This window comes from Streptomyces violaceusniger Tu 4113 (genome assembly GCF_000147815.2).
GTDB lineage: Bacteria > Actinomycetota > Actinomycetes > Streptomycetales > Streptomycetaceae > Streptomyces > Streptomyces violaceusniger_A.
In genome coordinates this window covers 5555101-5610001 of the sequence record NC_015957.1, presented here as the reverse complement: position 1 = coordinate 5610001, position 54901 = coordinate 5555101, and the positions used below count along the sequence as shown (strand labels likewise).

54 protein-coding genes and 2 pseudogenes (2 of these 56 running past the window's edge) are annotated in these 54901 nt (G+C 71.7%); 26 read left to right on the top strand and 30 right to left on the bottom strand.

Annotated elements, in window-relative coordinates:
* From STRVI_RS23305 to STRVI_RS23295, 3 genes are all read right to left on the bottom strand, one after another.
* Positions 1-1502 carry the 5' portion of an AfsR/SARP family transcriptional regulator gene (locus STRVI_RS23305; RefSeq protein ID WP_014058082.1) on the bottom strand. Its footprint begins 1273 nt before the window's first position, so 1502 of the gene's 2775 nt are visible here — the first part of the coding sequence; the start codon lies at positions 1500-1502; its stop codon lies beyond the left edge, outside the window.
* Positions 1503-1726: 224 nt separating this feature from the next.
* Positions 1727-2662, bottom strand: a complete 936-nt coding sequence (locus tag STRVI_RS23300) for a TauD/TfdA dioxygenase family protein (protein WP_014058081.1) — start codon at positions 2660-2662, stop codon at positions 1727-1729.
* Between the two features lie 355 nt (positions 2663-3017).
* Positions 3018-3899 (bottom strand): LysR family transcriptional regulator, encoded by an 882-nt coding sequence (locus STRVI_RS23295; RefSeq protein ID WP_014058080.1) that lies wholly within the window; start codon positions 3897-3899, stop codon positions 3018-3020.
* A gap of 131 nt (positions 3900-4030) precedes the next feature.
* Here STRVI_RS23295 and STRVI_RS23290 point away from each other — a divergent pair, with 131 nt between their 5' ends.
* The 6 genes from STRVI_RS23290 (at position 4031) to STRVI_RS23265 (ending at position 9422) form a co-directional block, all read left to right on the top strand.
* Complete coding sequence (locus tag STRVI_RS23290; protein ID WP_014058079.1) at positions 4031-4432, top strand: YybH family protein; 402 nt, start codon at positions 4031-4033, stop codon at positions 4430-4432.
* Positions 4432-5640: a flavin-dependent oxidoreductase gene (locus STRVI_RS23285; RefSeq protein ID WP_014058078.1), complete on the top strand. Its 1209-nt coding sequence runs from the start codon at positions 4432-4434 to the stop codon at positions 5638-5640. Before STRVI_RS23290 ends, STRVI_RS23285 begins: the two co-directional genes overlap by 1 nt.
* Positions 5641-5872: 232 nt before the next feature.
* Positions 5873-7015 (top strand): inorganic phosphate transporter, encoded by a 1143-nt coding sequence (locus tag STRVI_RS23280; protein ID WP_014058077.1) that lies wholly within the window; start codon positions 5873-5875, stop codon positions 7013-7015.
* A 33-nt stretch (positions 7016-7048) separates the two neighbouring features.
* Positions 7049-7288 (top strand): hypothetical protein, encoded by a 240-nt coding sequence (locus STRVI_RS23275; protein ID WP_014058076.1) that lies wholly within the window; start codon positions 7049-7051, stop codon positions 7286-7288.
* A gap of 75 nt (positions 7289-7363) precedes the next feature.
* Positions 7364-8206 carry a pentapeptide repeat-containing protein gene (locus STRVI_RS23270; RefSeq protein WP_014058075.1) on the top strand — a complete coding sequence of 281 codons (843 nt, stop codon included), beginning with the start codon at positions 7364-7366 and terminating at the stop codon, positions 8204-8206.
* A 40-nt stretch (positions 8207-8246) separates the two neighbouring features.
* Entirely contained in the window at positions 8247-9422 is a 1176-nt protein-coding gene (locus tag STRVI_RS23265) for a damage-control phosphatase ARMT1 family protein (protein ID WP_014058074.1), read from the top strand.
* Positions 9423-9500: 78 nt separating this feature from the next.
* Here STRVI_RS23265 and STRVI_RS23260 read toward each other — a convergent pair whose 3' ends face one another.
* Together STRVI_RS23260 and STRVI_RS23255 are read right to left on the bottom strand one after the other, a co-directional pair.
* Positions 9501-9755 (bottom strand): hypothetical protein, encoded by a 255-nt coding sequence (locus STRVI_RS23260; protein WP_014058073.1) that lies wholly within the window; start codon positions 9753-9755, stop codon positions 9501-9503.
* A 207-nt stretch (positions 9756-9962) separates the two neighbouring features.
* The gene (locus STRVI_RS23255) at positions 9963-10229 is read right to left on the bottom strand and encodes a hypothetical protein (RefSeq protein ID WP_014058072.1); all 267 of its coding nucleotides are present in this window, start codon (positions 10227-10229) and stop codon (positions 9963-9965) included.
* A 208-nt stretch (positions 10230-10437) separates the two neighbouring features.
* On the opposite strand from STRVI_RS23255, the gene STRVI_RS23250 reads away from it, so the two are divergent.
* The gene (locus tag STRVI_RS23250; protein ID WP_014058071.1) at positions 10438-11106 is read left to right on the top strand and encodes a pentapeptide repeat-containing protein; all 669 of its coding nucleotides are present in this window, start codon (positions 10438-10440) and stop codon (positions 11104-11106) included.
* Positions 11107-11181: 75 nt separating this feature from the next.
* Here STRVI_RS23250 and STRVI_RS23245 read toward each other — a convergent pair whose 3' ends face one another.
* Positions 11182-11952, bottom strand: a complete 771-nt coding sequence (locus STRVI_RS23245) for an ArsR/SmtB family transcription factor (RefSeq protein WP_014058070.1) — start codon at positions 11950-11952, stop codon at positions 11182-11184.
* An 87-nt stretch (positions 11953-12039) separates the two neighbouring features.
* Positions 12040-12546 carry a mycothiol transferase gene (locus STRVI_RS23240; RefSeq protein ID WP_014058069.1) on the bottom strand — a complete coding sequence of 169 codons (507 nt, stop codon included), beginning with the start codon at positions 12544-12546 and terminating at the stop codon, positions 12040-12042.
* A 375-nt stretch (positions 12547-12921) separates the two neighbouring features.
* Between STRVI_RS23240 and STRVI_RS23235 the strand changes: the two genes are divergently transcribed.
* Genes STRVI_RS23235 through STRVI_RS23210 form a run of 6 tightly spaced genes read left to right on the top strand, consistent with a single transcriptional unit; the run spans position 12922 to position 18755 of the window.
* Positions 12922-13653 carry a dienelactone hydrolase family protein gene (locus STRVI_RS23235; protein WP_014058068.1) on the top strand — a complete coding sequence of 244 codons (732 nt, stop codon included), beginning with the start codon at positions 12922-12924 and terminating at the stop codon, positions 13651-13653.
* Between the two features lie 29 nt (positions 13654-13682).
* Positions 13683-14666: an ABC transporter substrate-binding protein gene (locus STRVI_RS23230; protein WP_014058067.1), complete on the top strand. Its 984-nt coding sequence runs from the start codon at positions 13683-13685 to the stop codon at positions 14664-14666.
* Positions 14663-15472 (top strand): ABC transporter permease, encoded by an 810-nt coding sequence (locus STRVI_RS23225; RefSeq protein ID WP_014058066.1) that lies wholly within the window; start codon positions 14663-14665, stop codon positions 15470-15472. Before STRVI_RS23230 ends, STRVI_RS23225 begins: the two co-directional genes overlap by 4 nt.
* Positions 15469-16290 (top strand): ABC transporter permease, encoded by an 822-nt coding sequence (locus tag STRVI_RS23220; RefSeq protein WP_014058065.1) that lies wholly within the window; start codon positions 15469-15471, stop codon positions 16288-16290. The genes STRVI_RS23225 and STRVI_RS23220 overlap by 4 nt, the downstream gene beginning before the upstream one ends.
* A 49-nt stretch (positions 16291-16339) precedes the next feature.
* Entirely contained in the window at positions 16340-17971 is a 1632-nt protein-coding gene (gene mdlC / locus STRVI_RS23215) for a benzoylformate decarboxylase (protein ID WP_014058064.1), read from the top strand.
* A gap of 7 nt (positions 17972-17978) precedes the next feature.
* The gene (locus STRVI_RS23210; RefSeq protein ID WP_014058063.1) at positions 17979-18755 is read left to right on the top strand and encodes an ABC transporter ATP-binding protein; all 777 of its coding nucleotides are present in this window, start codon (positions 17979-17981) and stop codon (positions 18753-18755) included.
* Between the two features lie 14 nt (positions 18756-18769).
* On the opposite strand, the gene STRVI_RS23205 is transcribed toward STRVI_RS23210, so the two are convergent.
* Positions 18770-21457 carry a carbohydrate-binding protein gene (locus tag STRVI_RS23205; protein ID WP_014058062.1) on the bottom strand — a complete coding sequence of 896 codons (2688 nt, stop codon included), beginning with the start codon at positions 21455-21457 and terminating at the stop codon, positions 18770-18772.
* A 292-nt stretch (positions 21458-21749) separates the two neighbouring features.
* Between STRVI_RS23205 and STRVI_RS23200 the strand changes: the two genes are divergently transcribed.
* Together STRVI_RS23200 and STRVI_RS23195 are read left to right on the top strand one after the other, a co-directional pair.
* A complete protein-coding gene (locus STRVI_RS23200; RefSeq protein ID WP_050993986.1) occupies positions 21750-22373 on the top strand; it encodes a TetR/AcrR family transcriptional regulator in 624 nt (207 codons plus the stop codon).
* Positions 22370-23605 carry a cytochrome P450 gene (locus STRVI_RS23195; protein WP_014058060.1) on the top strand — a complete coding sequence of 412 codons (1236 nt, stop codon included), beginning with the start codon at positions 22370-22372 and terminating at the stop codon, positions 23603-23605. Before STRVI_RS23200 ends, STRVI_RS23195 begins: the two co-directional genes overlap by 4 nt.
* On the opposite strand, the gene STRVI_RS23190 is transcribed toward STRVI_RS23195, so the two are convergent.
* From STRVI_RS23190 to STRVI_RS23180, 3 genes are read right to left on the bottom strand one after another with little or no spacing between them, the layout of a single operon-like run.
* A complete protein-coding gene (locus STRVI_RS23190; RefSeq protein ID WP_014058059.1) occupies positions 23595-23858 on the bottom strand; it encodes a non-oxidative hydroxyarylic acid decarboxylases subunit D in 264 nt (87 codons plus the stop codon). The genes STRVI_RS23195 and STRVI_RS23190 overlap by 11 nt on opposite strands.
* Before the next feature lie 32 nt (positions 23859-23890).
* Positions 23891-25315 (bottom strand): non-oxidative hydroxyarylic acid decarboxylases subunit C, encoded by a 1425-nt coding sequence (locus tag STRVI_RS23185; protein WP_014058058.1) that lies wholly within the window; start codon positions 25313-25315, stop codon positions 23891-23893.
* 32 nt (positions 25316-25347) lie between these two features.
* Positions 25348-25956 carry a non-oxidative hydroxyarylic acid decarboxylases subunit B gene (locus tag STRVI_RS23180; protein ID WP_014058057.1) on the bottom strand — a complete coding sequence of 203 codons (609 nt, stop codon included), beginning with the start codon at positions 25954-25956 and terminating at the stop codon, positions 25348-25350.
* Positions 25957-26094: 138 nt separating this feature from the next.
* Between STRVI_RS23180 and STRVI_RS23175 the strand changes: the two genes are divergently transcribed.
* Positions 26095-26985 (top strand): helix-turn-helix transcriptional regulator, encoded by an 891-nt coding sequence (locus STRVI_RS23175; protein ID WP_014058056.1) that lies wholly within the window; start codon positions 26095-26097, stop codon positions 26983-26985.
* Between the two features lie 166 nt (positions 26986-27151).
* Here STRVI_RS23175 and STRVI_RS23170 read toward each other — a convergent pair whose 3' ends face one another.
* On the bottom strand, positions 27152-29212 hold the full coding sequence (locus STRVI_RS23170; protein ID WP_014058055.1) for a phosphocholine-specific phospholipase C: 2061 nt from the start codon (positions 29210-29212) through the stop codon (positions 27152-27154).
* Between the two features lie 400 nt (positions 29213-29612).
* On the opposite strand from STRVI_RS23170, the gene STRVI_RS23165 reads away from it, so the two are divergent.
* Positions 29613-30419 (top strand): SigB/SigF/SigG family RNA polymerase sigma factor, encoded by an 807-nt coding sequence (locus STRVI_RS23165; protein ID WP_014058054.1) that lies wholly within the window; start codon positions 29613-29615, stop codon positions 30417-30419.
* 57 nt (positions 30420-30476) lie between these two features.
* On the opposite strand, the gene STRVI_RS23160 is transcribed toward STRVI_RS23165, so the two are convergent.
* Positions 30477-30863, bottom strand: coding sequence for a TraR/DksA family transcriptional regulator (locus tag STRVI_RS23160; RefSeq protein ID WP_014058053.1), 387 nt, complete (start codon positions 30861-30863; stop codon positions 30477-30479).
* An 84-nt stretch (positions 30864-30947) separates the two neighbouring features.
* On the opposite strand from STRVI_RS23160, the gene STRVI_RS23155 reads away from it, so the two are divergent.
* A complete protein-coding gene (locus tag STRVI_RS23155) occupies positions 30948-32060 on the top strand; it encodes a CapA family protein (protein WP_014058052.1) in 1113 nt (370 codons plus the stop codon).
* Positions 32061-32070: 10 nt separating this feature from the next.
* Here STRVI_RS23155 and STRVI_RS23150 read toward each other — a convergent pair whose 3' ends face one another.
* The 5 genes from STRVI_RS23150 to STRVI_RS23130 are packed head-to-tail and all read right to left on the bottom strand — an operon-like array spanning position 32071 to position 37269.
* On the bottom strand, positions 32071-33090 hold the full coding sequence (locus tag STRVI_RS23150; RefSeq protein ID WP_014058051.1) for a lysylphosphatidylglycerol synthase transmembrane domain-containing protein: 1020 nt from the start codon (positions 33088-33090) through the stop codon (positions 32071-32073).
* A 20-nt stretch (positions 33091-33110) separates the two neighbouring features.
* Positions 33111-34328 carry a glycosyltransferase 87 family protein gene (locus STRVI_RS23145; RefSeq protein ID WP_014058050.1) on the bottom strand — a complete coding sequence of 406 codons (1218 nt, stop codon included), beginning with the start codon at positions 34326-34328 and terminating at the stop codon, positions 33111-33113.
* On the bottom strand, positions 34325-35812 hold the full coding sequence (gene mptB, locus STRVI_RS23140; RefSeq protein ID WP_123060290.1) for a polyprenol phosphomannose-dependent alpha 1,6 mannosyltransferase MptB: 1488 nt from the start codon (positions 35810-35812) through the stop codon (positions 34325-34327). Before mptB ends, STRVI_RS23145 begins: the two co-directional genes overlap by 4 nt.
* A 21-nt stretch (positions 35813-35833) precedes the next feature.
* Positions 35834-37075 (bottom strand): NAD(P)/FAD-dependent oxidoreductase, encoded by a 1242-nt coding sequence (locus STRVI_RS23135; RefSeq protein ID WP_106685704.1) that lies wholly within the window; start codon positions 37073-37075, stop codon positions 35834-35836.
* A complete protein-coding gene (locus tag STRVI_RS23130; RefSeq protein ID WP_014058047.1) occupies positions 37072-37269 on the bottom strand; it encodes a ferredoxin in 198 nt (65 codons plus the stop codon). The genes STRVI_RS23135 and STRVI_RS23130 overlap by 4 nt, the downstream gene beginning before the upstream one ends.
* Positions 37270-37619: 350 nt before the next feature.
* Here STRVI_RS23130 and STRVI_RS23125 point away from each other — a divergent pair, with 350 nt between their 5' ends.
* Positions 37620-39566, top strand: coding sequence for an FUSC family protein (locus STRVI_RS23125; RefSeq protein ID WP_014058046.1), 1947 nt, complete (start codon positions 37620-37622; stop codon positions 39564-39566).
* A gap of 140 nt (positions 39567-39706) precedes the next feature.
* Here STRVI_RS23125 and STRVI_RS23120 read toward each other — a convergent pair whose 3' ends face one another.
* From STRVI_RS23120 to STRVI_RS23100, 6 genes and pseudogenes are all read right to left on the bottom strand, one after another.
* Complete coding sequence (locus tag STRVI_RS23120) at positions 39707-41200, bottom strand: AlkA N-terminal domain-containing protein (RefSeq protein WP_014058045.1); 1494 nt, start codon at positions 41198-41200, stop codon at positions 39707-39709.
* A gap of 265 nt (positions 41201-41465) precedes the next feature.
* Positions 41466-41804 carry a hypothetical protein gene (locus STRVI_RS23115; RefSeq protein ID WP_043236413.1) on the bottom strand — a complete coding sequence of 113 codons (339 nt, stop codon included), beginning with the start codon at positions 41802-41804 and terminating at the stop codon, positions 41466-41468.
* Between the two features lie 75 nt (positions 41805-41879).
* Positions 41880-42344, bottom strand: a complete 465-nt coding sequence (locus STRVI_RS23110) for a nuclear transport factor 2 family protein (protein WP_014058044.1) — start codon at positions 42342-42344, stop codon at positions 41880-41882.
* Positions 42344-42704 (bottom strand): annotated as a pseudogene (locus STRVI_RS48390) (fumarylacetoacetate hydrolase family protein); the annotation flags it as partial. The pseudogene STRVI_RS48390 and the gene STRVI_RS23110, both read right to left, overlap by 1 nt.
* Before the next feature lie 137 nt (positions 42705-42841).
* A complete protein-coding gene (locus STRVI_RS23105) occupies positions 42842-43594 on the bottom strand; it encodes an SDR family NAD(P)-dependent oxidoreductase (RefSeq protein ID WP_014058043.1) in 753 nt (250 codons plus the stop codon).
* A gap of 84 nt (positions 43595-43678) precedes the next feature.
* Positions 43679-44110, bottom strand: a complete 432-nt coding sequence (locus tag STRVI_RS23100) for an Rrf2 family transcriptional regulator (protein ID WP_014058042.1) — start codon at positions 44108-44110, stop codon at positions 43679-43681.
* A 577-nt stretch (positions 44111-44687) separates the two neighbouring features.
* Between STRVI_RS23100 and STRVI_RS23090 the strand changes: the two genes are divergently transcribed.
* Positions 44688-45116, top strand: coding sequence for a VOC family protein (locus STRVI_RS23090; protein ID WP_014058041.1), 429 nt, complete (start codon positions 44688-44690; stop codon positions 45114-45116).
* A 655-nt stretch (positions 45117-45771) separates the two neighbouring features.
* Positions 45772-45900, top strand: coding sequence for a hypothetical protein (locus tag STRVI_RS55620; RefSeq protein WP_014058040.1), 129 nt, complete (start codon positions 45772-45774; stop codon positions 45898-45900).
* 4 nt (positions 45901-45904) lie between these two features.
* Here the strand turns inward: STRVI_RS55620 and STRVI_RS23085 are convergent.
* The 3 genes and pseudogenes from STRVI_RS23085 to STRVI_RS23070 all read right to left on the bottom strand — a co-directional run.
* Positions 45905-46435: pseudogene (locus tag STRVI_RS23085) on the bottom strand (bifunctional 5,10-methylenetetrahydrofolate dehydrogenase/5,10-methenyltetrahydrofolate cyclohydrolase); the annotation flags it as partial.
* 598 nt (positions 46436-47033) lie between these two features.
* On the bottom strand, positions 47034-47774 hold the full coding sequence (locus STRVI_RS23075) for a type 1 glutamine amidotransferase domain-containing protein (protein WP_014058038.1): 741 nt from the start codon (positions 47772-47774) through the stop codon (positions 47034-47036).
* Positions 47775-47893: 119 nt separating this feature from the next.
* On the bottom strand, positions 47894-48724 hold the full coding sequence (locus tag STRVI_RS23070) for an endonuclease I family protein (RefSeq protein WP_014058037.1): 831 nt from the start codon (positions 48722-48724) through the stop codon (positions 47894-47896).
* Between the two features lie 300 nt (positions 48725-49024).
* Here STRVI_RS23070 and STRVI_RS23065 point away from each other — a divergent pair, with 300 nt between their 5' ends.
* Positions 49025-49717, top strand: coding sequence for a ribonuclease H family protein (locus tag STRVI_RS23065; protein WP_043239542.1), 693 nt, complete (start codon positions 49025-49027; stop codon positions 49715-49717).
* A gap of 63 nt (positions 49718-49780) precedes the next feature.
* Here STRVI_RS23065 and STRVI_RS23060 read toward each other — a convergent pair whose 3' ends face one another.
* On the bottom strand, positions 49781-50602 hold the full coding sequence (locus STRVI_RS23060) for a maleylpyruvate isomerase family mycothiol-dependent enzyme (protein ID WP_014058035.1): 822 nt from the start codon (positions 50600-50602) through the stop codon (positions 49781-49783).
* 72 nt (positions 50603-50674) lie between these two features.
* A complete protein-coding gene (locus tag STRVI_RS23055) occupies positions 50675-51637 on the bottom strand; it encodes a zinc-dependent alcohol dehydrogenase family protein (protein WP_014058034.1) in 963 nt (320 codons plus the stop codon).
* Between the two features lie 203 nt (positions 51638-51840).
* Here STRVI_RS23055 and STRVI_RS23050 point away from each other — a divergent pair, with 203 nt between their 5' ends.
* Genes STRVI_RS23050 through STRVI_RS54715 form a run of 3 tightly spaced genes read left to right on the top strand, consistent with a single transcriptional unit; the run spans position 51841 to position 53131 of the window.
* Positions 51841-52470, top strand: coding sequence for a TetR/AcrR family transcriptional regulator (locus STRVI_RS23050; RefSeq protein ID WP_208949166.1), 630 nt, complete (start codon positions 51841-51843; stop codon positions 52468-52470).
* Positions 52471-52475: 5 nt separating this feature from the next.
* Positions 52476-52994, top strand: coding sequence for a squalene/phytoene synthase family protein (locus STRVI_RS23045; protein ID WP_050993731.1), 519 nt, complete (start codon positions 52476-52478; stop codon positions 52992-52994).
* On the top strand, positions 52991-53131 hold the full coding sequence (locus STRVI_RS54715) for a hypothetical protein (RefSeq protein WP_251982720.1): 141 nt from the start codon (positions 52991-52993) through the stop codon (positions 53129-53131). Before STRVI_RS23045 ends, STRVI_RS54715 begins: the two co-directional genes overlap by 4 nt.
* An 18-nt stretch (positions 53132-53149) precedes the next feature.
* Here the strand turns inward: STRVI_RS54715 and STRVI_RS23040 are convergent, their stop codons facing one another.
* On the bottom strand, positions 53150-53764 hold the full coding sequence (locus STRVI_RS23040) for a hypothetical protein (RefSeq protein WP_014058032.1): 615 nt from the start codon (positions 53762-53764) through the stop codon (positions 53150-53152).
* A gap of 246 nt (positions 53765-54010) precedes the next feature.
* On the opposite strand from STRVI_RS23040, the gene STRVI_RS23035 reads away from it, so the two are divergent.
* A protein-coding gene (locus STRVI_RS23035; protein ID WP_014058031.1) for a cytochrome P450 crosses the window boundary here: on the top strand, positions 54011-54901 show its 5' portion. 345 nt of this gene lie beyond the right edge of the window; 891 of the gene's 1236 nt are visible here — the first part of the coding sequence; it begins with the start codon at positions 54011-54013; its stop codon lies off the right edge, out of view.

The following is a 54901-nucleotide window of genomic DNA, read 5'->3' as shown; positions in this document are numbered from 1 at the left end:
GCGGGGCGGGCGGCCAGCCGGGCGCCGACGATCCGCAGCGCCAGCGGCAGCCCGCCGCACAGCCGGGTGATCTCCTCCGCCTCCGCGGGCTCGGCCCGCACCCGCTCGGTGCCGACGACCCGCTCCAGCAGCGCCACCGCCTGGTCCTGGGGGAGCACATCCAGATGCAGATGGGTGGCGCCCTCCAGGGTGGTCAGCATCTCGCGGCTGGTGACCAGCGCTGCGCAGCCCGGCCCGGCGGGAATCAGCGGCCGCACCTGGTCCACACTCGCGGCGTTGTCGAGGATCACCAGCAGCCGCCGGCCCGCCGCCAGTGAACGGAACTGCGCGGACGCCTCGTCGGTGTCTCCCGGCACGCTCGCACCGTCCACGCCGAGGGCGCGCAGGAACCGGCCGAGCACCTCGCCGGGGTCCAGGGCCGACTGCCCGGCGGTCGCCCCGTAGAGATCCACATAGAGCTGGCCGTCGGGGAAGCGGTCGGCGAGCTGGTGCGCGGCGTGAATGGCCAAGGTCGACTTGCCGACCCCGCCGGTGCCGTCGATGGCCGCGAGCACCACGGACCGCCCGCTCTCGCCCGCCTCCGGGCCCCCGGCCGCGTCCATCAGCGCCTGGATCACGGCGACCTCGCCATGGCGGCCGGTGAACGCGGGGCTGGCGGGCGGCAGTTGGCGGGGCCCCCGGGGGGCCTTGCGAGGCGCGGCGAAGGCGGGGCGGTCCGCCTCCGGGGCGGGCGGCGCCGTCAGGGAGGCGTCGGCGTTGAGGATCCGCTCGTGGAGGCCGCGCAGCGGCGGGGTCGGCTCGACTCCGAGCTCCTCGCTCAGCAGCCGGTGCAGATCGCGGTAGGCGGCCAGAGCGTCGGCTTGCCGGCCGGACCGGTACAGGGCCAGCATCAGCCGGCCGCGCAGCTCCTCACGGAACGGATGCTCGGCGGTCAGCGCCTCCAGCTCGCCCAGGACGGCCGTATGCCGCCCGCACCGCAGGTCGGCGTCGATCCGGGCGTCCACGGCCTGCAGCCGGCACTCCTCGAGCCGGGTGGCCTCCGCCGCCACCGCCGGGGTCGGGGGCACATCGGCGAACGGGGCGCCGCGCCACATCGCCAGCGCCTCGCGCAGCCGCTCCGCCGCGGTCTCGGGCGCCTCCCGGTCGAGGCTCCGCCGCCCCTCCTCGACCAGTTGCTCGAAGCGGTGGGCGTCGAACTCGGCGGCCTCCACCGTCAGTCGGTAGCCCTGCGCCTTGTAGCCCTGCTTCTCGGTGATCAGGGTCTGCCCGGCCTCGTCGCCCAGGGTCTGGCGGAGCCGGGAGACATAGGTCTGCAGCAGCTTGGTGGCGCTCTGGGGCGCTCGGTCCTCGCCCCAGAGCTCGTCCAGGAGCCGCTCGGTGGAGACGGTCTGATTGGCGTGGCACAGCAGCACCGCGAGCAGCGTCCGCCACTTGGCCGGCCCCAGGGAAGTCCACCCGTCGCCGTCGCGCAGCTCAAGCGCCCCCAGGACCCGGTATCGCACCCGTCGCCTTCCCTCGGCTCGCCAACTGACCACTCCGCAACGGTTATACCTCCGATGTGGCCCCTGCCGTGCATGGTTTCATCCGCCCGGAGCGAGTCCGCGCCGGGTACGGGCTGCGCGGATGACGGAAAATCATCGCACCAGGGGCCACCGCGGGGCGGCCGCGGTCACAACGGCCGGTCGCGTCGGCCGGGGTCAGAACGGCCGGTCGCGTTCGGCTGTGGTCAGAACGGCTGGTCGCCCTCGATGGCGACGCGTTCGGCGACCCTGCGATGCGGGGCGTAGTCGTTGACCGCGTAGTGCTGCGTGGCGCGGTTGTCCCAGAACGCGATGTCGCCCGGCTGCCAGTGGAAACGCACCTGGTACTCCGGGACATGCGCCTGCCGGCACAGAAAGCTCAGCAGCCGGTCGCTCTCCGCCCGCTCCATCCCGGTGATCCGGGTGGTGAAGGAGGTGTTGACGAACAGCATCCGCCGGCCGGTCTCGGGATGGGTGCGCACGACCGGGTGCTCCACCGGCGGGAACATCTCCTGGAACGGTGCCAGCCGCTCGGGCCCGTAGAAGCGGGCGAAACCGGGGATGAAGTCGTGGACGGCGGTGGCGCCGTCGATGCGGTCTTTCACCTCCGCCGGGAGGTTGTCGTACGCCGCCGCCATGTCCGCCCACAGGGTGTCCCCGCCCACCGGCGGCACCTCGCGCAACTGCAGCACGGCGCCGAGCGCGGGCCGGGTGCGGAAGGTGACGTCGGTGTGCCAGATGTTCTCGAAGGTCGGCGTGGCGCCGGAACCCTTGTCGAAGCGGACGACATCCTCGCTGGTACCGGCGGCCAGCAGGGGATTGGTTTCCAACTCGCCCCAGTGGCGGGCGAATCCGCGCTGCCGCTCCGGGGTGAGGTGCTGGCCGCGGAAGAAGAGCACCTTCCACTCCAGCAGGGCGCGGTTCAGCTCCTCGCGCAGCGCGGGCTCCAGCGGCCGGGACAGGTCCAGCCCGCGGATCTCGGCCCCGATGACGCGGCCGAGGGGCACGACCTCGAACCGGTCGTACGGACGCTCCTCCCACCCCTCGGGCACGCGCCGCAGGATGCGCAGGCCCTCGTACATCCCGTCCGGCGGGATGGGGGCCTCGCGCAGGGTCGCTGGTGTGGTGTCGACGACGGTCATGGCGTCTCCTCATGCGTGACAACGGGCAGGGGCAGGGCAGGCGGGGGGGAGATGCCCTCGTGCCGAGGGGGACCACGGGAGCGTCGTCCGGATCGTCGCGATGTCCGGATCGTCAGTCGTCACGATGTCCGGATCGGCGGGGAAATGACCGGCGATCGTCAGAGGAATGACCGGCGTGGCCTCGGGGGCGCGGGGGCGATGGCCGCGGGATGCGGAGAGTCCCGGTTAGAGGCCCGAGCGCTCACACCCGGTCCGGTCCGGGGCGCGAAGGTGTCCCGTCGAGTCGAACCGGTGCCTGATCATGCCGCAATTCTGGAATCTGTCCTGGTGAGCTGTCAATGGGGCGTGTGGACGCTCAGCCCGCCAGGGCGGTGCGGGCGCGCTCGACCAGGGCCCGGCCGGCCGGGCCGCTCGGGCCGTCCGCCCGCCAGGCGAAGGCCAGCCGCCCGCGCAGGGCCGGCCGGTCGATACGGACCGATCGCAGCCGGTCCGACCGCGCCTCGGCGAACGCACCGGGCAGGATCGCCGCGCCCAGCCCCCGCTCGGCGAGCTGCGCCAGCACCTCAGGATCGCTGGCCTCGAAGGCGATATGCGGCGTGAAACCGGCGGCCGCGCACGCCTCGTCGATCCGGGTGCGCAGCCCCGTGCCGCGCGGCAGGCTGATCAGCGCACGGCCCCGCAACGTGTCCAGCGAGATGGCCGAGTGCACTGCGAGCTCATGGCCGGGGCTGACCGCGGCCACGATCGGCTGGTCCGTGATCACCTCCAGCTCGACACCGGCCGGAGTCGTGGCGCCCACGCTGACGATCGCCGCGTCGAGCCGTCCCGTGCGCAGGCCCTCCAGCAGCTCGTCCGAGGTGGCCTCGGTGAGGGTGATCTCCACCGCCGGGTGGGCGTCGTGGAACTCCGCCAGCAGCCCCGGCAGATCCACGCTGTGCGAGGTGACCGTCCCGACCGCCACATGGCCGCGCAGCAGTCCGGTCAGCTCGTCGACCGCGAGCCGGGCGCCCTCCACCGCCGCGAGCGCGGCCCGTGCGTAGGGGAGCACCGCCGCGCCCGCCTCGGTCAGCCGCACCGAGCGGCCCGAGCGGTCCAGCAGTTGCTCGCCCAGCTCGCGCTCCAGCCGGCGGATCTGTGCGCTGACCCCGGGCTGGGCCACATGCACCTTCTCCGCGGCCCGGGTGAAGTTCCGCTCCTCGGCCACCGCCACGAAGTATTCAAGCTGCCGTAGCTCCATAACCGTTGATTCTAGCAACCAGATTTACCATCTCTTGGACTTCTGATCGCGCCCGCCGGAGGGTGGAGACAGCCGAAAGGCAGCCGAAGACAGCCGAAAGGCAGTCGAAAGGCAGTCGAAAGGAGTCGACCATGACCGAGACCCGTGCCCGTGCCACCACCCCCGAGGATCTGGCCCGGCTGTTCGTGGAGCGCGCCAACGCCGGTGACGCCGAGGGGCTGGCCGAGCTCTACGAGCAGGACGCGGTGCTCGCCTACCCGCCGGGTGCCATGACAGTCGGCCGGGAGGCGATCCGTGCCGTCTGCGAGCGGATGCTGGCGCACGCGCCGCGCCCCTTCCAGGTGGAGGAGGCGCTGCCGACCGTCCGCTACGGCGATCTGGCCCTCACCTCGACCCGCCCCGCCGACAACACCGGCGGCCGGGTGCAGGTGGCCCGCCGCCGGCCGGACGGCACCTGGCTGCGCATCATGGACCGCCCCGAGATCCGTCCCGAGATCCGTCCCGAGATCCGCCCCGAGGCCGGAGCCGAGTGATGAGTGTGCTCATCGCCGGGGCCGGGATCGGCGGGCTGGCCGTCGCCCTGAGCCTCCACGCGGCGGGTGTCGGGACGACGGTCGTCGAGAGCGCCCGGGAGATCCGGCCGCTCGGCGTCGGGATCAATCTGCTGCCGCACGCCGTGCGCGAGCTCATCGAACTCGGCCTCGGCGACGAGCTCGCCGCCATCGGCGTGGCCACCGCCGAGAACGTGTACGGCGACCGGTTCGGCCGCCGGGTCTTCACCGAACCGCGGGGCATGGCCCAGGGCTACCGCTGGCCGCAGTACTCGGTCCACCGCGGGGAGCTGCAGCGGCTGCTCCTCGCGGCGGTCCGCGAGCGCCTGGGCGCGGACGCGGTCCGCACCGGGGCGCGGGTCGTGGGATTCGACGACTCCGGGGAAGGAGCGGGGCCGGGGGAGCGGAGCGGCGTGCGCGTACGCGTCCTCGACCGGGCGACGGGGACGGTCGAGGAGAGCGCCGCGCGGGCGCTGATCGGCGCCGACGGGCTGCACTCCGCCGTCCGCGCCGCGCTGCATCCGCAGGACGGTCCGCTGCTGTGGTCGGGCATCCGGATGTGGCGCGGCACGACGCGAGCCGAGCCGTTTCTGACCGGGCGCTCGATGGTGATCGTGCGCGACGGGGACGCCGAGCTGGTCGCGTATCCGATCGGCGGCGGCCGGGTGAATTGGGTCTGCCAGGTGCGGGTGTCCGAGCCCGGGCCGCTCACCGGGGAGGCGGCCTGGAACCGGGTGGGCCGGCTCGCCGATGTGCTGCCGTACTTCGACCACTGGCGGCTCGGCTGGCTCGATGTGCCCGGTCTGCTGGTGAACAGCGGCGAGATCCTCGAATACCCGATGGTCGACCGCGAGCCGCTGCCGTGGTGGGGGAGCGGCCGGGTGACCCTGCTCGGCGACGCCGCACATCCGATGTATCCGGTGGGGGCCAACGGTGCGTCCCAGGCCGTCATGGACGCCCGCGTCCTCGCTCGCGAACTCGCGCGAGCGGACGATGTGGCGACCGCGCTGGCCCGCTATGAGACCGAGCGCCGCGAGGCGACGGCGGTCGTCGTACGGGCGAACCGGGCCATGAACCGGGCCGGTGCGCGGACCCCCGAGGAGCTCGCCCGCGTCACCGACACCTACCGGGACACCACGGGAGGCGACGTCCGCACGCTCAACGCCCGCGCCTCCCTGAGCTGCCGGTGAGCCGTCCGGCCGACGGAGTGGAGGGGGCGGGCGGAGCGCACCGCGCCGGTCACTGCCGCACCGCGGCCGGGTGAAGCCGTGTCCACGGCGCCGACCGGGCCCGGTCGTTGGGCCGGACGCCAGCGTTGGCGCCCTCCTGACACCACGCTTAGCGTGGACAGCAGACAGCGGTCTTCACGAGACGGTCCGACGCCGCGATGTGGCGGACCACTCCTGGTGCGGGAGGTCGGGAATGGACTCCGTCTCCTTCCTTCTGGTGGCCGTCATCCTCACGGCACTGGCCTTCGACTTCACCAACGGCTTCCACGACACCGCCAATTCGATGGCCACGTCCATCGCCACGGGGGCGCTGTCGCCCCGGATCGCCGTCGGCGTCGCCGCAGTGCTCAATCTGGCCGGGGCCTTTCTCTCCACGGAAGTGGCCAAGACGATCTCCAATGGCATCGTCGACGACGCCAAGGTCTCCCCGGTCATGATTTTCGCGGGGCTGATCGGGGCGATCCTGTGGAATCTGATCACCTGGCTCGCCGGGCTGCCGTCGAGTTCCTCGCACGCCCTGTTCGGCGGGCTGATCGGCGCGGTGTGGGTGGGCGCCGGGGAATCTGCGGTGCGCTTCACCGCGATCGTCGAGAAGATCCTGATTCCGGCGGTCGCCTCACCGATAGTGGCCTGTGCGGTGGCCATGCTGGCGACCTATCTCGCCTACGTGATCACCCACCGGGCGGCCACCCCCGCGGCAGGCAAGGGCTTCCGCGCGGGCCAGGTGGGATCCGCGTCCCTGGTGGCCCTCGCCCACGGCACCAATGACGCGCAGAAGACGATGGGGGTCATCACGCTCACCCTCATCGCCGGCGGTGTGCTCGGTCACGGCTCCGGGCCCCCGTGGTGGGTGGTGCTCGCCTCGGGCGTGGCGATCTCGCTCGGCACCTATATCGGCGGGTGGCGGATCATCCGGACCATGGGAAAGGGGCTGACCGACATCCAGCCCCCTCAGGGCTTCGCCGCCGAGACCAGCGCCGCCGCGGTGATCCTGGCCTCGTCGCATCTGGGCTTTCCCCTCTCCACCACCCAGGTGTGCACGGGCAGCATCCTGGGGGCCGGGCTCGGCCGCAGGCTGGCCCATGTGCGCTGGGGGATCGCCGGGCGGATCGCCGTGTCCTGGCTGCTGACCCTGCCCGCGGCGGCGGCCGTGGGAGGTGTCGCGGCCTGGGCGGCCGGCCGGGGCAACGCGGGGGTGGCCCTGGTGGCGGGCATCGCCGTGGCCGCGGCGGTGGGCTTCTACGCGCTCTCGCGCCGTCGCCCGGTGAATCCGGACAACGTGAACGAGCCGGGCGTCCCCGAGCCCGCCGAGCGCACCCTCGACAGGACCGTCTGACCCGGATACGACCGCCGTGAGGAGCTGATCCGTATGGGCACCACCTGGGGCACCATCGGCGGGGTCTTCGGGGTCAGTCTCGGGGTCACCGTCCTGGTGGTCGTGATGTTCTCTCTCGGCGTCGCCGCCTGGGCCCGCGCCGGTGGCGGGGTGCCGCGCCATGGAGCGCGCCGCGGTCGTTCGGACACGGTGGCGGCGGGCGCGGCGGTGGTGTGTTTCGCCGCATGCCTGGCGATCGCCGCCTATGGAATCGACCTGATCATTCCCGGCTGAGCCCGCTTGCGACAATGGAGCCACCCAGCGCCGCCCGCATCGCGGTGCTCTTGTCCACGCGGGAGACCACGCACGGTGTCACATCCGACCGAAACCCCCTCCTCCGGCCCGGCCGCCGCGGACCGTACCGCCCTGCGAGCCGACTGCGGCAACTGCTTCGGGCTGTGCTGTGTCGCCCTGCCCTTCGCCGCCTCCGCGGACTTCGCGATCGGCAAGGGCGCTGGGGAGCCCTGCCGTAACCTCCGGTCCGACTTCCGCTGCGGTATCCACTCCCGGCTGCGGGAAGAGGGCTTCAAGGGCTGCACGGTCTACGACTGCTTCGGCGCCGGGCAGAAGGTCTCCCAGCTCACCTTCGAGGGCCGCGACTGGCGGCGGCACCCCGGGACGGCCTCCGAGATGTTCGCCATCCTCCCCACCATGCGCCACCTCCATGAGCTGCTCTGGTACCTCACCGAGGCGCTGACCCTGCCGGCCGCGCGGCCCGTCCACGGCGCGGTGCGCCGGGCGCTGCGGGAGACGGAGCGCCTCACCGAGGGGAGCGCCTCCGAGCTGATGGAGCTCGATGTGGCGGCCCACCGCGACCGGGTCAATGAGCTGCTGCTGCGGACGAGCGAGCTGATACGGGCCCGGATCCCGGGCAAGAAGAAGAACCGCAGGGGAGCCGATCTCATCGGCGCCGACCTGAGGGGAGCCGATCTGCGGGGCGCCAACCTCCGCGGGGCCCGCCTCATCGCGGCGGACCTCACCCGAGCCGATCTGACGGCGGCCGATCTGATCGGGGCCGACTTCCGCGACGCCGACCTGAGCGCGGCCGACCTCCGGGGCGCCATCTTTCTCACCCAGGCCCAGCTCGCCGCGGCCAAGGGCGACGCCGCCACCCGGCTGCCGCCGTCCCTCACTCGCCCCGCGCACTGGTGATCCCCTCCTCGCCACCACGCGGTGTGCGACCCTGACTGCCATGTCCGACACCGTCGACGCGCCCGTGATCCGTAGCGATGAACCCGGCTCGTTCGCCCGGAGTGTGCTGGCCGAGCGCCATCCCGCACTGATCGAGAAGGTGCGCGACGCCTTCCCGTACGGCCCCGAGCAGCACCGTGGCCTCGACGCGCTGCGCGACAACGCCGCCGAGGGCACGATCACCCCGCTCCCGCCCACCGCGTACGACCACGACCGGTGGGCGGAGTGGGGCCGGGAGCACTTCGGCCGGTCATGGTTCGACGTGCCGTTCCTGTGGGCGGAGAGCTACTTCTACCGCCGGCTCCTGGAAGCCGTGGGCTACTTCGCCGACGGGCCCTGGCGGGGCATCGACCCGTTCCGCCCCTTCAAACAGGCCGAGCTGCACACCCCTGAGGCCGAGGCCGAACTGGCCACCCTCGACGACATCCTGCGCAAACCCGCCGGGGAACAGGCAAACGCGCTGGTGCACGGCTCCCTGTGGGGCAACCGCGCGGACCTGGGCTTCCGCATCTCCTCATCGGCCGCTGACGCGAGTGGCGCCGACACCCCGCCGCTGGTCGCGGACGACTCCGAGGCGCTGTGGTCCCTGCTGCCCACCGGCTCCCCGGCCACGCTGTGCCTGGTGGCGGACAACGCCGGGCGGGAGCTGCTCCCCGACCTCGTCCTCATCGACCATGTGCTCCACCACGGGCGCGCCGAGCGGGTGGTGCTGCAGGTGAAGCCGTATCCGTACTACGTCTCCGACGCCACCACCGAGGATGTCGTGGACTGTCTGCGCCGTCTGGTGCGGGCGGAGGGCGCAGCGGCCGGAACCGGCAGACGGCTCTGGGCCGCCATGGGCGACGGGCGGCTCGTCGTACGGGCGCATGACTTCTTCCGCGCCCCGCTGCCGTACGAGGAGATGCCCGGCGATCTGCGGAGCGAGTTCGCCGAGGCCACGCTCACCGTCTTCAAGGGCGATCTGAACTACCGCCGCCTCGTCGGCGACCGGCTGTGGCCCCCGACCACCTCCTTCGCCGAGCGCACCGGGTACTTCCCCGGCCCGGTGGCCGCACTGCGCACCCTGAAGTCGGATGTCATCGTCGGCCTCGACGAGCGGGCCGTGGCCGCGCTGGACGCGCATGAGGACCACTGGCGCACCAGCGGCGCCCATGCGCTGATCCAGGTGCGGCGGTAACGCGCGCTTCCCTCGCCCCGGAGGGCCGAGGGAAGCGCATGGGGCCGGCGACCGTGGCCGCCGCACCCTTTCCCGACGTTAGCCGCGAATCAGGTTGGCGCAGGTGCTGCCGATCTTCATGTCACCGCTGGCGCCGCCGACGCCGCCGAGGGAGCTGGTGATGCCGGTGGAGGTGTCGCAGTCGTTGGTCTGGAAGATGAAGCTGGAAAGGTTGGCGCTGGTGGGGGCGTCGACGCCGCTGTCGCCGCCGTAGGCGGCTGCGGTGCCGGTGCCGAGAAGAGCCAGGGTGCCGGCGGTCGCGGCCAGCAGGGCGGCCTTCTTCGCGATCTGCATGGGTTCCTCCGTGTTGGGTCGCAGAGCGAGATATCTGACGATCAGATTTAACGGAGAAAGGTGGGAGAAAGCCGGGTAAGCGCACCGGAGAGTGCCCCGACTGGCCCATGCACTATCCGGCCGAAAGGGAAACGCTCCCCTCGCCGCCGGAGCGGTGAGGGGAGCGCCCTGGTTCGGCGACCGTGGCCGCCGAGGTCTCGCCGGAGGTCAGCCAATGGAGTTGATGCAGGTGCTACCGATCTCCATCTCGCCGCTCGGAGCAGCGGCGGCGGTGGAGAGGGTGGTGCCGGTGGAGGTGTCGCAGTCGTTGCTCTGGAAGATGAAGCTGGAGATGTCGAAGCTGGTGGGGGTGCCGGTGCTCCTGTCGGCGCCGCTGTTGCCGCCGCCGCCGTAGGCGGCCGCGGTGCCGGTGCCGAGGAGCACAAGGGCGCTGGCGGTCGCGGCCAGCAGGGCGGCCTTCTTCGCGATCTGCATGGGTTCCTCCGTGTTGGGTCGCAGAGCGAGATATCTGACCATCAGATTTAACGGATAAATACGGGGCAAAGTCGGGTAAGCGCACCGTGGAGTGACCCGCACGGCCTACGCCATCCCCTCCGGTGCCGGTCGGTCCTCGCGGGGGTGTCCGACCCGGATGGCAGGATCGCCCCCACACGCCGTCCGCCCCCAGGAAAGTGAGCCCCGCATGGCGCCGTCCCCCCGTGAACTCGCCGATCTGCCCTTCGCCGACCATCTGCGGCCGTTCGACGGGGCCTTGGCGGAAGGGGGCGACTACGACACCGTTCATCTGGACGGCGCCGCGTTCGACGGGCCCATCTGCGACAACGCCCGATTCCTCGAATCCGCGTTCTCCTCGGTGACCTTCACCGGGGGCCGTGGTCGCGGGGCCCGGTTCAATGAGGTGTGGCTGGACGGGGTGCGGTGGGTCGGCACCGATCTGGCGGACACCGACTGGCAGGACGGCGAGCTGGGCGGCTGTGTACTGGCCGGCCTCGAAATGTTCTCCGCGCGGCTGCACCGGGTGGTCTTCCACCGGTGCAAGCTGGAATCGGTGAATCTGCGCACCGCCACGCTGCGGAACGTCACCTTCGTGGACTGTCTGCTGCGCGATGTCGACCTCGGCGGTGCGGCGCTGACGGAGGTGGCGTTTCCGGGGTCGGCGCTGGAGGATGTGCGGTTCGGCAAGGCGCGGATGGCGAAGGTCGATCTGCGGGCGGCCACCCGGCTGGAGATCGCCGATGGCTATGACGCGCTGGGCGGCGCCACCATCGGCAGCGGGCAGCTGATGGAGCTGGCGCCGATGCTCGCCGACGCCTTGGGGATCACGGTACGGGACGGTGGGGCCGCCCGGTGAGTGCCCACGCCCCACCGGTCACGGCAGGTGGGACGTGGGACGCCGGGCCGTGACCGGCGGTGGCCGAAGGCAAGGTCACTGGGGGATCAGCCAGGGCTGCTGCGGCAGCGGACTCCCCGTCTCGATCAGCGACTTCAGGTTGGACAGCACCGCGGCCCAGCCACCGGCCGCCGCGGTCCGCTCGGCCTCGTCGGCCAGGTTCTCATGGGTCACGGTGAGCCGGACGATGTCGCCGTGCGGCTGGATGTCGAAGGTGACCCGGGAGGGCTCGGCGGCGGCATCCGCGTCGGGTGCGGCCCAGGTGGTCACCAGCCGGGTGGGCGGTGAGCTCTCCACGACCGTGCCGACGACATCGGCGGTGCCGGAGCCGTCCGTCCGCTGATGCTCCCACGGGGAGCCGACCTGCCAGTCCGACACATTGCTGTGGCCCCAGTACTCGGCCGTGAGGTCGGCGTCGGTCAGCGCGTGCCAGACCTTCTCCGGTGTGCTCTCGATATAGATGACGTACACGAACGCCGGCTTGTCGGCCATCGCTTCCATCGCTTTCTCGGCTTGTCGTCTCACCAAGCTCAGCGCGCGCAGCCGCGGGCGCTCGAACTTGTCGATCCAGCGCTCCTGGATCTCATTGAGGGGGACGGGGTTGAGGTAATGGAGTTTTTCGCGGCCCCGCCGCACCGTGCTGACCAGATTGGCGGCCTCCAGGATGGCCAGATGCTGGGTCACGGACTGGCGGGTCATCTCCAGCCGCCGGCACAGCTCGCCCAGCGTCTGGCCGTTGTGCTCATGCAGCCTGTCCAGCAGATAGCGCCGGGTCTGGTCGGCCAGCGCCTTGAAGACCATGTCCATCTCTGAGCTCACACCGCACGTTAGGCAGGCGATTGCCTGCATGTCAATGCGGGCGGTGTGACGGCCCCCGTGCTCCGTGATGTCGCGCTATCGCCTGCGGATCGCGCCGCGGATGAACGCCGCTTGCCCGGCGTGCTCCAGATCGTCCGCGATCACGCTGACCAGCCGGACGCCGAGGGTCACCGCCGGGGTCCACCGGTCGTCCACGATCCGGTCGAGATCGGCGTCGCGGAGGCCGCGCACGAAGGCCAGCGTGTTCTCGTGGACGGCGTCGTAGTACCCGGCGAGCAGGTCGGCGTCCGCCCGCACCGCCGCCACGTCCTTGCTCCGGTGGCCGTAGCCGGTGGCGTCCGGTGGGAACGGCAGGCCGAACCGCTCGGCCCAGCCCTCGGACGTCCACAGCTGTTCGGTGCCCGCCGCGTCGGCGATGTGGTCGTCCTGCACCCGGGTCAGATGCCACACCAGCCAGGCGATCGAATTGGCCCCGCTGTCGAGCCGTACGGCCAGCTCGTCCTCGGAAAGCCCGTCCACGGCCGCCTGCACCTCCTCGCGCACCCGCTCAAAGGCGTCGGCCAGCAGATCGGCGCTGTTCATTCACGGCTCCCTCGCTCGTGGTTACCTTCCGGCCATGGTTTCACCCCGCGGCGCGGGCCGAGGGGCGCCGACTCGCCGGGACGCGACTCACACGGGCGGGACGAGGGTGAAGTAGCGGTCGAGCGCCGCCTGGTCGCCCGTCACCTTGTCGAGCCGGTCCGCGGGGAGCCGCGACCGCCCCTGCCATACACCGCCCGGCCACCCCGTTCGCCTTCGCTGTCGGCAGACCGAATCGGCCCCCGGCGAAGAAGCACGGGCCCGGCGCGCCCCCGCTGTTAGCTTCCCCCCATCCGGCTCGACGCTCAAGAAGGCCCGAGAAGGCCCAAGAGCCCAGGAACCCTTCAAGAACACGGACAAGGACAAGGAAGCGCGGCGATGGTGACGACCAGGCGAATCGAATACCCCGTGGACGGCACGACCATGGTGGGCCATCTGGCGCTGCCCGGTGGAACGGACCGGCGCCCCGCCGTGCTGATCGCCCATGAGGGCCCCGGCCTCACCGATCACCAGCGCGAGCGCGCCGACCGGCTCGCCGAACTCGGCTATGTCGCCTTCGCCCTCGACTACCACGGCGGCGGACGGTTCATCGAGGACCGCGAGGAGATGTTCGCCCGGGTCGACGAGCTGCTCGCCGATCCCGACCGCATGCGCGCCCTCGCCGGAGCCGGGCTCGCCGTGCTGACCGCCGAGCCCAGGGCCGACACCTCGCGGCTCGCCGCCATCGGCTACTGCCTGGGCGGCACCATGGCCCTCGAACTCGCCCGCGGCGGCGCCGACCTCAAGGCCGTGGTCGGCTTCCACCCCAGTCTGACGACCACCCGCCCCGAGGACGCCGTCAACATCACCGGCAAGGTCCTGGTCTGCGTGGGGTCGGAGGATCCGATCATCCCGGTCGAGCAGCGCCTGGCCTTCGAGGACGAGATGCGGGCCGCCGGGGTGGACTGGCGCATGACCATCCACGGCGGCGCCCTGCACAGCTTCACCCACCCGGACCTCGACCCCGATCCCTCGGCCCGCCCGGGCATCGGCTACCACCGGGCCTCCGCCGAACGGGCCTGGCGGGCCATGCTCGACCTGTTCGACGAGGTGTTCCCGACCATGGTGTGAAGAGCTGACGGCCCCTATCGTGAAATGCCATGAGAGTCCAACTGCGCCTCCGCTCAGCAAAGTTGGCCGCGACCGCCACGGTCACCGCCCTGCTTCTCGCCGGATGCGGCGGCTCCGAGGAGGAGTCCGGGGCCCGGGGCGGGCCGGAGAAGAAGACGATCACGGTCGCCGGACTGCCGCTCGCCGATGTGGCCGCGCTGCACATCGCCATCGATCGGGGGCTCTTCGAGAAGGAGGGGCTGAACGTCCGCGTCCAGCCGGTCCAGCAGAGCGTCCAGGCACTGCCCGCGCTCGCCCACGGTCAGGTGGACGTCATCGGCGGCGCCAACTTCGTGACGTTCCTCCAGGCCCGCGAGAAGGGCACCCTGGCCACCCGGGTGCTGGCCGAGGGGGCGCGCAACGCCCCGCACATGATGGCGGTGCTGGTGCCCTCCGACTCCAAGATCAAGGGGCCGCGGGACCTCAAGGGCAAGAAGATCGCGGTCAACATCCTCAACAACATCCAGTCGCTCACCCTCAACGCCGTCCTCGGCAGGGCAGGGGCCGGGCTACCCGAGTACCGGCAGGTTCCGTTCCCGCAGATGGGCTCGGTGCTGGAGCGGGGCCAGGTGGACGCGGTGCACGCCGCCGAGCCGTTCGTCACCGCGCTCAAACGCGAGCTGAAGGCCCGTACCGTGGTCGACGGCAACGCGGCGCCCACCGCCGGACTGCCGCTCAGCGGCTATGTCACCACCGACACGTTCATCGACAAGTACCCGAAGTCCGCCGCCGCGTTCCGGCGCGCCATCACCGCCGCCCAGGCCGTCGCCGCCAAGGATCGCGGCGCCGTGGAGAAGGCGCTGCCCGGCTATACGAAGATCAAGCCGGCGGAGGCCGCCGCCATCGGCCTGCCCGACTACCCGGCCACCTCCAGCGCCGCTCAGCTCAAGCGGCTCATCTCCCTGATGCGGGCGCAGAAACTGCTCACCAAGGACCTGGACCCCGCCGCCGTCCTCTACCAGCCCGCCAAGTGAGCCCCGCCACGGCCAGGCGGAAGCGCACCGGGCGGGCCAGGGACGCGCTGCTCGGGGCTGTCGGCGTGCTCGTGGCCTTCGCCGCCTGCGAGGCCCTCAGCCGTTCCGGGATGGTGCGGCGCGCGTTCCTGCCGCCCGCCTCCGAGGTGCTGGTACGGGCCGTCGAACTCGGCGGCGACACCGCCTTCCTGAACGGCGTCGGCGCCACCCTCGAGGCATGGGCCACCGGGCTCGCCCTGGCCTGCGCCCTCGCGATCCCCCTCGGGCTGCTGCTGGGCAGTGTGCCGGCGGCCGGGCAGGCCGCGCGGGTGCTGATCGAATTCCTGCGCCCGGTGCCGTCGGTGGCCCTGATCCCGCTGGTGTCACTGCTGCTCGGCGCCGGCAGCGAGACGACGACCGCCCTCGTCACCTACGCCTGTGTCTGGCCCGTGCTGTTCAACACCGTCTACGGGCTCGGCGAGACCGATCCGCTGGCCAAGGACACGCTGCGCGCCTTCGGCTTCGGGCGGCTCGCCGTTCTGCTGAGGGCCGGTCTGCCCTCGGCCGCCCCGTTCATCGCCGCCGGGGTGCGCATCGCGGCGGCCACCGCCCTGATCCTCGCCGTGGCCGGCGAGATCCTCGCCGGATTCGGCGAGGGGCTGGGCATTTTCATCGCCCAGGCGGGCATGGCCACCGACGGCACCCGCGATGTGCTGGCCGGTGTGGTGTGGGCGGGAGCGCTCGGCCTCGTCGTCAATCTGGCGCTCACCGCGGTCGAACGGCGGTTGTTCCCCTGGGCGCCCGAGCACCGCGGGAGCCGCACATGACCGCGCAGCACACGCTCCACACCGTCCGGCGGCTGCCCCGGACCCTCGCGCTGCGCCTCGGCGTACCGGTGGTGGCGGTGGCGCTGTGGCAGCTCGCCGCGCGGGCCCACGGCAATGTGTTCTTCCCGACCCCCGCCCGGATCGTCGAGCACGGCTATCACCTGTGGTTCTCCGGCCCCGCCGGGCGGGCGTTCCTCACCGACGGGGCGGTCCGCGATCTGCTGCCCAGCCTCGGCCGGGTGCTCGCCGGATTCGCCCTCGCCGCGGTCCTCGGCATCGTGCTGGGACTCGCCCTGGGCCGCTCGCGCACCGTGTACGCGCTGTGCGACCCGGTGCTGCAGTTCGCCCGCGCCGTGCCCCCGCCCGCGCTGGTGCCCGTCTTCGTCGTCGTCTTCGACCTCGGCACGCCGATGCAGCTCGCCTCGATCGTCTTCGGCGCCATCTGGCCCGTACTGATCAACACGGCCGAGGGGGTCCGCGGCATCGACCCGCTGCGGCTGGACGTCGCCGCCACCATGCGGATGCGGCCCGCCGAGCGGATCGTGCTGCTGTATCTGCCCGCCGCGCTTCCGCGCATCTTCGCCGGGCTCCGGCTGAGCCTGTCGCTCTCGCTGATCCTGATGGTGTTCTCGGAGCTGCTGCCCGGCACCGCCGACGGCATAGGCTTCCAGCTCACCGACGCCCAGACCCGCTCCGATCTGCTCACGGTGTGGGCGGTGATGGTACTGCTCGGCGCGCTCGGCCATCTGCTCAACAGTGTGCTGCTCACCCTCGAACGCCTGGCTCTCGGCAGACATCGTGCCGCGCACCGCTCCTGACGACCCGTACGCAGGACCCGCCCCCGCACCCAGCCGAGGAGGTGGCCCCATGGCCGCGCCCCCCGCCCACCCACCGACCACCACGGTCCGCGAGGCGGTGCTGGCACTGTGCCGCGCCACCGGCATGACGACCGTCTTCGGCAACCCCGGCTCCACCGAACTGCGGATGTTCCGTGACTGGCCCGAGGACTTCCGCTATGTGCTCGGACTGCAGGAGTCGACCGCCGTCGCCATGGCCGCGGGACACGCCCTGGGCACCGGGCGGGCGGCGCTGGTCAGCCTGCACTCCGCCGGGGGTGTCGGCCACTCCCTGGGCGCGGTGTTCAACGCCTACCGGGACCGGGTGCCGGTGGTGATCATCGCGGGCCAGCAGTCCCGTGCGCTGCTCCCGCTGCGGCCCTTCCTCGGCGCCGACGAACCGGCCCGGTTCCCGCGCCCGTACGTGAAGTTCAGCAGGCAGCCGGAGCGGGCCGCCGATGTGCCGGCCGCGCTCGCCGAGGCCCACCGCGTCGCCATGAGCCACCCCCGGGGCCCGGTCTTCCTCTCCGTACCGGAGGACGACTGGGACCGCCCCGCCGAGCCGGTCGCCCCGCGCACCGTCCACGGCGGCTACACCGCCGACCCCGGCGCGCTGGCCGGTCTCGCCCGCGCGCTCGATGCCGCGGCCCGCCCCGCGCTGGTCGCCGGGCCCGGCGTGGACGACGAGCACGCCGTACGCGAAGTGGCCGAACTGGCCGAACGGCTGCGGGCCGCGGTGTGGATCAGCCCGCTCTCCGGACGCTCCGGTTTCGACGAACGCCATCCGCTTTTCCAGGGCTTTCTGCCGCCCGTCGCCGACCAGCTCGCGGAGCGGCTGGCCCCCTACGATGTGGTGGTCGCGCTCGGCGCCCCGCTGTTCACCTACCACGTGCACACCGAGGGCCCGCCGCTCGCCGACGGCACCGAGCTGTACCATCTCGACTGCGACCCCGCGCAGGCCGCGTGGCTCCCCGTGGGCACCAGCATCGTCACCACCCTCCGCCCCGCCCTGCGCACTCTCACCGATCTCGTCCAGCCCTCCGAGCGGCCCGCGCCGGAGCCGGTGCCCGCCCCCGAGCCGGTGCCCGCCTCGGCCGAGGAGATCTCGCCCGAGCTGGTGATGGAGCTGCTCCGCGAGCGGCTGCCCCGGGACACCGTGCTGGTGGAGGAGACCCCCAGCCACCGCGACGCCCTCCACGCCCGCCTCCCCATCAGCGGCGCGGGCCGCTTCCTCACCACCGGCAGCGGCGCGCTGGGCTGGGGGCTGCCGCTCGCGGTCGGACGCGCGCTCGCGGACGGCGAACGGGTGGTGTGCGTGGTCGGCGACGGCTCGGCGCTCTACTCGGTGCAGGCCCTGTGGACCGCGGCCCGGCACCGCGCCCCGGTGACCTACCTCCTGCTCGACAACGGCGGCTACGGCGCGGTCAAGGCGCTGGGCCGCCGCATCGGCATCACACCCGTGCCGGGCACCGAGATCGGCGGCATCGACTTCGCCGCGCTCGCCGGGTCCTTCGGCTGCCCGGCCGACCGGGTGGAGCGGCCCGACGAGCTCCCCAAGGCCCTCGACCGGGCCCTCGCCCTCGGCCGTGACGACGGCCCGGTGCTGCTCCAGATCCGGGTCCCCGCCGACGACTCCCCGGCGTACGAGCCCTGGGCCCGGTGAGGCGGACATGCTGCGGATCGACCACCTCAGCCACCGCTACGGCGACGGCCCCGATGTGCTCCAGGACATCGAACTCACCGTCCCCGACGGGCAGTTGCTCACCCTCGTCGGCCCCTCCGGCTGCGGCAAGTCCACCCTGCTGCGCTGTGTCGCGGGCCTCGTCCGCCCCTCCGCCGGGCGGATCACCCTGGACGGGGAGGTGGTGGACGGCGTCCCGGACCGGCTCGGTGTCGTCTTCCAGGACTACAGCCGCTCCCTCTTCCCCTGGCTTACGGTGCGGGAGAACGTGGCCCTTCCGCTGCGGCGGCGCGGGCTGCCCCGCGCGGAGCGCCATGCGGCGGCGGTGGCCATGCTGGAGCGGGTGGGCCTGGCCGACGCCGCCCGCCGCCACCCCTGGCAGCTTTCGGGCGGAATGCAGCAGCGCGTCGCCCTCGCCCGCGCCCTGGCCGCCCGGCCCGCGCTGCTGCTGATGGACGAGCCGTTCGGCGCGCTGGACGCCCAGACGCGGGAGGACCTGGAGGATCTGCTGCTGCGATTGCACCGGGCCCAGGGGATGACGACTGTGCTGGTCACCCATGACATCGACGAAAGTGTCTATGTGGCGGACCGGGTGGTGGTGCTGGCTCCGGGGCCGGGCCGGGTGCGGGCGGATCTGCCGGTGGCGCTGCCCGCCGACCGCGACCAGATCGCCACCCGGGGGCTGCCCGGGTTCATCGCGCTGCGGACGGAGGTGGGGCGCGCGGTGCGCCAGGGAGCGGCCACGCCCCCACCTCGTCCCCTCTGACACTTCTGACGCGTCTAACTCGCCTGACGCAGCGTCAGCCAGTCGACCGCGGCCACCCGGTGGCCGCCCGTGGCGAGGAGATAGACGTCATGGGAGCCGGTCACCGTGCGGGGGAGACGTACCGACAGCTCCCGCCAGTTGTCCGCGCCGCCGGTCCCGCGCACCGGAAGCGTGGCCGCCACCGGTCCGTCCGGGGAGTCCAGGCGCAGCCGCAGGGCGCAGTCCCCGCAGCCGCCGGACGCCAGCCGCACCGTCAGCGTGTCCGCGCCCGCACCGAACCGCACCCCCCGGAAGCCGATCGCGTCCCCCTGCCCGAGGACCGAGGTGGCCGCCTCGCCGCGCTCGGCGCCCCGGACCACCTCGGCGCGCTCCGCCTGCAAGGTGGCGGCCGCGTCGGGGCCGTCGGCGTAGAGCCGGATCTCGTTCACCGCCCAGGGGTTCTCGCCCGGCGCCGTCAGCTCGATCCGCAGATAGCGGACGGTGTGCTGCGGGAAGACCGCGTCCTGGGTGAAGGAGCGGCCACTGACCCGGGCCACCGGCGTGCCCCAGTGGTCACCGTCGCGGCTGACCGAGACGGTGAAGCCATAAGGGTGCCCGGTGGCATCCATCCCCGCGTCGATCGCCATCCGGCCGAAGGTCTTCGCGGTGCCCAGATCGACGGTGAGCGACTGACCGGAGGACTGCGGAGCGCTTCCCTTCCACTGGGTGGTCTGGACGCCGTCCACGGCGGCCGAGGCATCGGCGCCACCCGAGGCGGTCGCCTTCCAGCCGTCGCCCCGGACCCGGGTCTCGCAGCCCGGCAGCCGGCAGCCGGACGACCAGATGGGCGCCCCGTATTCATACGCGCCCTGGTCCGGCCCGCCGCCGCGGACCTCGCCGGTCACCCCGTCCACGGTCTCACCCGCGTCGATGGCGGGGGAGCCCGCGCGCGGCCACAGCTCGCCGTTGCGCGCGTCGGTGTAGCGCGGATCCGTGGGCGGCAGCAGGTTGTTCCGTACCACCGGGGCCGGATCACCGGGGCCGGAGATCTCCATCGGCCCGAGCGCCACGTCATTGCTCACATACGTGCCCGTGGCGTCGGTCGCCCCGCTCAGCCGTACGGCGGTGGTCACCCCGAGCCCGTAGGAGGAGTGGTGGTCACGGTTGCCGAGGCTGACCCCGCTGTGGCCGTTGTAGAAGGTGCCACGGGAGCCGGTGTTGTACGCCACGTTGTGGTGCAGCAGGAACTGGCTGGAGGAGTTGTCGATGTAGTAGCCGACCTGGCCGTCCGCGTCATGGACGGTGTTGTGGTCGACGCTGGTGCCCTTGGCGTCCAGGTTGCAGCACACATAGAACGGGCTGCCGTCACGCGAGGTGCGCATCGCCTCGGAGAGATCGTTGTAGGCGATCCGGTTGTCGTGGAAGGGCACGCCGTTCAACTGCCAGGCGGTGTCGATGCTCGCCCGGCCGGTGCGGCGGATGGTGTTGTGGGTGACGGTCTGGCCGCTGCCGTTGATCTCGATACCGGGGGTGTAGCTGCCCATCCAGCCCACGTCGTGGATGTAGTTGCCGGTGACGGTGTTGCCGCTGCCGCGCAGCAGCACCCCGGTGCCGGCGGAGTAGCCGATGTCACTGTCGCGCAGGGTGTTGCCCTTGCCGAGGATCTGGACACCGGAGTTCAGCACCCGCGAGGCGACGATGTGTCCCTCGCCGGGCGGGATGGCCAACTCGTCGTCGCGCGGCATGGGGAGCGTGGAGAATTCCGAGATGTAGCGCGCCCGCACCCCCTCGACCAGTACACCGGTGCTGTCGGAGCCGGTGCGCAGCGAGGTGCCCCACAGGTCGAGGCCGCGCACGGTGACATGCGAGCTGTGCGAGAGGTCCACGCCCCAGCTCTCGTGCTTCGCGGTCACGGTATGGCCGGCGACACCGCCCTTGGGCGGGACCAGATAGAGGCGGCCCGCCTCCTTGTCGTAGTACCACTCACCGGGCTGGTCGAGCGTGGCCTTGGCGCCCACCAGGTAGTAGTTCCGGTAGTTCTGATCGCCCATGCACAGCGGGGTGCAGCGGTAGTTGCCACCGGTGAAGTCCAGCGCCCCGGCCTTGGTGGCGGTCACCGTGCCGGTCTGCTGGCTCCACGGGTTGGAACCGGCCCACAGATGGACGGTGGCGCCGGTGAAGTCGCCGTCCGGCAGCTCCGGGTCGTCGATGTGCTGATCGGTGGAGGAGCGCTCGGCCACCGCCCAGGACGGATTGAGCGGATCGGGGCCGGAGTTGGGCCAGCGGCCCTCCATGGCGCGCTCGCCGTCCAGGAACAGCGCGTTCTCGCTGCGGTCGAGCGGGAGGTCCACATCGGCGGCCACCAGACCACCGCCCGCGTCCCGCCAGCCGGTGACGGTCCTCGTCCCGTCCACGGTGACCGCGCCGTCGCCGTACGCGGCGAGCGTGATCGGAGCGTCCTTCGTGCCCGAGGGCGGGGCGACGCGCTCCTGGTAGCGGCCGCGGTGGATCAGACAGGTGTCCCCGGGCCGGACCTGTTCGGTGCAGCGGCCGATGGTGCGGAACGGATGGAGCGAGCTGCCGCTGTCGCGGTCGGCGCCCCAGGTGGCGACGTGAAACGTGCGCCCCTGGTGCCGTCCTTCGGCCGATGCGGCGCCCGGCAGCGCGGTCAGGGCCGCCGCTACGGCGGCGACCACGGATATGCGCCTGAGCGCGGATCTCATCTACAGCCTCCCCGGTTGGGATTCGACCGCAACGTAGGAGAAACATCGGATGGGGTCAACGGCTGGGGAGGGAATGGCTGGAGGTGTGGCCGAGAGACTAGGGGAGATTTGGTGCTTAGTTGCTTCTACTGCCACAAAGAGAGTCGACGACAGATCGGATGTCTCTGTGGGTTGCTTGTTTAATTCGCGTGTTTTAAAGTGACGGCGGCAGCGCTCACCGGAACGATCCAGACGGGAGGCCGCGGTGCCCGAAGCACGCACCGTCCGCTCCACCGAGACCCGCGAAGCCATCATGGCCGCCGCGGAACGGCTCTACGCCGAGCACGGCCTGGTCGCGGTGTCGAACCGTCAGATCAGCGAGGCGGCCGGGCAGGGCAATGTCGCCGCGGTCGGCTATCACTTCGGCACCCGGGCGGATCTGGTGCGCGCCATCATGGGCAAGCACTCCGAGGCGATCGAGCGGATCCGGCAGCGGATGCTGGAGGAGACCCGCGGCAGCCGGGAGGTCCGGGACTGGGTCGCCTGCCTGGTGCGCCCCGCCCCCGAGCACCTGGCCACCCTCGGCCTCCCCTCCTGGTACGCCCGGTTCGCCGTCCAGGTGATGACCGACCCGCTGCTGCGGGCGATCGTCACCGACGAGGCCCTCACCCGGGAGCCGCTGCGGGAGACCCTCTACGGCCTCGGCCGCTGCCTGGACGCACTGCCCGCCGAGGTGCGGGCCGAACGCGGCGACATGGCCCGCCAGTTGATCACGCACACCTGCGCAGAACGGGAGCGGGCCCTCGCCGAGGGGACCAGTACGCGCCAGCCGTCCTGGGATGACACGGCCGGCGCGCTGACCGACGCCATCACCGGCCTGCTCCGCGCCCCCGTCACCCCCCGTTCCCCAGCCAAGGAGGCCCGGACCAACCCATGACCACCTCGCCCGTGACCGGCGACGCGCCGGCCGAGATCCCCGCCTTCCCCCAGCCGCGCGCCGCGGCCTGCCCCTTCGACCCGTCCCCGGAGCTGCGCGGCCTGGCGCAGTGGGGCCCGCTGACCCGGGTCCGGTCCTGGAACGACAGCACCCCCTGGGTGGTGACCGGCCACGCCGAGCAGAAGACCCTGCTCTCCGACCCGCGGCTCAGCGCCGACTTCTCCCACCCCGGCTTTCCGAGCCCCGTCCCGCATACGGGCGGCAAGCGGGAGGCCACCGACCTCAGCTTCGTCGGCATGGACGATCCGGAGCACGCCCGGCTGCGCCGCATGGTCAGCGGCGCCTTCACCATCAAGCGGGTCGAGGCGATGCGCCCCGTCGTACAGGAGATGGTGGACGACTTCATCACCCGCATGCTGGCCGGTCCGAAACCGGCCGATCTGGTCCAGGCGCTCGCGCTGCCGCTTCCCTCGCTGGTGATCTCCGAGATGCTGGGCGTCCCGTACGAGGACCACGGGTTCTTCCAGGCGAACAGCAAGGTCCTCGTCTCCGCCGTGGCCACGCCCGAGGAGCGGGGCGCCGCGCACACCAACCTGTACGAGTACCTGGACCAGTTGGTGGGGGAGAAGCTCGCCAAGCCGGGTGACGACCTGCTCTCCGGCCTCGCCCGGCAGATCGCGGCGGGCGAGCTGACCCGCCGCGAGGCCGCCGCGATGGGCGTGCTGCTGCTCCTCGGCGGACACGAGACCACCGCCAACATGATCACCATGGGGACGCTGCTGCTGCTCCAGCACCCCGAACAGCTCGCCCGCGTCCGCGAGGCCGACGACCCCAAGGTGATCGCCTCCGCGGTGGAGGAACTCCTGCGCTACCTCAGCGTCGTCCACCTCGGACGCCGCCGGACGGCGCTGGAGGACATCGAGATCGCCGACCGGACCATCCGGGCCGGTGAGGGGGTGATCCTCCTCGGCGAACTGGCCAACCGGGACGCGGCCGTCTTCCCCGAACCGGACCGGCTGGACATCGGCCGGGACGCCCGCCACCACCAGGCGTTCGGCGTGGGCACCCACCACTGCCTCGGCCAGCCGCTGGCCCGGATGGAACTCCAGGTGGTCTACCCCACCCTCCTCCGCCGCGTCCCCACGCTGCGGATGGCGACGGACCTGGCGGACATCCCCTTCAAGTACGACGCGGTGATCTACGGGGTCTATGAACTCCCCGTCACCTGGTAGCCGCCCCGGCACCGGGCATACGCAGCGGCGGAACGGCCGGGACCTCCGGCGCGGTGCCGATGTCCTCGGGCGTCAGCATGAACTCCTCGGGGTAGGCGTCGCGCCGGGTGCGCCGCGCGGGCTCGGTGGTGCGCCACATGTACAGGCACCGCCCGCACTGGAGCACCTCCCAGACGCCGGGGACGGGGGAGCCGGTGATGTGCTCGATCGTCTCGTGGGCACAGCGCGGGCACAGGGGCATGGTGTCGGACATCCGAAGTCCTTCCGTGGTGTGGGGTGGTGTGGTCAGCGGGCGGCGGTGAGCCTCTGCAGCCGGGCCAGCCACTCGGCCGTCTCGGGCAGATCGCGCACCTGGGTGCCGTAGGTGCCGCGGCGGTCGGGGGCGACGGGGGTGGTGGCGTCGATGATGAGCTTGTCGGTGATACCGGGCGTGACGGCCTGCGGGGCCAGCTCCAGCACCGACAGATTGGGGATCTGGACCAGATCACCGGCCGGGTTCATCTTCGTGGACAGCGCCCACATCACCTGGGGCAGATTGAACGGGTCGACGTCCTCGTCCACCATGATCACGGTGGCCGCGTAGCCGAGGCCGTGCGGAGTGGTCAGCACCCGCATGCCCACGGCCTTGGCGAAACCGCCGTAGCGCTTCTTGGTGGACACGATGACGACCAGCCCGTGGGTGTACATCGCGTTGACCGCCTGGACCTCGGGGAAGTCGCGGCGCAGTTGCTTGTACAGCGGCACACAGGTGTTGGCGGCGATCAGGTAGTCCACCTCGGTCCACGGCATGCCGAGGTAGAGGTGTTCGAAGATCGGGCCGGTGCGGTACGAGATCCGGTCGATGCGGATGACGGGCATGCTCCGGCCGCCGGAGTAGTGGCCGGTGAACTCGCCGAACGGCCCCTCGATCTCCCGCTTGCGGCCCTCGATGACACCCTCGATGACCACCTCGCTGCCCCACGGCACGGGCAGCCCGGTGAGCGGGGCCCGGGAGAGCGGGGCGGGAGCGCCGCGCAGGGCGCCGGCCAGCTCGTACTCGTTCTGCTCGTACTCCATCGGGGTGGACGCCACGATGGAGATCACCGGCTCATTGCCGAGCGTGATGGCCACGGGCAGGTCCTCGCCGCGCTCCTCGGCGGTGTGCAGATGCTGGGCGATGTCATGCATCGGCACCGGCTGGATGGCGAGCGTGCGCCTGCCCTTGACCTCGATGCGGTAGATGCCGACGTTCTGCTTGCCGCTGTGCTCGGGGTCGGCCGGGTCCTTGGAGACCACGGCCGCCTTGTCGATGTAGAAGCCGCCGTCGCCGTCGTTGAGCCGGATCAGCGGCAGCACCCGGAAGATGTCGGCGTCCTCGCCCTCCAGGGTGTTCTCGGCCCACAGCGGGTTCTCGCGCCACTCGGGGGCCACCGGGAAGGTGTCCCAGCGGCGGATGAACTCCTCGACCTGCTCCTTGGTGCCGGTCTCCTTGGGCAGGCCGAGGGCGAGCGCGTGATTGGCCCAGGAGCCGTGCACATTGAGCGCGATCCGCGCGTCGGTGAAGCCCTTGACGTTGTCGAAGTACAGGGCGGGGGCATGGCCGCCCAGGCGCGGGGCGGCGTTCGCGGCGGCGGCGATGTCCGGCTCCGGCATCACCTCGTCGGCGATGTGCAGTAGCTGATCCTCCTTCCGGAGGACGTCGAGAAAGCCGCGGAAGTCGTCGTAGGCCATGGGAAGTCCAAGTGGGGGAGGGGCGGGGGGTATCAGGCGGCGGGGGAATCGGCGGGGGTGCGCTTCGGGCCGCGGGCGGCGCGCATGCCCTCCCACCGCTTGGCGGCGGGTGCGGGCAGGTCGAACTGGTCGAGGAGGCGGGCCGTGAGGTGGTCGACGATGTCGTCCACCGAGCGGGGGTGGTTGTAGAAGGCGGGCATGGGCGGGACCATCCGCACGCCCATCCGGGAGAGCGCCAGCATGTTCTCGAGGTGAATCTCGCTGAGCGGGGTCTCCCTCGGCACGAGCACGAGCCTGCGCCGCTCCTTGAGGACCACGTCCGCGGCGCGCCCCACCAGACCGTCGGCGTATCCGGCGCGGATCCCGGCGAGGGTCTTCATCGAGCACGGCGCGATGATCATGCCGTCGGTGCGGAAGGAACCGGAGGAGATGGTGGCGCCCTGGTCCTCGGGGGAGTGCGTCACCTCGGCGAGCTCGGCCACCTCGCGGGCGGAGCGGCCGGTCTCCAGCTCGATCGTGGTGCGCGCCCAGCGGCTGAGCACCAGATGGGTCTCCACCTCGGGCAGCTCGGAGAGGGTCTCCAGCAGGCGGACACCGAACACGGCACCCGTTGCTCCTGTCATGCCCACGATCAATCGCATGGTGGCGCGCTCCCTCGGCTGCGGTCGGTGGAAGGGGGGAAACGGTGATCCGGGGACTCTTTCGGTCACCCGTTCATCGCAACGCACTCCACGCTAGATGCGGACCAGGGCACACCAGCCGTACACTGAGGACGCGCTATGGACAGAAACGGACACCGTGATGTCACCGAGGTTCCGTTCCGGCCCTCCGTGGGAGCCCCGCCGGGAGCGGCCGTCCTGGATTTCCCCGGGCTGGCCGCCCGCGCCCGGAGCCATGGCCTCGATGTGCACGCCCCGATGCGGCTCGCCTTCCACCAGCTGATCGCCGTGCGCTCGGGGAGCCTGCGCTGTTCGGTGGACTTCACCGAGCACGAGCTGACCGAGGGCGGCTGGATGTGGGCGCGCCCCGGACAGATCCACCAGTTCCGCTCACCGCTCGGCGCCGCGGAGGGCGCCGCCGTGCTCTTCCCGCCCGGCTATCTCGGCACCGCCACCGCCGCGGTCGCCCGGCTGGACCGGCCCGCGTCGCGGTCCCCGCTGGTGGTTCCCGAAGGCGCCGACGCCGAGGCCGTCCGTGGCGTACTGGACCTGCTGGAGGGCGAGTACCGGACGGTGTCCGGGCCGCTGGAGGCGCATGTCGAGGTGGTGCGCCATCTCGTCGCGGTCCTCGTGCTGCGGCTGGCCCATCTGCCCGGCGCCCAGAGCGGGGCTACGGCGGCCAGCGAGGCGTTCCGCCGCTTCCAGCAGGCCGTGGAGCGCGACTACACCCGCACCCACCGGGTCGAGGACTACGCGGCCCGGCTGGGCTACAGCGTCCGCACCCTGACCCGTGCCACCCGCGCCACCGCAGGATGCGGCGCCAAGCGGTTCATCGACGACCGGGTGCTGCTCGAGGCGAAGCGGCTGCTGGTGCACACCGATCTGTCCGCCACGGCCATCGGCGAGCGGCTCGGCTTCCCGGACGCCACCGTCTTCACCAAGTTCTTCCGCCGCCGGGCGGGCGAGACCCCGGCCGGCTTCCGCGTCCGCGCCTCGGGCACCCGGCACTGACAGCCCGGGGCCCGCACGCGCGCGGGGCCGCACGAGAGCCGTGCCTGAGCGCCGTTGGCGGCTTGCGAGGGCTACGAGCGGCCGTACGCGGCGGGGAGACGCGCCGCGCGCCCGCCCGGCGGGGAGCCGCCGGACGGGCGCGCGACGAGAGGCCGGTGGCGGTGGTTCAGTCCGCCGAGAGCGCGGGGTCGCTCATCCCCGCACGGCCGGTCTCCACATGCCCGGCCAGCCGGCGCAGATAGCCGCTGTCGTGGTCGGAGGCCACCGACAGGTCGTACCACTGGTGGCTGCGCCCGGTGCGCACGGTGTGCACCACCCGCGCCCCCGGCCGGAGTCGGTAGTGCGCCGGCTTCTCCTCCTCGTAGCCGTCCGTGACGGTGAGGCGCACCGTCGCGTCGCCCTGGTTGACCAGGGTCAGCCTGACCTCTCCGGTCGACCGGTCGTGACGGGCGCTCACCTCGGGGCCCGTGCCGGTGGCGTGGCCGGTGAAGTGGCGCAGGAAACCGGCCGGACCGTGCACCTGGAAGTCATAGGCGCCCTGGTCCGCCGAGGAGCGCTGCCAGCTTCCGGACAGCCGCTTGCCCGCCTCGACGGTGTAGCCCCACGGCCCGCCCTCATGGCTCGCGGAGGTCACATGGAAGTGCGCCCCGGCGCCCCGGCCGTGGTTGACGAAGTCGACGCGCAGGCCACCGTCGGCGGCGGTCGTGGCGTCGGCCGACAGCTCGTACGGCAGCGGCCGGGCGCGGCGCAGCCCGGGCTCCTGCCGGGGCAGCGAGGGGTGCTCGGGCAGCGCCGGGACGTAGTCGGGGTGCCGCTCGTTGTCCTTGGGCCGGTAGCCGCTGGTGTCCGGCATGGCCGGGACCTTCACATCGGTCCGCGAGAAGTCGAAGGCCGCGGTCAGGTCGCCGGACACCGCCCGCCGCCACGGCGAGATGTTCGGCTCCTCGACGCCGAAGCGCCGCTCCATGAGCCGGATGACCGACGTGTGGTCCAGCGTCTGCGAGCACACCCAGCCGCCCTTGCTCCACGGCGACACCACGAGCATCGGCACCCGCTGCCCCAGCCCGTACGGGCCCGCGGGCTGCGCGGAGGAGCCGGGGAACAGCTCCCCGGTGGTGTCCACGGTCGAGCCGCCCCGCTTGTCGCCGGGCGCGTACGGCGGCATCACGTGGTCGAAGAAGCCGTCGTTCTCGTCGTAGGTGATGAGCAGCGCGGTCTTGCTCCACACCTCGGGGTTGGAGGTGAGCGCGTCCAGCACCTGCGCGATGTACCAGGCGCCGTAGTTCGCGGGCCAGTTGGGGTGCTCGGTGAAGGCTTCGGGCGCCGCGATCCAGGAGATCTGGGGCAGCTTCCCGGCCTTCACATCGGCCCGCAGGATGTCGAAGAAACCATCGCCGTTCTTGGCGTCGGTGCCGGTGCGGGCCTTGTCGTACAGCGGGTCGCCGGGCGAGGCGTTGCGGTACTGGTTGAAGAAGAGCAGGGAGTTGTCGCCGTAGTTGCCGCGATAGGCGTCGTCGATCCAGCCCCAGCCGCCCTTCGCGTCCAGCCCGTCGCCGATGTCCTGGTAGATCTTCCAGGAGATCCCGGCCTTCTCCAGGCGCTCGGGGTAGGTGGTCCAGCCGTAGCCGGCCTCCGCGTTGTCCAGCACCGGGCCGCCGCCCTTGCCGTCGTTGCCCGTGTAACCGGACCACAGGTAATAGCGGTTGGGGTCCGTGGAGCCGATGAACGAGCAGTGGTAGGCGTCGCAGATGGTGAAGGCGTCCGCCAGCGCGTAGTGGAACGGAATGTCCTCGCGAGTCAGATACGCCATGGTGGTGGCCGACTTCGAGGGGATCCACTTGTCGTAGGCGCCGTCGTTGAACGCGACATGGCCGTCGCCCCAGCCGTGCGGCAGGTCCTGCAGGAACTGCAGGCCGAGGTCGTTCACCTCGGGCCGGAACGGCAGGACCTCCTTGGAACCGTCCGACTGATGCCATACCGGCTTGCCGTTGGGCAGCCGCACCGGCCGCGGATCGCCGAATCCCCGCACCCCGCGCAGGGTGCCGAAGTAGTGGTCGAAGGAACGGTTTTCCTGCATCAGCACCACGATGTGCTCGATGTCCCGCAGACTTCCGGTCCGGCGGTTGGCGGGTATCTCCGCGGCGCGCGCGATGCTGGCGGAGAGCAGGGAGGTGGCCGCACCGGCCCCGGCCAGTTGCATGAATCGTCGACGATCGAAGGAGGTCATGGCGCTCCGGTTTTCTATGGCGTTCGAGGGGAAGTAGCGGAATCGGTGCAGTCTGTTCCGCCGGGACGGTACGGACAACGGCAAATGGGCGAAACGGCGGGAAAGCCTCCGTAAATCTTGATCGCGGGCCGAAACGTTGCCGCAGGTCCCGCGCACGCCTCCGTCGGCTCCTACCAGCGCCTTCCGGGCCGTTGTGACGCATGACGCATCGGATGAGCCGGTGTCCGCCGGGGCGAACTCCGTTTCGCGGAGCAGAGGACGGGCAGGCGAGCAGGGTGCTTCGGACCGGAGGCACGCCACGGGAGCAGCCCGGCTGGGCAAGGCGTGTTCACGGTCGCCCGAGTTGTCTGGAATGCCCTCCTGTGGTGACATCGACAACCGCCAAGGGAGGCACCGGCTCATGACGGCCGTACAAGCACATCCCCGAGCACACCCCAAGCATGCGCACGACGACGCGCCCGACACCTCCGGCGCGTTCCGCAGGATCGCCGAACTGCCGGACGGCTCGGAGAAGGAGGCCCTGCGGGAGGAAGTCGTCCGGGCCTGGATGCCGATGGCCGAGCGCATCGCCTCGCAGTACCGCAACCGCGGTGAAACGCACGAGGATCTGCGGCAGGTGGCCATGGTCGGTCTGGTCAAGGCGGTCAAGCGCTATGAACCGGACCGGGGTTCGGCCTTCGAGAGCTACGCCGTCCCGACCGTCGTCGGCGAGGTCAAGCGGCACTTCCGCGACCATATGTGGGGCCTGCACGTGCCGCGCCGGGTCCAGGAACTGCGCAACCGGGTCCGCACCGCCGTCCAGGAGCTGACCCGTTCGCCGGACGACCGTTCGCCCAGCGTCAGGGACATCGCACGGCACACCGGCATGGCCGAGGAGGACGTCCTCCTCGGCATGGAAGCGCTCGAGAGCTTTCGTACGCTGTCGCTGGACGCCGCACTGCGCGGCGCGGACGACGGCTACGCGCTGGTGGACACCCTCGGGTCCACCGAGTCCTCCTACGAGCGGGTCGTCCAGCGCGAATCCCTCAAGCCCTGTCTGCGCAGGCTCCCCGAGCGTGAACGGGAGATCCTCTACCTGCGGTTCTTCTGCGACGAGACCCAGAGCCGGATCGCCGACCGGCTCGGCATCTCCCAGATGCATGTCTCCCGGCTCATCAGCCGCACCTGCGCCCGCCTGGGCGAGGAGGTCGGTGCGCGTGCCGCGTAGCGACCGTGCCCTCGGCGACCACCACACCGATCCCCAACGCCGTGAGCGGGGCGCGCCTCATCCGCCCGGTCCCGCCTCCCGCTCCTCGGCGCATACGACGCACAGCTCCGCGTGGGGCAGGGCCAGCGCCCGCTCCCGGCCCTGAGGACGGCCGCATCGCGTGCAGATCCCGAAGGATCCGGCGCGCAGCCGGTCGAGCGCCGCGGCGGTCCGCTCCAGCAGGGCCTCATCCGCCTGCGCGCGCGTGCGCAGCTCCCGGAGCGTCATGGCCTTCGCACCCGTGTCCCCCGCGTCGAGATCGCAGTCCGCGCGCAACGCGGACGCGGCCTCCTCCGTCCGGGCGAGCTGCGACCGCAGCCGGTCCGCCTGCTCCGACAGCCGGTCCGCGGCCTCCTCCAGGTCCCGGGGCCGCAGCAGGGTCTCACTCGTCTCCGCTCTGTTCATCCGCCGCACCTCCCTGTACGTCCACGCCTTCGGGTCCCCGCCGTGGCCACGGTCACTCATGGCGGGCTATGCGATCGTTGAGATATGCGTGGCACGGCGGTGACGCTGTTCCTCTGCGGCGATGTGATGCTCGCCCGCGGTGTGGACCAGATCCTGCCGCACCCCGGCGCCCCGGAGCTCCACGAGCCCTTCATCCGCGACTCCCGGGCCTATGTCGAGCTGGCCGAGGAGGCGAACGGCCCGATCCCGCGCCCGGTCGACTTCCCCTGGCCCTGGGGCGACGCGCTGGCGGTACTGGACGAGGCGACACCCGATGTGCGGGTGCTCAACCTGGAGACGAGCGTGACCCGCAGCGATGAGTTCGCCCCCGGGAAGGACGTCCACTACCGGATGAGCCCGGACAACCTCCCCTGCCTGACCGCGGTCCGGCCCGACGTCTGCGTCCTGGCCAACAACCATGTGCTCGACGGCGGCCGGCGCGGCCTGGAGGAGACGCTCGACACCCTGGCCGCCGCCGGACTCCGGGTGGCCGGGGCGGGCCGTGACGCGGCCGCCGCGCGGCGCCCCGCCGTCGTCCCGGCCGGTGACCACCGCCGGGTGCTGGTGTTCTCGTTCGGCGCGGCATCCAGTGGCATCCCGGGCCGGTGGGCCGCGACCGAGGACCGGCCCGGGGTCGACTTCCTGCCCGATCTCTCCGACGCCCGCGCGGCCGCGATCACCGACCGCGTACGGCAGCTCAGCCACCCCGGCGATATCGCCGTCGCCTCCGTCCACTGGGGCGGCAACTGGGGATACGGCGTCTCACCCGACCAGATCCACTTCGCCCACGCCCTGATCGACGGCGGTGTCGACCTCGTCCACGGCCACTCCTCGCACCACCCCCGCCCGCTCGAGGTGTACCGCGGCAAACTGATCCTCTACGGCTGCGGCGACGTGGTCGACGACTACGAGGGCATCGGCGGCTACGAGCGGTACCGCGACGATCTGCGGCTGCTCTACTTCCCCGCGGTGGACCCGGACACCGGCCACCTGATGAGTCTGCGCATGGTGCCGTTGCGGTCACGGCGGATGCGGCTGGAGCGCACCGGCCACGAGGACGCCGCATGGCTGGGCGCGACCCTCGACCGGGCCGGGTCCGGCCTCGGCTCGCATATCGACGTCCGGCCCGACGACGTCCTCACCCTGCGCCGGCCCTGACCCCGCCGGATCAGACGATCTTCGAGCGCACCAGCCCGCCCAGCACCAGCGCCCCGGGGAGCAGCGGCAGCCACACCGTGATGAAGCGGTACGCCAGCACCGTGGAGGTGGCCGCCTCGACCGGCGCCCCCGCCGCGACCAGCGCGATGACCAGTGCCGCGTCGACCGAGCCGATACCACCGGGGGAGGGGACGACCGCGGCCACCGCCGTGGCGGCCAGATACGCGAGCATCACATGCGCCGGCCGCACTTCGAGCTCCAGCGCCAGGGCGACCGCCACCAGCCCCGCCGCCTGCAGCAGGGGAAACGCCAGTGAACCACCCCAGAGCGCCAGCGCCCTGGACGGCCGCATGTGCAGCGACCGGGCGTCGGCCATCGCGGTGCGGAGAAACTTCACCACGATCCGGCGCACCGGACGGATCAGCGCCACCCCGGCCACCAGTGCCCCGGCCGCCACCACCGCGCCGGCCACCACCATCCCGCTCACCGACTCCGGGAGCAGCGGGCCCAGCCGCAGCGCCTGGGGAAACACCAGGAACAGCACCACCAGCAGCCCCACCCGGGTTGTGGCCTCCGCCAGGAAGTACAGGGCGAGCGCAGCCGAGGAACGGGCGGGCGGCAGCCCGCAGCCGGTCATGAACCGGATGTTCACCGCGCTCGCGCCGATCCCCGACGGCAGCAGATGATTGGCCGCCCCCGCGGCGAACTGGGTGGCGAACAGCCGCCTGGCCGGCAGCCGCTCCAGCACCGTGCCCTGCCGGGCGAACGACACCGCCACCCAGCCGAGCCCGGTCGTGGCCACCGCCGTCAGCAGCCAGTACGGATTGGCGGTGAACATCTGACGGGCGCCAGAGCCGATCAGCGACCGGTGCTGGACCACCCAGTAACCGACGACGAGCAGCGGCAGCAGGCACAGGATCTGGCGCAGCGGAAGCCGCCGGAGCAGGGCCCAGCGCCCCGCCCGCTCCTTGGGCTGCTCCACGGGCTGGTCCAGCGGCTGCCCCGTGGGGCACGGCATCACGTCAGGCATCGGTCCGGACACTCCTCTGGTCATGGGATACGTGCCGGATACGGCTCTTGGCTCAGCATGTTCGCGGAACGCGCGCCGCGCAGCGGGAGCGCGATCAGCAGGCCGAGGCAGATCCACACATAGGCGTTGCTGCCGAGGAAACCGTCCACCCCGGTGGAGTCGAACCGCCACAGCCACACCACGCTGCTGCAGAGGAGCACGTACACCACCGCACAGACCCGGAGCAGCAGCCTGCGCCGGGCCGGTGTCGCGTCCGGCCGCAGCCCGCTGTCGACGAGCACCGCCAGGGCCGGAATCAGCCACACCAGATGGTGCACCCAGGTGATCGGGCTGATCAGACAGGCGGCGACTCCGGTCAGCGCGAATCCGGCCCGCTCGTCCCCGGCGGCCGCCGCGCAGCGCACCCGGTGCGCCCACACGGCCAGCACGGCGAGCACCCCGAGCCCCCACACCATTCCGCTCGGCGGAACCGGGTCGACCAGCCGGGCCAGCACCCCTTCCCACGACTGGTTGGAGACGTAACTGAGCACACCGATCCGGTCGGTGTCCCACAGCGCCTCGGTCCAGTAGACCCGCGAGGCCCCCGGCGCCACCGCCAGGGCGAGCAGGGTGGCGGCCGCGGCGGTGGCCGTGGCCGTGGCGGCGGCACGCCACCGCCGGGTGATCAGCAGATAGCCGATGAAGATCGCCGGGGTGAGCTTGATGGCGGCGGCGAGCCCGATACCGCAGCCCGCGAACCGGCCGCGCCCCGTGGACAGCAGCCAGGCGTCGAAGAACACCAGCACCAGCAGCAGCAGATTGACCTGCCCGAAGCTGAAGGTGTCCCGTACCGGCTCCAGCAGGGCGAACAGACAGGCCGCCACCACGAAGGCGAACCACTTGTTCCAGCCGTGCCTGCGGACGATCGGGCCGATCAGCCAGGTCAGCAGCGTGGCCGAGGCGGCCACATTGAGCACCATGCTCAGGGTGATCGCGGCCGGCCAGTCGAACAGGGCCATCGGCAGCATGCACAGCGCGGCAAAGGGCGGATAGGTGAAGCCGTAGTCCGCCCCGTCCGCGCCGGGGATGGTGAAGTCGTAGATCCGGCCGTCCCGCAGCCAGTGGCCCACGGCGCCGTAGTAGACGTTGAGGTCGAACCAGTCCCGGTGCAGCGGGACGAAGGCCAGGAAGAGCCCCACCGCCACGGTGAGGGCGAGCGACAGTACCAGCCGTCCGCGAGGTGTGGTGGGCCCCGTCATGCCGAACGCTCCGATCGGTGGCCGCCGTGTACGGCGGAGAGCGAAGTGCCGGTGGCGAACCCGGGCGTGTGCCGTACGCACCACAGCGCGCCCACCGCCAGCACGCCACCGCACACGGCGAACGTCAGTTGCCGCGAATCCGGTGCGAACCCGTTGGGCAGCACGGCCAGCGTGAGCACCCCGCTCCCGGCCACCACCGCCTTGCGCACCGTTCCGCCCGGCCCGGCCGCCGCGATCACGAACAGCCCCCACAGCACGTACCAGGGCCGGATCGCCGGGCCCAGCACCGCCACCGCTATCAGGCTCAGCCCCAACGCGTACACGGGCCGGGGGCGGGGTGGACGCAGCCAGGCGACCCCTATGGCAACGGCGGTGGCCAGCAGCCCCAGACCGTGCCACGCGGGGGCGGCCAGCGGAGCCAGCCCGCTGCCGACGGCCTCCAGCAGGGCTCCGGTGGCGCGGCCGAGGGTGCTGGTGAGCGCCCAGTTGTCCGGTGAGGCCGGGGTGGTGAGTGCCGAGATCCAGCCGTAGCCGGTGCCGGTGACGGCCGTCGCCACTCCGGTGGTGGCCAGGGCCAGCGCCCCGGTGGCCGCCACGGCGCCGACGCGGCGCCTGCGGCCCTCCACCCGGCGCACCCACAGCGTGGCCACCGCCAGCAGCCCCAGCGCGGCCGGAGCCTTGACCAGGGCGGCGAGCGTGACCAGCACCGCGCCGCAGGCCGGCCATCGGCCCGTCGCGGCCACCAGCCCGGCCCCGAGCAGTCCCAGCATCACGGCATCATTGTGCGCCCCGCCCACCAGATGCAGCAGCAGGAGAGGGTTGAGCGCCCCCAGCCACAGGGCGGCGCTCGGGTCGGTGCCGCAGCGGCGGGCCAGTATGGGCAGCGCCAGAACCATCACCGCCACACCGAGCAGCGCGATCAGCCGCAGCCCGATCACCCCGAGGGACGGTTCGGCGCGCGAGGCGTGGGCGACGGCGGATTCGAAGGCCAGCGAGACCGGGCCGTACGGCGTCGGGGTGTGCTGCCACACCGGCGCCACCTGTTCCGCCAGCGGCCCGCCGAGGCGTATGGGGCCGTGGGTGTAGACATCGATGCGGGCGTGCACCATGGCTCCCTGGGCGAGATAGCTGTACACATCCCGGCTGAACAGCGGCGGCCCGGGCAGCAGCGGAGCCGCCCAGACGGCGAGCGTGAGCAGCAGGGAGCGGGGGCCGGGCGGGCGCGGTCCGCGCACCTCGCGCCCCAGCAGCCACCATGCCGCGACCAGCAGCACCAGCCCGAAATAGGTGCTGATCAGCCCGAGCGCCTCTCTCCCGGAGTCAGGGGTGAGGGCGTCCCCCACCGGTAGCGCTCCGGCCGCCGCCCCGCCCGCCGCCAGGGCCACTGACCCAGCGAGGCCGAGAAGTCGGCAGTGACCCGGAGCGACGGCGACACCTTGGACGAGAACACGACGCAGCACCTCACCAGGGTCGCGAGAGCGCATGGCCGGAAATTGACGTCGCGGTCACCGGAGGCTGGCCGAGAGGTGTCGGCCGGGCCACACCGCAGGCGGGGTGGGCAGGATCGATGTCCATGGTGCCCGGTCGACCACGAGTTGACGCAGTTTGCGCAGCTCGCACGGGCTGTTCCAGCCGAGCACCCCGACCACCCGGCCCCGGTGTCCGTAGGCCACGACGAAGTGGCCGCCTTCGAGCTCGCCGTGGAGCACGGCGAGTTCGGCATCGGCGGGGAATATGCCGTACGCCTGGATATGGGCGTCGTACTGGTCGGTCCAGAAGTACGGCACGGGTGCGAACGGTTGGCCCGCGCCGAGCACATTGCGGGCGACGGCCTGGGCCTGTTCCGTAGCGTTCAGCCGGTGTTCCAGCCGCATCCGGCAGCCGAAGTGGTCGTTGTGCCACGAGGCGACATCACCGGCCGCGTAGACACCGGGCGCGGCACGGCAGGTGGGATCGCATTCGACACCGTTGCCCAGCTCCAGTCCGGATCCGGCCAGCCAGCCGACCGCCGGGGCGGCGCCGATGGCGACCACCACGACATCGGCGTCGAGCAGCGTGCCGTCGGTCAGTTCCAGACCGGTCACCCGGCCGCCGGACTCGAAGAACCGCCGCACCCCGGTGCCGCAGCGCATGGACACGCCGTTCTTCGTGTGCAGCCGCCCGACGAGACCGGCGATCCGGTCGCCGAACTGCCGCCGCATCGGCACCGGCCGGGGGTCGATCATGGTGACGTCCAACCGCATTCTGCGGGCCGCCGCCGCGGCCTCCGAGCCGAGGAAACCCGCGCCGACCACCGCCACCTTCACATCGGGCTTGTGGCGCAGATCGGCGCGCAGCGCGAGGGCGTCGTCGAGGGTGCGCAGCAGATGCACCCCGGCCAGATGGTGGGCGCCGGGCAGGCTGTTGGGGGTGACGCCGGTGGCGATGACCAGGGCGTCGTAGGAGACGCTGTCGCCGCCCTCCAGCACCACCCGGCGGGCGGCGGTGTCCAGACCGGTGGCGGACTTGCCGAACAGCAGCCGTGCGTCGAGGTCGGACAGCTCCTCGTCGGTGCGCAGCTTGATCCGGTCCGGCTCCCAGGTGCCCGCCAGGATCTGCTTGGACAACGGTGGCCGGTTGTAGGGGGTGTGGGGCTCGTCGCCGATGAGGGTGAGCCTTCCGTCGTATCCCAGGGTGCGCAGCGTGACGGCCGCGGTGAGCCCCGCGACCGAGGCGCCCACGACCACGACGTTCCCCGGTGTGTTCACGCGTCGGCCAGGGCGATGGCCAGGGCCGGGCAGACGGCGGCCGCTTGACGCACGTCGTCGTGCAGTTCCGCGGGTGGGCACTCGTCGAGGAGGACGGCGACACCGTCCTGGTCCCGCTGGTCGAACACGTCCTGGGCGGCGAGTACGCACTGCCCCGAGGCGACGCATTTGTCCTGATGCAAGGTCACCTGCATGGCGTTCTCCGGCACTGGGGGATCAACGGAAGGCGGTTACCAGACGAATGTTCGGTAACGGGCGGAACGGAGGCTAGTTCTCCTGCGTACCCAGCACAACACGCTCCGCAAGAAGCTGGCCACGCAGCGAGACATATGAGCCTGGCATGTGCACCCCGGGCAGACCGACCGGTCGGCCCGGGGAGAGTGTCCAAACCACCAGGTCACACCCCGGTCTCCGGGTCGTGGACCGCCGTGGCACCAGGTGGGGCATCAGCGCCTCACATGGCGGAAATACGCAGGTTACGAAAGTTCCGCATAGCTCACGTACGGTTCGAAGAGGTCGACGATTTCCACCTCACGGAGGATCCTTGCGCACGCTGCCCACATCGCCCGACTGGCTGACGCACCCTCTGCGCGGGGCGCGGACGCTGCGGGACCCCATACCCTGGGCGGCGGTGGCCCGCGGAGCCCTCGGCGTGGGGCCGGTGGTGGCCGTCGGCGTGGCCTCGGGACATCTGCCCTTCGGGATGCTCGCCGGGCTGGGGGCCATGTTCGCCCATGTCAACGACCGCCCCGCCACCCGCGCCACCCGGATCGTGCGCATCGGCCTGCCCGCCCTCGCCGGGGCCGTCGGCCTGCTGACCGGGGCCTGGCTGGGCACGCTGGGCCTCGGCATAGGGATCGCGCTCGCACTCGCCGCCGTCGGACTGGTCTCCGGCGCGATCAGCGCCATCGGGCCGGTCAGCTCCGCCGCCGGGGTGCAGCTCATGGTGCTCGCCGTGGTCGGCGCGGGCATGCCCGTCCCGGTGCCCCCGCCGGTCAAGGCGGGCCTGCTGCTCATCGGCGCCGTATGGGTGATCGCGATGGCCACGCTGCTGCCACGCGTCATCCACTCACGCCAGACCGCGCCCACCGATGAACGGGAAACGGTGGCCGCCGTATACGACGCCCTGGCCGACCTGATGACGGCGGTCGGCACCGACGGCGGCCAGGCCGCCCGGCGCCGGCTGACCGCCGCCTACGACGCCGCGTACGAAGCCCTCTACGCCCACCGGCTCCCCCTGCACCGCCTCGACGAGGAGGAGCGGCGGCTGCGCGACCGGCTGGCGGTGGCCGGAGCGCTCAGCGAGGGCGTCCTGACCCTCCTGTGGGAGAACGAACCGGTACCCGACCGCATCGCGCGCACCCCCGCCCAACTGGCCCGCTCGGTGCGGACCGGACTGCCACCGGGCCGGCTGCCCGCCCCCGTACCCGACACCGCGGGCAACGTGGCCATGCACCGGGCCGTGCTGCTCGCCGCCCGGGTCTTCGACGGCGAACCGGCGCCCCCCGTCGGTGCGGTCGTCCCCGGCCACCGGCAGCGGCTGCGCCGCGCGCTCGGTCCGGCCGGCCGGGAGTACGCCGCCCGGGTGGCCCTGTGCGTGGGCGTCGCCACCGTGCTCGCCCAGCAACTGCCGGGCGAGCACTGGTACTGGCTCCCCGCCACCGCCGCCTTCCTGGTCAAGCCCGACATGGGCCCGCTGGTCTCCCGGGCCCTCTCCCGCGCCCTCGGCACCGCCGTGGGCGTGGCCGTCTTCGGCGGGCTCGCCACGGTGTTCGGCCCCGGCACGGGCGGCACCCCCGATGCGGGCGCCCCCGCCATCTGGCCGGTCATCGTCGCGGCGGTCTGCTCCGCGCTGATCCCCGTCTCCGTACGCCACTTCGCCCTGCAGACCGCCGTGCTCACACCGCTGCTGCTGTCCCTCGTCTACCTCGGCGGCGACACCGACCCCGGGTTCACCCGGCTCACCGACACGCTGCTGGCCTGTGGTGTGGTGCTGGCCGCCGGGGCGCTGCCCGGGCTCGGCGGCCCGCGCGCCCAGGTGTCGGTGCGGCTGTCGCTCGCCGTCCGCGCCACCCGCGACCACCTGGACCGGGTGCTGACCGCCGAAGCGCCGTATGCCACCCGGCTGCGGCTGCGCCGCGAGGCATACCGCGCCCTCGCCGACGCGCGCCGCGCTGTGGAGGTGGCGAGCGCCGAACACCCGCCGTTCGGCCGGGACCTGGCGGCATGGGCGCCGGTGGTCTTCGCCCTGGAGAAGATCGTGGACGCGGCCACGGCCTGCGGCGTACGGCTCGATCAGGGCGCCCCGCAGCCCGAGCCCGCCCTAGCGGCCCGGCTGCGGGCCGCGCTGTCCGACCTGGCCGACGCCGTCGCCGCCCGTCGGCCCCCGACCGACCTTGTCCTGCCCGCGGGGGCGGCGGTGGGAGACTGCGCGACCCTCGCCGATGTCACCGCCGGGCTGCGGAGGGTTCGCGACCTGGCGGCGGGCTGAGGCCGCGCACCGGGGCTGCGGCGGATGACCTGGTACGCACTGCGGTGCCCCGCCCTGGCCCGCGCACACGTCACCGCCCCCACCATCACCCACACCAACGCACCGGTGACTTGGGGGGCGCGGTTCCGCTCGGGGTGCGCTCACTCGGGCCGGGCCCGCGGGACGTTCCAGAGGTGGTGCATGGCGTACGAGCGCCAGGGCCGCCAGCCCTCGGAGTCCTCCAGGTGGGCCCCGGCGCCGCGGGCTCCGGCCAGTACGGCGACATCCGACTCCAGCAGCACATCGGGGTCGCTCAGCGCCCGCATCCGGACGTAACCGGCCGTCCAGGGGCCGATACCGCGCAGCCCCAGGAGCTCCTTCTCGGCCCGGTCGCGGTCGGCGCCGGCATCCAGCCGCACCGAGCCGTCCGCGAGCGCGGTGGCGAGCGTGCGCAGCGTGGCGCGTCGGCTCTCCGGCATGCCGAGCTCCGCGAGCGCTGCCTCGGCCAGGTCCTCCACGCGCGGGAAGAGATGCGTGAGCCCGCCGTCGGGCCGCGCCAGGGGCTTCCCGTACGCGGCGACCAGCGCATCGCCCAGCACGCGCCCGGCGGCCACCGAGACCTGCTGGCCGAGCACGGCGCGCACGGCGAGTTCATGGGGGTCGGCGGTGCCCGGGGAACGCAGCCCCGGCCGCGCGCCCACCAGGGGCGCGAGCGCGGTATTGGCGCCGAGGCGCTCGGCGACCGCGTACGGATCGGCGTCCAGGTCGAACAGGCGCCGAATCCGCTGGATGGCGGTGGTCAGATCGCGCAGCTCGGTCAGGCGCAGCCGGCACTCCAGCCAGCCGTCGCCGGGCCGTTCGTCGATCTCGACGATGGCGCAGGCGTGCGGCAGCCGCAGGGTGCGGCGGTAGGTCCGGGCGCCTGGGCTCCCCACCATCTCCTCCAGGCCGGTGAGGGCGCGCCGGGCGAGATAGTCGAAGACCTGCGTGGTGTCGTACGGCCCGCGGTAGGCGAGCCGCAGCGGCACCCCGGCCGTCCCGCCGTTCGTCCCCAGCACCCCGCCGGTGGCCACCGCGGGCCCGGACAGGGAGGACTTCGCGGGCCGGGCGGCACGCAGTTCGGTGGGGGTGGCGGCGTATATCTCGCGCAGCGTGTCATTGAACTGCCGGACGCTGGAGAACCCGGCCGCGAACGCGATCTCCGAGGCCCGCAGGGCGGTGGTCTGCAGCAGGATCCGCGCGGTGTGGGCGCGCTGAGCGCGGGCGAGCGCGACCGGCCCGGCGCCGAGCTCGGCGGTCAACTGCCGCTGCACCTGCCGGGCGCTGTAGCCGAGCCGCGCCGCGAGCCCGGCCACTCCCTCCCGGTCCACCACTCCGTCCCCGATCATCCGCATGGCGCGGCCGACGGCGTCCGCCCGCGCGTTCCAGTCGGCGGAACCGGGCACGGCGTCCGGCCGACAGCGACGGCAGGCCCGGAACCCCGAGCCCTGCGCGGCGGCCGAGGTCGGGAAGAACCGGACGTTCTTGCGCCGGGGCGTGGTCGCGGGGCAGCTCGGCCGGCAGTAGATCCCGGTCGTGGCGACACCGAAGAAGAACTCGCCGTCGAATCGCGCGTCGCGGCTGCACACCGCCTCGTACCTGCTGTCGTCGCTCATCACACCTCCACTGTGCGCCCTGACAGGGGAAGCGCGCTGGCGGAAATCGGACGTGGCGCTCCCGGTCGCGTGAGCGTGAGGGAGGGGGTGCGTGGGCCGGTGCTAGCGCGAGCCGAGGACGGGGACGTAGGGCGGGTCGCGGTGGTCGTGATGGGCCTGGGCGATCCCCGCGAGGGAGGATCTGCCCAGCGCCTGGTAGGCGCCGACCAGCAGTTCATTCGCCAGCGCCTCCCTGACGGGGTCACCGAACGAGGCCCAGTGCAGATCACGGCCCAGCGCCAGCGCAGGCCGGGTCGCCGTGCGCGAGCCGCCGCCGGGCGTCCTCCGCGAGCCTGGCTGCGCCCGCGGGGTCGTCGAGCAGGGGATACAGCGTCCGGGCGAACCGGTGGGCACCGGGCCCGCGGTGCACCGGCCGCTGCGGTGAGGTCTCGCCGGACACGAGCGCCCCGGCACCGTCCAGGGTGGCGGCCCGCGCGGGGCCGGGCGGCGCAACCACACCGTCGTAGGCGCGCACGTACAGGGCGCCGGTCTCATCGCGGTCGCGGGTCTCCAGCCCGGTGAGGGCCTCGCGCAGCAGCTCCAGCCCGTGGCGCCGAGCGGCCATGTGCTCCGCGTCCCCGTCGTCGGCGAGGTCGTGCCAGTGGCTAGCTGTACGCGTGTGCGAGTGAGAGCGGACAGATCATCGACCGACGCCAGGTCGGACCCCTTGACCCGGTCGGCGGAGCTCAGGGGTGGCCGTTTCTCCGGAGCGTACTGCCTGGGCGACGTCCCAGGAGTCCTCGAACATGTAAGAGCGGCTGATGAGGCCATCGGGATTCACCATGATGTCGATCGCGAAGGGCGTGTCGATCACCTTGCCCGTCGCGCGTACGACGAGCCGTGCCCGTCCGATCAGGACCGCAGTCGTGCCGTCGACGACGATGCGCTCGATGTCGAAGAGTTCGCGGTCGGTGAGCTCGCTCAGCGTCTGGAAGAACGCCGGGATGCCGTCGACCGTGCGACGGCCCACCCAGGGAACGATGTCCGGGTCCCCGGGGACCTCCCAGGAGGCGTCCGGCGCGAACAGCGCCACCACGGCCGGGATATCGCCCGCCGCGACGCGCTTGAGGAACTCGTTCACCACTGTGCGTGTCTGGTCGCTCATCATCTCTCCTTCTCCGCCGAACGGGTTCGGCTCATCGGACTGTGCTTGTGCGGCTTCCGGTCAGGGCGCGCCCTGTGACTCGCCCCTGACACCAGGGGGTTGGTCGGTGAACCGATGCCATCGACAGTGCTGAGCGGGGTTCCTCCTGTCCGCAAGTAGCGCTGCGGGTCCCGGCCCACCCCCACACCGGACGGGGTGCCGGTGAAGATGAGGTCACCGGGAAGGAGCGGCAGAACCGCGGAGAGCTGTGCGACGAGCTCGGGGACGGAGAAGATCAAATCCCTGGTCCGCCCGTTGTCCGGCGAGCTGGACGGTCCGTTCGGACAGGTCCTGCCCCACGGTCAGGCCCGCCACATGGCTCGCCCCGCCAGGCGAAGTGCCAGAACTACCCGACGCGCAGCAGGACCAGCACCGACGCCATCGGCGAGGTCGTCGACCGGGCCATGGTCCGACAACGCGACCGGATCCGACGATCAACACCGAACTTGACCAAGCCGCTAGAGCTGGGTGGCGCCGCCGTCGACGAACAGCTCCGCACCGGTGGTGAAGGAGCTCTGGTCACCGGCCAGGTAGAGGGCGGTGGCAGCGACCTCGTCGGGACGACCGGCGCGGCCGAGCGGGGTCGGTGCGGCGGGCTCGGTCGCCTTGGGCTGATCGCCTTGCGGGAACGTGGCCCGCAGTTCGTCACCGCCGGGGGTTTCGACGGGGCCGGGGGTGAGGGCGTTGACCCGGATCCGGCGGTCGGCCAGTTCGGCGGCCCACGTGCGGGCTAGGCTGCGGATCGCGGCCTTGCTGGCGGCGTAGACACCGAGGCCGGGGGCGGCGCGAAGGGCCGCGCTGGAGGAGAGCAGAGTCACCGAGGCGCCGGCCGGCAGCAGGGGCAGGGCCTTTTGGACGGTGAAGATCGTGCCCTTGAGGTTGACGGAGGTGGTGCGTTCGTATTCCTCCTCGGTGATCTTGCCGAGAGGGCCGTAGTCCCCGAGGCCGGCGTTGGCGACGACGATGTCGAGGCGGCCGCTGCGCTCCTTGATCTCGGCGAAGAGCCGGTCGAGGTCGTCGAGATGCGACACATCGCCCTGGATACCGGTCCCGCGGCTGCCGATCTGGGCGACAGCGGCGTCCAGGTCCGCCTTGCGGCGGCCGGTCAGATAGACCGTCGCTCCCTCGGCGGCGAACCGGTGCGCGATGGCCAGACCGATGCCGGTGGAGGCGCCGGTCACCAGGGCGGTCTTGTTGTCCAGCTGTCCCATGGGGTTCTCCGAATCCTTGAGGTAACCATTGTTGTTACATTGATGGCGCGTGGAAGAGTGCCACCTCGGCGGCCGCGGGACGGGCTAGGCGGCCTTGAGTACGTCCCGCAGGACGTCCTCCAGTGTGGTTCTCGCCAACTCCCTGCGAAGGGTGGCCTCGATCTCGCCGTAGACGGCGGTCAGCGCCGGTCCGATGCCGTGACCCACAACGCACTCGGGGTCGGGTGCCGAGCGGTGCAGAGCGAAGACCGGCCCCGGCTCGACCGCCTCGTAGACATCGAGCAGGGTGATCGCCGCCAGGTCCCGTGAAAGCGTCCAGCCGGCGCCGGCGCCTCGCCGCGAGTCGACAAGCCCCGTCCGGCGAAGCTCGGACAGTAGGCGGCGGATCACCACCGGATTGGTGTTGACGCTCGTCGCGATCTGCTCGGAGGTGGCGACGTCGTGGCCGCGGCGTTGGTACAGCCCTATCCACGTCAGGGCATGTGCTGCGATGGTCAGTCTGCTGTTGGCGCTCACGTCGGACCTCACCTACCTTGACCCCGACTTCGTCGTAACAGTATATGTTACGTCTACGTGTGGCAAGTCCCTCCCCATCTGAAGCACCTCTACGGCGCCTACGAGGACGGCATCCGCTGTGGCATCCCGCACGAGGAACTGAGCTCGGTCTCCTCCATCAGCTCGCGCGCGATCGCCTCCGAGGGTGTCTCGGCCCCCTACCGGGCGCCACCGGGAAGCGACCAGGTGCCCGGGTCGCAGATGGGCTTGTGCGCGTCGCGGAGATGGAGCAGGTACTGACCGCGCCGGTTGAGCAGCAGCGCGGCGGTCGGACACACGCTCGGATCGACGAATGCCCGCGCACCGCGTCACGGCGCTGCGCCACCGCCAACTGCCCCTGGGGGCCGGGCGGTCGCTCGCTGCTAGAGTCGGTCAGGTGACTGCCGGGTCGGCCATGGGCCACGCACGAGTGAGGCGCCCGGCCTCGGCGTGAGTCCGAGGCGGGCCAGAGGCCCGCCCCTTCCTCCGTGTCGTTCCTCCCGGCGCCCGTACGTGGCGCCGGTTCCAGCGGATTCCACGATGCGGAGACACACCACAGATGTCCCACCAAACGCAGCCCCAACGCGACGCCGAGCCCCGGGCCACCGTCGTCCAGCTGAATCACACCGCCGTCTACGCCCACGATCGGCAGCTGTCCGCCGAGTTCATCGCCGCGATTCTGGGGGTCGAGGTCGGCGCCCCGTTCGGCCCGTTTCTGCCCATCGATCTCGGCAACGGCGTGACGCTCGACTACTACGAGAAGCGCGACGAACCCATACAGCCGCAGCACTACGCGTTCCTCGTCCCCGATGAGCAGTTCGACGCCATGATCGCCCGCCTGGAAGCGGTCGGCGTCACCTACTACGCCGACCCCGGCCACACCGACCCTGGACGGATCAACCGTCTCTTCGGTGGCCGCGGCGCGTACTTCGACGACCCCGGCGGTCACAACATGGAGATCATCACCCGGCCCTATATCCGCCCTTAGCCACAGGGGGAGTCGGCCGGCGGTGGCGCGCCCGAAAGGGCGCCCCGCCGGGCTGTACACCCGCGCGGCGCCTGCGTCACCATGTGCGGGGGGATGCGTAAGGGGGAGCGCATGCAGGGCGAGCCGGTGGCGCGTAACGAGTTCTCGGGCACCGCGCACACGGTGATCCAGGCGCACACCATCTATGGCGGCATCCACGTCAACGACGGCCGCCGCCCCGTCACCGGTCTTCGGCTCGCGGGTCAACTGCTGATCGCGGGCTGCTCGGTGGCGGTGGGCGCCAGTGTGTTCCCCCTCAGGGCACGGGGCGACGGGGACGCGTCCCTGCTGCACGGTCCGATGCTCGGCCTGGTGGCAATCGCGCTGGCCACGTTCGGCGGGTGGCTGGCAGTCCGCGCCATCCTGCGCCACCGCCGCTCCAGGGTCCTGTGGGGCGACCTTTCCGGCCCCGAGCTGAACGCGGCCGCCGACCGGCTCGCGAGCGCCGTACGGGAGCAGTTGGGCCGTGAGGAGCGGCTGCGCCGCCTACAGGATCCGGCGCCGATCGCGGTGCGGTGGGACACCGGACCCCAGGACCTGATCGACCGCTGGGAGAACGTCACCGGCGGCCCAGGAAGCGATCTGGCGGCGATTCGACAGCGGCGGCCAGGTGCTCGTGCGCCAGGACAACGTGGTCCTCAAGATGTACATGTTCGGAGTCGATCCCGCCGCGGACGCCCGGCTGCCGGAGTACGCCGAGGAGGTGCTGCACCGGGCACTGACGAAAGCCCGGCGCAGCAACTGACCGCTCAGGAATGTGCGTCGGCCAGGCCCGTCTGCTGCCGGGCAGCGTCCACGGTCTGCGCCAGCAGGACGGCGATGGTCATGGGCCCCACCCCGCCCGGCACCGGGGTGATCAGCCGGGCACGCTCACCCGCGGAATCGAAGTCGACGTCGCCAATATTGCCGGGGTTGTATCCGGCATCGATCACCACGGCACCCGGCTTGATGTCCTCGCCACGGATGTGCCGGGGCCGGCCCACCGCCGCCACGACCACGTCCGCTTCCCGGAGCACCGTGCCAGGATCGGCGGTCCTGGAGTGGCAATACGTCACCGTCGCGTCCCGGCCCAGCAAGAGCATCCCCACGGGCTTGCCCAGGATCGGGCTACGGCCCACCACGACAGCACGCCGGCCCGCGAGCTCGACGCGGTACTCGTCCAGGAGGCGCATGATCCCGCCTGGAGTGCACGAGACGAACCCCGGCAACCCGAAGCTCATGGCCCCGAAGGAGCTCATGGTGACGCCGTCGACGTCCTTCTCGGGAGCGATGGCCTCCCGATCGTCAGACCGCTCCCCGGTGGTGCTCCACCTCAGCGCCAGTCACGGCCCGGACGTCACTGTATGGCATTCCGGACGACCTTTGTGGTGTGTTTTTCTGCCGTTTCCCTCGCAGCCGCACACGGAGCGTTTCCATGGGTGCGAGTGAATGACACCCCTGGCCTGCGCATGTTCCGGAGGCCCCTAGACTATCCCGCAATCCTCACGTTGATCGGAGCACGACATGCGTCGCCTTGCCCTTGCCCTCCTGGCATGTTCAGCCCTCACACTCGCCGGGTGCGCGCAGGACTTTGACCGGGGTCCTGATGGGACAGTCACCGACAAGGTCAAGGACGGGAAGAAGTTCTACTTGGTCGTTGATCCGGCCAAGGGCGGCGACGAGAAGAAGTTCCGGGTCAGCAAGTACGACTACCACGACTGCAACCGGGGCTCGAAGTACCCCAAGTGCGTTGATGACTAGGGTCTGTTGAGCCTGAGGGTATTCACCGTCGGCAGGGTATTCACCGTCGGCCCTGACACTCCGCCCGTGTGTCGGGGCCGACTGACATTGTCGGCGCTGCCCTGTCCTGCCCTGCCCCGAAGGGCAGGGTCGGGTCGTTCAGGTGAGCATTTCGGCGAAGCGCCGCGCGAAGAGGTAGGCGTCGCCGGGCCAGCGGGCGGACAGGTACTGGCCGTCCTGGACGACGAAGGCGGGGGTGTCGTCGGTGGCCGTGCCGCGGCGCCGTAGCTCGACGGGTCCGCGTTCGAACTGGGCGGGGTCGTTCAGGGCGGCGACGACCTCGTCCTGGACGTAGGCCGGATAGGTGCGGTAGTAGCGGCCGCGGCGCCAGGCCGTGAGGTAGTAGGCGGTCCGCTCCATGTACGCGGGCAGGCAGGTGGTGCGCCGGTCGGCGAGGAGGCTGCGGCCGGTGGCCGGGTCGCTGGTGCGGGCCAAAGTGAGGACGCCGTGGCAGATGGCGCCGACCGGGCGGTCCAGCCGCCAGAATTCCGCGATCTTCTCGCGCAGGATGTCGGAGCCGAGGTACTGACGCATCCCCGGGGCGTGGCCGCCGGGCAGGACCAGCCCGTCGTACGCCTCGGGCTTGAGGTCCGCCCACGCGAGGGGGTGGCGGAAGGCGGTCGCCTCGGTGAGCTGCCGGTAGAACTCCTTGGGCTCGGGCTCCGCACCGAGTTGCCCGAAGAGCACTCCGGTGATGAGCAGCGGATCGGCGGCCGGCGGGCCGTCGCCGTGTTCGGTGGCGATCACCACCTCATGGCCGAGGTCGGTCAGGAGCTTCCAGGGCACGGCCACCTCGGTGACGTCGAAGTCCCGGTCGGGCAGCGGCAAGAGAATACGCACGAGCACTGCCTACCACAGGAGGCACGGGCGTCCGGAGCCGGGTGGCATGGTGGCCACTGCGGCCGGCGCCCCTGCCCCGGAGCGTTGCGCCGGGGCAGGGGCGGGAGCGGAGCCGCGGGTTACTTCCAGATGGAGTCGACCCATTCGGGGTGGTCGATGAACGGGTTCCGGTTGTGCTGGAAGCTGTCGTAGATGACCTGGTTGCGGTTCTTCTCGAAGGCGTCGGGCGGGTCCTCGGCGCTCCACTCCTTCAGTACGGACAGGCGGCCGATGTGGGGCGCGGAGCCGTTGTCGACGTTGTCGTTGGGCTCGAGGTCGGCGAAGCCGTCGCCTCCGTCGTAGCGGACGGCCATGTAGAGGATCATCCGGGCGACATCGCCCTTGACCTGGTCACGGGGCTCGAAGGAGTCGTCGTCGGTGCGGTTGCCGGAGGCGTCGGGCACGTCCTGGCCGCCGTTGTCGAAGTCCTTGTTGCCGCGGATGCTGTTCACCGTGACGTTGGTGGGGCGCAGGTGGTGCAGGTCGGTGCCGGGCCCGGTGGCCGTGCCGAAGTCGCCGTGCGACTTCGCCCAGACGTGCTCGCGGTTCCAGTCGTCGGGGTTGCCGCCGCTGGCGTCCTTGGACTGGGAGCGGCCGCTGTAGAGGAGGATGACGTTCGACGGGTTGTCCGGGTCCTCGTCCGTGGACTTCAGCGCGTCCCATACCTCGTCGTAGGACACCTTGGTCTGGTCGCTGATGATCGTGTGCAGCGCGGCCTTCAGCTCCGGGCCGCTCTTGCCCATCGCGTCCTGGTAGTAGGTGTCGTCCAGCGCCTGCACGGCCGTGGGCCGGTTGGTGTCGGTCGTGGCCGGTGTGTTGGCGGCGGCGACCGAAGGGGCGGCGATACCGGCCACGGCCACTACGGCCAGCAGGGCGAGGCGCCGTGATCGGCTCGGGCGATGAGTGGACATGATGTGGGGGGTGTCCTCTCCTAGATGAGTACCCGGACCGCCAACCGGCGCCGCGAGTACGGATGTTCAAGGCACAAGCTCTGGGAGATTCCCATGCGCGAAGCCCGAACACGTGTACATGGTGTGCCTGTTCGGCGCGGATCTGATGAACGCCATGTGGTCGAGAGAAGGGCCGGCCGACGTCGACCGCGGCTTGTGTGAGGGGCGTGAGTGGGTGGCTCGGCCCACCACCACGGACGGCAGACCGTCGATGACCAGGTCTCCGCCGTGCCGGATGCGGAGTGCTGGCAGTATCGACGTATGGCTGAAGAGATCATCGCCGCGTGTGACGGGGCATCGAAGGGAAACCCCGGGCCCGCGGCCTGGGCATGGGTCATCGCGGGCACCGATGGTGCGCTGGAGCGCTGGGAGGCCGGGCCGCTTGGCACCGCGACCAACAACGTGGCCGAACTCACCGCGCTGCAAAGACTGTTGGAGTCCACCGACGCGGCCGTGCCGCTGGAGGTGCGCATGGACTCGCAGTACGCGATGAAGGCGGTCACCACATGGCTGCCCGGGTGGCGGAAGAAGGGGTGGAAGACCTCCTCGGGATCACCGGTGGCCAACCGCGAGCTCGTGATGCGTATCGACGAGCTTCTGGGCGGCCGGACGGTGGAATTCGTCTATGTTCCGGCGCACCAGGTCGACGGTGACCCGTTCAACGCGGCTGCCGACCAGGCGGCCAGCCACACCGCCCGCACCCAGCAGCCCGCGGGCACCTCGCTCGGCTCCGCCCTGCCACCGCCCGAGGCCCAAACGGCGCCACGCTCGGCGGGCCGGGGTGGCACGGTGCGCCCGCGCACGACGGCGGCGCAGCGGGGGACAGGCACCCGCTCCAAGGCGTCCATCAAGGCGAAGTTCCCCGGCCGGTGCCGCTGCGGCACGCCCTACGCCAAGGGTGAGACGATCATGAAGAACTCCGACGGCTGGGGCCATCCGGCCTGCGCCACCTGAGCCACCGGGCACCCGCGACAGGCTGTCGAGTCCCAGTGCAGTCCGCTCCGGTCCCCGGCCGGATCAGGGTGCGGTGAAGAGTGTGGGGAACCGTGGGGCGAGCCAGGGCTTACGGCCCCAGGCGAGGACGTGGCCCCTGGCGGCGGCGCCCCACGGGCCGAGGCGGCCCAGCGCCATCAGAAGGAAGGCGACGGGCTCGGTGAGGATGGTGCAGTCCGGGCGGCTCGGCGGGTGCGGGGTGACGGTGACAGCCCCGTCGGCGAAGGTGGCGCCGAAGCGGGCGCCACCCCTGAGGCGGATGGTGAAGCGGGCGGTGAGGCCGGCGGTGGCCGTGGTGTCGACCACCCGTGGCATGGCCGTGATCAGGAACGGCAGGGTCAGCTCGACCCGGGACCGGTTGAGCATATGCGGGCGGCCCAGCGCACGGGCGAGGTCATAGCCGTGGCCGAGCATATGGGTCAGCAGATACGACCCCAGTACGTCCAGGCTCATCGGGCCCATCGGTGTGACCAGTTCTCCGGGCGACGAGGGCCGGGCCGCCGGCCGGAGGAAGGCCTCGGCCTGCTCCACGATCATGGCGGCCAGCGGCTCGGCCCGGCGCTCGGCGAACGCGGCGAGCGCGAGCTGGTTGGCCTCCGCCAGCCCGTGCGGCGTGCCGTCCCCGTAGCTGCGTGTCTTCCCGTCCGCGAGGTGCGCCATCAGCTCGTTGGCCTGCGCCAGATGCGCCGCCGCCTCCCCGACCGTCCACTGTGACCCGGGCACCGGAGCCCCGGTGTCGGGGGCGCCGCGCAGCGTTGTGGCGATGTCGGTCGCGGTGGCGCGTATCGCCTCATCCAGCCCCGTGGGCCACGTGCCGCCGTCGCCCTGCCCGCTCACGGATTCCACGCGCCCTCCCTGCACCGAGCCGGGGAAGTTCCCCGGGGTACGTACCCTGTCACGGCCCCACGGCCGCCACGATCACGGTGTCAGCACGATCCTGCCGAACACCTCACCGGCGTCCATCTTCCGGTGTGCCGGCACGGCTTCCTCGAGCGGCAGCACCTCGTGCACCACCATGGGCAGCTCGCCGCGGCTTGCGGCAGCGAACTGCTCGGTCCGCACCGCACGTCGATCGGCTTCGGCCACGGTGTCGGCGCTGAAGGTGGCGAAGGACATCGACTTCCGGAACGCCGCCATCATCGTCATGCCGAAGTCCGCCGGCGGCTGGCCCCCGACCATGCCGACGGCCACCATGCGACCGTTCGGGTTGAGCTTGGCGAAGAAGGACGGCATGTCCGCACCGGCGACGATGTCGATGATGACGTCGTAGCCCTCGGGAGCGTCCTCGCCACCCTCGCCGGAGCGGTCCAGCACATGGGTCGCGCCGAGCTTGCGCAGGCGGTCACCACGCTCGGCCGACGACGTCGTGACCGCCACCGCGCCGGCACCGCCACGAGCCGCGAGCTGGACCGTCATGATGCCGATGCTGCCGGCCGCACCGCGCACCAGTACGGACTCGCCAGGCGCGAAGTGGGCATGGGCAAGGGCGAAGTGGGCCACCATTCCGGAGCTCCCGAGCGTCACCGCGTCGACAGGCGACAGGTTCGCGGGGAGGGGCAGGATGTGCTCGACCGAGGCAATCGCCTGTTCCACGTAGCCGCCGCTCACGCCGGTGAACGCCCATACGCGCTGACCGACCCATGATGTGTCGACGCCATCGCCGACCGCGGTCACGATGCCCGCTACCTCGCTGCCGGGGACATGGCCTTCCTTGAAGCCGTAGCCGGCGAGAACACCGCGTCGGATCACGACGTCGACGCCGCCGACGCCGATCGCCTCATTGGCGATGAGTACCTGCCCCTCGGCGGGAGTGGGGGCAGGGAGGTCGATGAGTGCCAGACCTTCGGGGCGTCCGAACGCCTGGATCGCGACTGCCTTCAATGTCGTCTCCTTGTTCTGGGGGCGGCCGGGTTCTGGGGGTCGGCCGGGTCCTGGGGTCGGCGGGATCGATGGGGACCGGCTGGGACCGGTCGGGACCGGCCCACCCGGTCCCGGCGCCGAGGAGCCGCACCCGGAGAAGCGCCGGGCTTCCATGCCTCCGGACGCTAACGGACGCCCCCGTCCGTTTGGCTAAAGTGAGAGCGGTGACCGACCGTTTGCCTCACACCCTGCGCTCCGACGCCCTGGACAACCGCGAGCGCATCCTCGACGCGGCCCGCGCGCTGTTCGCCACCGAAGGTCTGAACGTGCCGATGCGGGAGATCGCCCGGCACGCCGGGGTCGGCCCTGCCACCCTGTACCGTCGTTTCCCGACCAAGCAGATGCTGGCCACCGAAGCCTTCGCGGACGAGATGCGCGCATGCCACGTCCTCGTCGACGAGGGGCTCGCCGAGCCGGATCCATGGCGCGGCTTCTGTCTCGTGATCGAGAAGACCTGTGAGCTGCACGCCCGTAGCCGAGGCTTCACCGAAGCCTTCATGTCGACCTTCCCCGACGCGATGGACATCGCCGCCGAGCGTACGTACGCGCTGAGGTCGATCGCCGAACTGGCCGACCGAGCCAAGGACGCCGGTCATCTGCGCCCCGACTTCGTCCTGGACGACCTGATCCTCATGCTCATGGCCAACAGGGGCATCCACACCACATCGAAGGCCACCCGGGTCGCGGCTTCCCGGCGCTTCGCCGCGCTCGTCATCCAGGCATTCCGCGCCTCCCCGCAGCACTCACCGCTCCCGCCGGTGGCACGGCTGGCGCCCGCGGCACCAGGCACGTGAAGGAGGTGCGTGACGGCCTGGCCGGTGGCGGAAGCGAGCATGCTGCCGAACGGCCGCGGCTGCCCACCATCTCCGCGCACCCCGGGCTGCGCGACCGGATCGAGGACTTCCTCGACGCGGCCCCACTGGAGCTGGAGTTCACCGGCTTCGCCACCGAAGCGGACTATCAGCGTTACGTCGACGCGTATGCGCTACCGGCGTTCATGCTGATCGCGGGCCTCATCGCCGGGGAGGACACCCCGGTGGGCTACCGCGAGGCATGCCGCGTGTACATCGACGGCAGCCAGCGCCTGGACTTCGTCAACGACCTGTCCGAAGACCTCGCCGACGGGCGCCTGAACCTGGTGCGGGAGACGCTCGACGCGCACGGTGTCACCCGCGTCGATCTGGAGAACGCCCGGGACGCCACCGGAATCCGGAGCCTGCCGGCACACCTGCTCGGCCAGGCCGCCAGTCCCTGTCCACCTACCGGAGCCTGGTCGGCCTCGCGCCGCCCGCGGGGCGCCCGCTGTTCCGCGCCATGATCGAGATCGAGCAGCTCACGGTCACGGCAGCCGCCGCCAAGGGCCCCGGCGTCCTTCGCGCACCCGCCCGTCCACCGCTGCCGACCACCGCTCGGGTGCTGCTCCGGGAGCGCCGCCGCGCCCGTCATCCGCGCTGAATGTGGCAGGCGCGCGCGTCAGTGCGGAACGGTGTCGGCGTCCGGGGTGGCAGTCGAATAGAAGACGGACTTCTTTTGCTTGGTGCGGTGTGCTTGGCCCTTGGCGACGAGTGATTCGAGGGTGCTGCGCACCACCGTGGGCTTGATGTCGCGTTCCGGAAGAGCCTGGGTGAGAGTGGCGGTGATCTCGGCTGCGGAGCGGGGCTCGCCGTGCTGGGTGAGGTCATCGCGCACGAGCTCCCGAAGCGTGGGCGCGCCCGTTTCGCGCACCGGCTTGCGGCTCGGGCGGCTGTCGGCCGACTCCGTACCCTTCCGCTTTCCGCTGGTCGCGTCGGCCTTCTTCCTGGGCTTGCGCGTGGCAGGCAGCGCCGCGGATTCCCGTGTCGCGGACGAATCATCCTCGGAGTCGCTGACGCCACCATTCTCCGGTGCGCCACCCACGGCGTCGTCACCAAGAGTCTCCCGCATGCTGAGCAGAAGCATCCGGTTGCCTTCCAGCACCGCCAACTGCTGTTGCAGTGCGGCGATTTCGGAGCTGAGACGCTCGTGCTCGGCGGAGTTGCGTTCCAGATCGGCGGCAACCTGAGCCGCGTACTGGGATTTCAGGCTGGTCTTATCGGCAGGAGTGTCCACTACAAGCTCCCTCATCTGGGCGCACACCACGTTGGTGCTGGATGGTACCTCCGTGTGATTGCCACGTGGCGGCTGATCCCGCCGTTGAGCTGGCGCGGTGGCCCCGGCCACCGCCGGGAGGTGTACACGCCGTCGGCCTCCCGGTGGCCATGTTCTGACGGTCGGGCAGTGCTTGCCTCGCTCAGCCAGACACTCGTAAGGTGACGCATGTCAGGCTGCCATCAACTCCTCAGCAAGGAAGGCGAGATGACGACCACCGCATCCGAGGCCGCTGCCACCGAGGAAGCACCGTTCTTCCCCGCCCCGCGCACGTGTCCGTTCAGCGCACCTCCGCAGCACACCGCGTTCCGGGAAGCCGGCGGTCTCCACAAGGTCACCATCTGGGACGGCTCCACACATTGGCTGGCCACCCGGCACGCGGACATCCGTGCCGTTCTCTCCAGTCCGTCCTTCAGCGCCGATGTGCGCAACCCCGACTTCCCGCTGGTCCACTCCAACCAGCCCGAACACGAGGGCGGTCTGTTCCTGCGGCTGGACGACCCTGAGCACGCCCGGCTCCGGCAGATGCTCACCAAGGAGTTCAGCGTCAAGCGCACGCAGGCGATGCGCGAGAGCCTGCTGCGGATCACGGACGAGTTGATCGACGCCATGCTCGCCAAGGGCGGCCCGGCCGACTTCATCCGGGACTTCGCGCTGCCCCTGCCCTCCCGGGCCATCTGCCTCGTCCTCGGTGTCCCTTACGAGGACCACCACCTCTTCGAGCGGCACGCCAACGCCGGGACGGACCTGGACGTCAGCCACGAGGAGCGCGCCCGTACGCAGCGGGAGGCGTTCGCGTACTACGAGGCGCTCGTCGAGCGCAAACGCCGTGAGCCCTCGGACGACATGATCAGCCGGCTGCTGGCCCACCACACCGGCCCGGACGGGTTCGCGCCCGAGATGATGCCCGTTCTGGTCGGGATCCTGGTCGGCGCCGGGCACGAGACCACCGCCAACATGCTGAGCCTGGGCACGGTGGCGCTGCTGGTCAACCCCGATCAGCGCGACCGGCTGCGGGCCCGCCCCGAGTTGGCCCCGAGTGCCGCGGAGGAGATGCTGCGCTACTGGAGCATTGTCTCCACCGATCCGCGGCGTGTG

What these genes read in the sequence shown, in the direction of transcription:
- STRVI_RS23300 (WP_014058081.1), bottom strand. Translation starts at nt 2,662, where the DNA reads ATGACCGTCGTCGACACCACACCAGCGACCCTGCGCGAGGCCCCCATC.
- STRVI_RS23295 (WP_014058080.1), bottom strand. Translation starts at nt 3,899, where the DNA reads ATGGAGCTACGGCAGCTTGAATACTTCGTGGCGGTGGCCGAGGAGCGG.
- STRVI_RS23290 (WP_014058079.1), top strand. Translation starts at nt 4,031, where the DNA reads ATGACCGAGACCCGTGCCCGTGCCACCACCCCCGAGGATCTGGCCCGG.
- STRVI_RS23285 (WP_014058078.1), top strand. Translation starts at nt 4,432, where the DNA reads ATGAGTGTGCTCATCGCCGGGGCCGGGATCGGCGGGCTGGCCGTCGCC.
- STRVI_RS23280 (WP_014058077.1), top strand. Translation starts at nt 5,873, where the DNA reads ATGGACTCCGTCTCCTTCCTTCTGGTGGCCGTCATCCTCACGGCACTG.
- STRVI_RS23275 (WP_014058076.1), top strand. Translation starts at nt 7,049, where the DNA reads ATGGGCACCACCTGGGGCACCATCGGCGGGGTCTTCGGGGTCAGTCTC.
- STRVI_RS23265 (WP_014058074.1), top strand. Translation starts at nt 8,247, where the DNA reads ATGTCCGACACCGTCGACGCGCCCGTGATCCGTAGCGATGAACCCGGC.
- STRVI_RS23260 (WP_014058073.1), bottom strand. Translation starts at nt 9,755, where the DNA reads ATGCAGATCGCGAAGAAGGCCGCCCTGCTGGCCGCGACCGCCGGCACC.
- STRVI_RS23255 (WP_014058072.1), bottom strand. Translation starts at nt 10,229, where the DNA reads ATGCAGATCGCGAAGAAGGCCGCCCTGCTGGCCGCGACCGCCAGCGCC.
- STRVI_RS23250 (WP_014058071.1), top strand. Translation starts at nt 10,438, where the DNA reads ATGGCGCCGTCCCCCCGTGAACTCGCCGATCTGCCCTTCGCCGACCAT.
- STRVI_RS23245 (WP_014058070.1), bottom strand. Translation starts at nt 11,952, where the DNA reads ATGGACATGGTCTTCAAGGCGCTGGCCGACCAGACCCGGCGCTATCTG.
- STRVI_RS23240 (WP_014058069.1), bottom strand. Translation starts at nt 12,546, where the DNA reads ATGAACAGCGCCGATCTGCTGGCCGACGCCTTTGAGCGGGTGCGCGAG.
- STRVI_RS23235 (WP_014058068.1), top strand. Translation starts at nt 12,922, where the DNA reads ATGGTGACGACCAGGCGAATCGAATACCCCGTGGACGGCACGACCATG.
- STRVI_RS23230 (WP_014058067.1), top strand. Translation starts at nt 13,683, where the DNA reads ATGAGAGTCCAACTGCGCCTCCGCTCAGCAAAGTTGGCCGCGACCGCC.
- STRVI_RS23220 (WP_014058065.1), top strand. Translation starts at nt 15,469, where the DNA reads ATGACCGCGCAGCACACGCTCCACACCGTCCGGCGGCTGCCCCGGACC.
- mdlC (WP_014058064.1), top strand. Translation starts at nt 16,340, where the DNA reads ATGGCCGCGCCCCCCGCCCACCCACCGACCACCACGGTCCGCGAGGCG.
- STRVI_RS23210 (WP_014058063.1), top strand. Translation starts at nt 17,979, where the DNA reads ATGCTGCGGATCGACCACCTCAGCCACCGCTACGGCGACGGCCCCGAT.
- STRVI_RS23205 (WP_014058062.1), bottom strand. Translation starts at nt 21,457, where the DNA reads ATGAGATCCGCGCTCAGGCGCATATCCGTGGTCGCCGCCGTAGCGGCG.
- STRVI_RS23200 (WP_050993986.1), top strand. Translation starts at nt 21,750, where the DNA reads ATGGCCGCCGCGGAACGGCTCTACGCCGAGCACGGCCTGGTCGCGGTG.
- STRVI_RS23195 (WP_014058060.1), top strand. Translation starts at nt 22,370, where the DNA reads ATGACCACCTCGCCCGTGACCGGCGACGCGCCGGCCGAGATCCCCGCC.
- STRVI_RS23190 (WP_014058059.1), bottom strand. Translation starts at nt 23,858, where the DNA reads ATGTCCGACACCATGCCCCTGTGCCCGCGCTGTGCCCACGAGACGATC.
- STRVI_RS23185 (WP_014058058.1), bottom strand. Translation starts at nt 25,315, where the DNA reads ATGGCCTACGACGACTTCCGCGGCTTTCTCGACGTCCTCCGGAAGGAG.
- STRVI_RS23180 (WP_014058057.1), bottom strand. Translation starts at nt 25,956, where the DNA reads ATGCGATTGATCGTGGGCATGACAGGAGCAACGGGTGCCGTGTTCGGT.
- STRVI_RS23175 (WP_014058056.1), top strand. Translation starts at nt 26,095, where the DNA reads ATGGACAGAAACGGACACCGTGATGTCACCGAGGTTCCGTTCCGGCCC.
- STRVI_RS23170 (WP_014058055.1), bottom strand. Translation starts at nt 29,212, where the DNA reads ATGACCTCCTTCGATCGTCGACGATTCATGCAACTGGCCGGGGCCGGT.
- STRVI_RS23165 (WP_014058054.1), top strand. Translation starts at nt 29,613, where the DNA reads ATGACGGCCGTACAAGCACATCCCCGAGCACACCCCAAGCATGCGCAC.
- STRVI_RS23160 (WP_014058053.1), bottom strand. Translation starts at nt 30,863, where the DNA reads ATGAACAGAGCGGAGACGAGTGAGACCCTGCTGCGGCCCCGGGACCTG.
- STRVI_RS23155 (WP_014058052.1), top strand. Translation starts at nt 30,948, where the DNA reads ATGCGTGGCACGGCGGTGACGCTGTTCCTCTGCGGCGATGTGATGCTC.
- STRVI_RS23150 (WP_014058051.1), bottom strand. Translation starts at nt 33,090, where the DNA reads ATGCCTGACGTGATGCCGTGCCCCACGGGGCAGCCGCTGGACCAGCCC.
- STRVI_RS23145 (WP_014058050.1), bottom strand. Translation starts at nt 34,328, where the DNA reads ATGACGGGGCCCACCACACCTCGCGGACGGCTGGTACTGTCGCTCGCC.
- mptB (WP_123060290.1), bottom strand. Translation starts at nt 35,812, where the DNA reads ATGCGCTCTCGCGACCCTGGTGAGGTGCTGCGTCGTGTTCTCGTCCAA.
- STRVI_RS23130 (WP_014058047.1), bottom strand. Translation starts at nt 37,269, where the DNA reads ATGCAGGTGACCTTGCATCAGGACAAATGCGTCGCCTCGGGGCAGTGC.
- STRVI_RS23120 (WP_014058045.1), bottom strand. Translation starts at nt 41,200, where the DNA reads ATGAGCGACGACAGCAGGTACGAGGCGGTGTGCAGCCGCGACGCGCGA.
- STRVI_RS23115 (WP_043236413.1), bottom strand. Translation starts at nt 41,804, where the DNA reads ATGGCCGCTCGGCGCCACGGGCTGGAGCTGCTGCGCGAGGCCCTCACC.
- STRVI_RS23110 (WP_014058044.1), bottom strand. Translation starts at nt 42,344, where the DNA reads ATGAGCGACCAGACACGCACAGTGGTGAACGAGTTCCTCAAGCGCGTC.
- STRVI_RS23105 (WP_014058043.1), bottom strand. Translation starts at nt 43,594, where the DNA reads ATGGGACAGCTGGACAACAAGACCGCCCTGGTGACCGGCGCCTCCACC.
- STRVI_RS23090 (WP_014058041.1), top strand. Translation starts at nt 44,688, where the DNA reads ATGTCCCACCAAACGCAGCCCCAACGCGACGCCGAGCCCCGGGCCACC.
- STRVI_RS23070 (WP_014058037.1), bottom strand. Translation starts at nt 48,724, where the DNA reads ATGTCCACTCATCGCCCGAGCCGATCACGGCGCCTCGCCCTGCTGGCC.
- STRVI_RS23065 (WP_043239542.1), top strand. Translation starts at nt 49,025, where the DNA reads ATGGCTGAAGAGATCATCGCCGCGTGTGACGGGGCATCGAAGGGAAAC.
- STRVI_RS54715 (WP_251982720.1), top strand. Translation starts at nt 52,991, where the DNA reads ATGATCGAGATCGAGCAGCTCACGGTCACGGCAGCCGCCGCCAAGGGC.